Genomic DNA, 40,386 nt, shown 5'->3' with positions numbered 1-40,386 from the left:
TGACCGTTTTTAATTTGAATTCATCGTTGTAATGTTGCCGTATTTTCCCCACTGTGAACACCTCACCTTTCGTAGCTTATTTTATCTGATCCACGTTAAGGGGTGTCCACTTTTTATTCTAACTGCATTGACGTCCTTACGGGGCACGTTTTTCGGGTTTCACCTCTCGGTAAGGTCGTTTGACGGCCTTACCGAGCCCGTTTCTCGTGTTCCCCCCTCGGTAAGGTCGTTTGACGCCCTTACGGGGCACGTTTTTCGGGTTTTACCCCTCGGTAAGGTCGTTTGACGCCCTTACCGAGCCCGTTCCTCGTGTTTCCCCCTCGGTAAGGTCGTTTGACGCCCTTATCGCACACTATTCGCTGCGAAAGGAGTCCGCTTGCTCGAATGCCTGCTCCTGCTCGCTCTGATCTAAATATTTGCCGAATGTCGATCTGGTCTAATTCAAATCATCCAAGTTTTATGAGCCGGAAGGTCCGCTCCGTCTACATCACTTTCAGAATTGGACCGCCCTTCACCAGCCTCCGTCCTTTCATTTCCACGGTAATTTCTCGCTTTAACTCTATAAATGTACGGCTTTTGGCAGCGAAATAAGGTTAATTGCTGCATTTGGCTGTTTTTTTATGCGGAATTGTTGCAATTACCCCTCCTTGAGGCTTACAATTTTCATAGCTTTACCCGGGCCTCAGGGCCTGCCATTCATACCGCAGAGGACTGTAACCGATGAATATAACCATTATTGATGTGGCAAAAAAAGCCGGCGTGTCTCCTTCGACCGTCTCGCGTGTTATTTCCGGCAGTACACGCATTAGCGCTGCAACGTCGCAAAAGGTTAAAGCCGTCATGGAAGAACTCGGCTATCACCCCAATCTTATGGCTAAAAATCTGGTCTCCCGGACCACGATGACAATCGGGCTGCTGCTTCCGAGAAATGCGGACGAGGCTTTCCTCGATATTTTTTTCTCCGAGGTTACGCGCGGCATCCTGAGCAAAGCGACCCGGGCCGGATATGATCTGCTGCTCAAGACAGGCAAGTCGGAGCAGGAAGAGCTGGATGCCGTTAATCGGCTCGTTAAAGGAAGGCGTGTTGACGGCATTATTTTGCTGCAGTCCCGCCTCGACGATAACGTCATCCGCTTTTTACAAAAAGAGAAGTTTCCGTTTGTGCTGATCGGGCGCGACCCCGAGCTGCCGGACATTCTGACCGTGGATAACGACAATGTGCAGAGCGCCTATGACGTTACAAAACATTTGCTGGACCGGGGCCATAGCCGGATCGGCTATGCCAGCGGCCCGCTGGAGCTCGTCGTGTCGGCAGACCGCCACGAAGGCTACCGGCAAGCGCTGTCGGAAGCAGGTATCGAGCCTCCGCCCGGATGGTTCGTCAACGCAGAGCTGCTGCGTGCCGACAGCACCGCGGCCGTCCGCGAGCTGATGGAATCCCCCGGCCGGCCAACGGCTCTTGTCGTTATGGACGACCTGCTGGCATTTGGCATCCTGAATTCTCTTTCCGAGCTTGGTTATAGCGTGCCCGGGGATATGGCCGTATTCGGCTTTAACGATAACCCGATGTCTCCGCTCAGCTCTCCGCCTGTAAGCTCGGTTGATATCGGCGTTTACGATCTTGGCCTTGAAGCTGCCGGTCTGCTGCTCCGCTCCATCAAGGGAGAGCCGATCGAGCAGCGGCGAGTCATTGTGCCGCATCGTCTCATTCCGCGCGAATCCTCGACCTAAATATTGCCGCATGCTGTGGAAGTCTGCTCAATGTGGTACACTAGAATGATCTGTCCGTTTCGGGCAGATCTAATTTTTTGAGCAGAACCACGCTTGCAATCAGGATTGTACCCGTGTCATCGGCTCCACTGGAGGTTGCTTCACCATGATTCGTCACGAACCCGCCCTGCGCGGAAAAATGCTGCTGTTCCTCTCGATTCTCGGCCCTATCATCATCACTCAGATGAGTTACAACGCCATGGGCGTGATCGATACCATGATGTCCGGCCACGCCGGAAAGAACGATTTGGCGGGCGTCGCCGTCGGCTCCAGCCTGTTCATGCCGCTCATGACCGGAATGAACTCCGTGCTGTTTGCCATCACGCCAACTATCGGCCAAATGATCGGCCGCGGCGAAAAAGACCATATATCCCGTCCTGTCGTTCAGGCGCTTTATTTGTCCTTTATCATTTCACTGCTTATACTAATCGCGGGCGCGTTTGCCGTTGAGCCCGTGCTCTCTCTGATGGGGCTGGATTCCGAGGTTCACCGCATCGCCAAACATTTTCTAATCGGCCTGTCCATCGGCATCATTCCGCTATTCGGCAGTTATGTGCTCCGTTATTTCTGGGAAGCTCAGGGTTATACACGGATGACGATGTTTATGATGTTTGCGGCCATACCGCTTAACATTGTGCTTAATTACGGCCTTATTTTCGGCAAACTCGGCATGCCCCAACTTGGCGGAGTCGGCTCCGGTTACGCAACCGGCCTGACGTACTGGTTTATCTTCGCCGTCAGCGTCTGGCTGACGTTCCGAACCGAGACGCTGCGTGTGCACCGGCTGTTCCGCCGCTGGTACGCCCCGTCCTGGAAAAGCTTCAAGGAGCTGCTTGGCATCGGCATTCCGATGGGACTGTCTACATTTTTTGAGGCAAGTATATTCGCTGCGGTAACCTTGTTTATGGGCGGCATGTTCGGCACCACAATCATCGCGGCGCATCAAGCAACGGTAAGCTTCTCCAGCCTGCTGTTCATGATTCCGCTCAGCATCAGCATGGCGCTTACGATTATCGTCTCGTACGAAGCGGGTTCCGGACGCTTCAAGCATGCACGCGCCTATGCCAATATGGGCGTTTCGCTGGCAGTCGGCATTATGGTTACAGCTGCCGTTGCGCTGTACTTCTTCCGACCGTCTATTGCGGCGATGTATACGAGCGACCCTGAAGTCGCCGTTCTGGTCGTAACGTTTCTTATATTCGCCCTTCTGTTCCAGCTGTCCGATGCCTCGCAGGCCGCTCTCCAAGGCGTGCTTCGCGGATATAAAGACGTCAAGGTTCCGTTCATCGTCGCTTTTGTTTCCTATTGGATCATCGGCATGCCGCTCGGGTATGCTTTTGCCGCTTGGACGGATCTCGGACCTTACGGCTTCTGGGTCGGCATTACGGCTGGCCTGACGTTCGCTACCGTTGGCTTTGGCATCCGGCTCAGAATTGTCCAGAAGGCAATTCGTATCAGAGAATCCGGAGCTGTAGACAGCGGGAGCTGACCGGCGCCACCATAACAAAAAAACGCTCGCATTCCTTAAACGGAATGGAGCGTTTTTTGGCGTTAACGGACCAACGCTACGCGAACCTGGCGGTCGCTCTCTTGGCCTCTGGCGAACGTATTCAACGAGAAATGTTTCATATTGGCGCAAAGAACCGGCGGACCGTCTACAATTTCCTTATCCGTCGCTTCAATCGTTGTTATCGCGACTTCATCCGCTCCAACTTCAACGATACGGAAGGCCGGGATGTCCAGACAAGCTCCCATCTGTACAAACGTCCAGTTCTCTTTGGCCACAATCGATTCGTTATGGGTATGCCCGTTGAAGTAGAGGCCGATTCCCTTTTTATGCTTGAGCGCCCGCCACATGTCGATATCCGGATCAATGGAGCCCATTACAACTTCCGAGCCCACCGTAGACAGATGGACGGGATGATGAGCGAAGACGAGCAGCGGCTTGCTGCCGGAAGCGATAACCGTTTCCTCAAGCCAGTTCAGCTGCTCCTCGTCGACAAAACCTCCCCAGTTGTCCAGCTCCTGCTCGCGCGCCGTATCGATGAAAGCAAGCACGGCTTCGTCCGTCTCGATGCTATGATAACGCGGTTGTCCGGTCTGGGCCAGCACTTCCGCCCGCGCTCGGTCGTTCAGATCGTGATTGCCCAAAACTTGCAGGAACCGGCGGTTCCAAGGACTAATCAAATCGTATATTTCACGGAGCTCGCGCTCCACGCCCAAATTTGTCAAATCACCAAGCGAGATATGATAATCGGCTTCCTGTTCCAAAAAACGCTCAATCAGCTTTCCGTAATATGCGGCGTGCACCTGCTCCACCTCTGGAGAGCCCTCCTCAAACGCGCTGTAATGCAAGTCTCCCATAACGATCAGTTTCATGCTGATATTGCCTCCCCAATGCGAAGTTGGTTATTCCCCCCAGATTATAGCGGAAAGACGGTAGGCTTCGTTAACTGGATTACTTGTCATTTTCTCCGATTGACTCACTTAAAGCCGTACTTCCATACGAAGTAGCTTAGTGGCGCAAGCACTCCGGCATAAATCCATACTCCAGTTGCTCCGGCGAGCGAATGAACAAGGAAATGAATTCCAAAAAGTGCCACCAGAATGAACATGTGCAGGAAGGTGTATCCGACTTTCCCGCCGTTACCTGTCGGATAGGGCTCGGCAAACGGAATAGATTTAGGAAATGTCCGATAACAAATGACGGCGTAGATGGACAAAGAAAAAGTCACAGCAGCCAGATACGGCAGGCCTTCTGCCTGCAGGATGACCAGAAATCCGATAGCCGTCACTGTAAAAAGAGGCAAAAAGAACTTCAACAGACCAGCCGCTAACCCGGCGCGTTGAATTCGGGTTATTTGCAGCCCAGAAACGACACTATAAATCCACGCGCCAGTAGGGCGGCTTGAATAAGGCAGCAAAGCAATGAGCGCTGGGATACACATGCCGACAAAATACAGCGACATGCCCATGGACGGCGCTAGCGAGCCCAACCGGAAGCCCTCGTCCTTCAGCTCAAGAAGCGGCATAAGGAAGGGAAACAGGACGGAATAGGCCAAAGCCGGGTACGTTTTCAGCTTGAACTCCCGCTCCCTGCCGAACATCGTATAAGCAAACTGTACCAAAGCCCGGTCCTTGAAATCAGGGAACAGTAGACCGATCAGACGCTCGCGAACGGTTATTCTGCGGCCGGTTTTTGCTGCAGCTCCAATTGCACGCGCAACTGGCGAATCTTTATGCGTCCGTTCGGACGTCATGCCCGGCTGTTTACTCTCGCCCTCCTTCTCGGCCAGCTTGTGCACCGCACGCTCGAATGCGGGAAGCAGCCGGACATAGAGCAGAAACGACAATACCGGAACCGTGATTGCAAGCGCGGCAAGCGTATAGAGCAGCACATCCGTCCGGCCCGCAATCAGCTCAAACGGAGCGGCAAACCATAACGGGGGCAGCAGCGCCCACCACCATTGCGGTTCCAGCGACTGCTCCAACAGGTTGAAATTGATGAGGCGGCTGCCGATATGGTAACCGGAAAACACGGAGATCGCCAGGGCGATTTGCGCGTAATTAATCATATCTTTCAGCTTCGATCCGTCCCAGCGCCGCAAAATGATGTAGTATATGCCTCCGGCTACGGACAGAATGAGCGCGGACAGCAGAAACAGCTCGGCAAAATAAACGAGAAATGCGAGCGGGCCATGCAGGAACAGCAAAACGATCAACGGCAGCGCGGTCATTGAAGCAACAACCCAGAACATATAATGGGCTGCATAGAGCAGTCTGGCGAGACCAGCCGTTTTGGGAAGCACCGGCTTGGAGCCTAAAATCGCCCGATCTCTCGTATCCAGCATGACGGCGGCGAAGTCGGACATAACGAGCGAGGCGATCAGAAAAATCTGTGCAGAAATGAGCAGACTCATTCCAAGCATCGGGTTGCGGGTGCCGATAAATAGAATGGGCAGCATGAACGCACTGAGGACAGTGTATATCCACAGCGAAGAGAAATACAGGCTTCGCGTTGACACGCTGTCTGGATCGGCTCCTTTGCCAAACGACTGCATCAATCCCGAGGGCCGCCGGCCGTCCATCGTCAGCTTAGCCTGCAAAATAACACGCAGCGCGGCATAGTCGTAACCGGATGCAGCGAGCCTGCCGCGGAAGCGGTCGAGCAGCCGAAGCGCGGCAAAATCATTCATTGGTTATAGTCCTCCTGAACCGTCCGGCAGAACTGCTCTGCAATCGCGCCATGCTCCGTGAAACCCGTCATTTGATTAAAAATCTGCTCCAGGCTGCCCTCTGCTCCACGCTCCTTCAACTCCGCGAAGCTGCCGTCGGCGGCAATCTGTCCTTCATGCAGCAAGATGATGCGGCTGCTGATCTTCTCAACAACGTCCATGATGTGAGAGGAATAGAAGATTGCTTTTCCCTGCGCAGCCAACAAAGAAAAAACGTCCTTGACTACGGCGACACTGCTGGCGTCAAGCCCGCTTAGCGGCTCGTCCAGAAACAGCACGTCGGGATTGTGCAGCACGCTGGCGGTAAGCATTACTTTCTGACGCATGCCTTTGGAATAGGAATCAATGCGCTTGTCGAATACCTCTTCCATCCCAAAAATGCGCATCAGCTGAGCCGCTTTATATTCGGCATCCTCCTGCTTCAGCCCGTAAAGCTGCCCGCTGAAGGACAAATACTCCCGCGCGGTAAGCATATCGTAAATTTCCGTCGTTTCCGGCACATATCCGATACGCATTTTGTAGTCATGCGAACCGGCAGCCAAATCATACCCCAGCACCTCGATCGTGCCGGAGTAATCCTGCTCCAGCCCTAACATCAGCTTTTGCGTGGTGCTTTTGCCTGCGCCGTTGGGACCGATGTATCCAATAATTTGCCCGGGATAAACCTCCAGATCAATGCCTTTCAAAACAATCTTGGAGCCATAATTTTTACGTAAATCGCGAAGCCGGATAACTGGTTCAAGATTGGGAGCGGGGGGAGAGTTCAATACATACATCCGCCTTTCATTTCTTCAATTGGTCTATTCTACCAGTCTATCAAAAGTTGCTCATAAGCAAAAGAGCCCGTGCCTGGAGCGGGCTCCGATGGCACAGGCTGCCGCAGCAGGGGCTGAGCTATTTCAGCTGAATTAATATTTGATTGGCGCCAGTGCGCCGCAGCACGCGATAACCGCTCGGAGATGCAGTCGCGATCCCCTCACCGTTAGGCAAGCAAAATCCGTTTGCAGCGCAGCTTCCGTCGTCGCGGGCAAGCAGCTTGCCGACCAGCCCGACCGGCACCCATTCTGGTCGAAGCCTGCGCGGAATATAGGTCTGCGAAACGTCCCAATCGGGATTCACCATTGGCTGCACAACGTTATGAGCTGCCGTTATGACAGTACCACTGGCATCGGTCTGTTCTGGAATCGTAACCGTCTCATAACGGACTCTGCCCCACTCATCCGTTAAGTACGCCTTTGTCCATCTAAGCTCCGCCGCATCTCCCAGCATAGTCGCTCTTGCGCTCACGACGCCTAATATATAATCTTTCGGTGAAACTGTTAAGCGAATCCGGTCGCCCTCCAGCGTGACAAAATAACCCGGCTCGATTGGAGCTCCATCTGCGGTTTCGTACATTTCGGCATAATCGGCTCCACCGGAGGTGTAGGTGCCGTCAATAGCCATATTTCCCGTCGCGCCCTCCAGGTAGGCGGCCAAGGCCGGCATGAAACTGGAGATGCCGTTCCCTACATGCCAGGAATACGGAAACCGAGTATTTCCGAACCTGCCCATTATATGCGAGCCCACCTGATTGGCAATCGTGGTGAACCCTTCCGCGTGGCTGTTATCCGCACTTGCGATCGTGCTGCTTCCTTCGGAATGGGCGGAGCTGCCGGAGGCAATCGTCGCATTGCCCTCCGCATGCGCGCTAAGCCCGCTAGCTGCCGATTGGCTGCCTTCGGCATGCGCGCTGATTCCGCTAGCTACCGTTAAATTCCCCTCCGCATGCGCAGAAGCTCCGGATGCCGCGCTTGAGCTTCCCTCCGCATGGGCGTTTGCAGCGCTGGCATTGCTGAGGCTGCCCTCTGCATGAGCATTGTCAGCGGAAGCGGTGGTTTGCTGGCCCTCCGCATGAGCATTAAGGCCCGTAGCCGATGTGATTAACCCCTCTGCATGCGAATTTTCACCGGATGCCGTTGTCAACTGGCCTTCCGCATGCGAACTGACTCCCGTCGCCTGCGAAAACAATCCTTCGGCGTGCGAGCTGCTGCCTGAGGCTGTGGAGCCCAAACCTTCCGCGTGCGAGTTGCCCCCTTGCGCTGTAGTTGATGCGCCTTCGGCATGCGAATTTGCACCTATCGCTTTTGAAGAATTCCCCTCCGCATGTGAGCTAGGACCTTGAGCCGCCGTTAATGTTCCTTCCGAGTGGGAGTTCGTCCCCTGGGCTGTCGTTGACGACCCTTCCGCGTGCGAGCTCGCTCCTTGAGCTGTCGTTGACGACCCTTCCGCATGGGAATTCGCTGCAGCTGCCGTGCTCCCGCTTCCCTCCGCATGCGAGTTTGTCCCCTGAGCCGTCGTTGCCGATCCTTCTGCATGGGAATTTGCTGCAGCTGCCGTGCTCCCGCTTCCCTCCGCATGCGAGTTTTCTCCTTGGGCCGACGTTGTTGTCCCTTCGGCATGAGAGAAGCTGCCGGAAGCAATGGAGCCGTTTCCTTCAGCATGGGCGGCAAAGCCGGAGGCGGTTGAACCTATTCCCTCGGCATGGGCGCAGCTGCCCGAAGCTAAGGTCACATTGCCTTCCGCATGCGAGGCGAAACCACTGGCCACCGTGTTATTCCCTTCTGCGTGAGCGCTCACGGATTCAGCCGACGATTGAAAACCTTCGGCATGGGCGTACAGTCCGGAGGCGGACGTGTCCACTCCTTCGGCATGCGAAAATCTGCCGGAAGCCTCGCTGCCCAGCCCTTCCGCGTGGGAATAGTCTCCGCTTGCGGCAGTCCCCGAGCCTTCGGCATGGGATGCCATTCCGGCCGCATTCGTAAAAAGCCCTTCCGCATGGGCGCAGTATCCTGCGGCAGAGGTGTTCGCTCCTTCCGCATGGGAAGCCTCTCCGATCGCCTGAGTCATGAAACCCTCGGCATGAGACGCGTCTCCCGAAGCCGTTGTCGAAGATCCTTCCGCATGAGAGGAATTCGCCAGCGCTGCGCTTAAATGACCTTCCGCATGGGCAGCAGAGCCGCCTGCCCTGGTGCCTGAGCCTTCGGCATGCGAGCTGTCCGCTTCCGCTACGGTCCCGAACCCTTCCGTATGCGAGGCAACTCCGAGAGCTGTTGTGCTGCTTCCTTCCGCATGGGATAACGCTCCCTCTGCAATCGTAAACGATCCTTCGGCATGAGCTGAACCGCCGCTTGCCAAAGTAAAGCTTCCCTCCGCATGCGCGGCAATGCCGGAAGCCTCGGTCGTTGACCCTTCCGCATGCGCGGCATCTGCCGTTGTCATCGTTTGATACCCTTCCGCATGCGAGGCGGAGCCTTCTGTCACCGTATTCGAGCCCTCGGCATGCGACGTATTGGCTGCGGCGACCGTCCTATAGCCCTCAGCGTGAGAAGCCGAACCGGCCGCCACGGTTTCGCTTCCCTCCGCATGGGAAGCGAAGCCTTTAGCGAGCGTATTTGCGCCTTCAGCTTCCGAACATTGCCCGCTGGCAATCCGATTGCATCCGCTATCCATAAAGCAACCTTCTTTCATTTTTATGCTTAGGAACAGCGTATGCCGAACCGCCACGGAAGGAATGGATGCTTGCCAGGGAGGGACTGACGCCGCATCATCCACTTATGCCTCCCGCCTTTTCTCGTCTGCCGGACTGAAGCCGTACATATGAACCGCGATACCTTATGCCTCTTTGGATAGTTCCACCAGCGTCTGGAAATACTTTGACCGAGCCTGGTCCGCTTGTTAGCCGGACAGGATTTGGATTCTAAGATAAAGGCAGCGTGCGACTATGAAAAGCGACTACAGTTGGATAAACGCCCAACCGGGAAGCATTGAGAACATCTCTGTGGATCCCGATGCCAGACGGCTGCTGAATCAAATCAGGCAGGATCTCGGCGGCAGCTATGACCTCATCATACGGGACTTTGAGTATGGACCGGACTCTATTCCCGAGGCCGCTCTTGTTTACATGAACGGTCTTTCGGATGAGACAGCCATTAACCCATATATGTCCAGCGTGTTTCAATATGAACAAGTGTCTACCTTGGAAAGCCAAGCGGGGCGGACACCGCTTGCCTCCGTTGCGCTTAAGCTGCTTCATCAGATCGGACCCGTCAAGCAAATCGTAGATATGGAGTCCTTGTATGACGAGCTGCTGTCAGGCATGGTCATTCTTGTGCTTGACGGAAGCGAGTCCGCCTACAGCGCCAACAATTGCGAGTGGAAGGGCAGGGAAATCGCCGAGTCTCCCAACCAGACCTCCATTCGCGGTCCGCGGGAAAGCTTTACGGAGACGCTCGCCATCAACATCCCGCTCATCCGCCGCAAAATCAAAGATCCCCGCCTTTGGATGGAGCCGATGGTAATAGGCCGGCTGAGCAAAACAGAGGTGGTGCTGGCCTATGTGAACGGGCTCGCTAAACCTTCTGTCATCGAGAATGTCCGGGATCGTTTAAAAGCAATTGACATTGACGGAGTGCTGGAAAGCGGTTATCTGGAAGAGATGATTGCCGACAATCGGACATCGTTGTTTCCAACGATGAAAAATACCGAGCTGCCGGACAATGTGGCCGCCGAGCTTATGGAAGGAAGAATAGCTATTATGGTCGACGGCACCCCCGACGTGCTGATCGCTCCGGCCCCGTTCTTTTCCTTTATGCAGTCAGCGGAGGATTACTACCAGTATGCGTTCTATTCCACGCTGCTGCGCGCACTTCGCCTGCTTGGCCTATTCATCGCCCTGCTGCTCCCGTCCATTTATATTGCCATTACAACTTTCCACCGTGACATGCTGCCATTTACGATGCTGTTCAGCTTAGCCGCACAACGGGAAGGCGTTCCGTTCCCGGCATTCGTAGAGGCTCTGCTGATGGAGGTCACGTTTGAAATTCTCCGCGAAGCCGGCTTGCGGATGCCGCGTCCGATCGGCCAAGCCGTATCCGTCGTGGGTACGCTCGTTATCGGACAAGCTGCCGTTGAGGCCGGAATCGTATCGGCGGCAATGGTTATCGTCGTATCGGTTACAGCGATTGCAACGTTTACGCTGCCTTCGTACAGCATTACAATTCCGATTCGCGTGCTTCGCTTCGCCTTTATGGCCACAGCCGCTTCATTCGGCCTGTATGGGATTATTCTGCTGTTCCTGATGCTCCTGCTTCATCTCAGCTCAATCAAAACATTTGGAGAGCCTTATATGGCGCCGCTTGCCCCGCTGCGGACTAAAGATGCCGAGGAGGATTTTCTTATCCGGATGCCAAGATGGATTACCTATCGCCAGCCGCGTTCTTCACGCAGAGGCGGTGCGGCGCGCGTTAAAATTCGCAAGTAAGGAGGGCGTCCGATGCTGCGCCGAATCGCACTTGTGCTCCTGTGCCTGGCTATGCTTAGCGGCTGCTGGAGCCGCCGCGAGCTGAACGACCTGCTGATTGTGCTAGGCATAGCCGTAGATTGGCAGGACGGAAAATATCTCGTTTCTTATCAGGTTGTCAATCCGAATGAAATTGCAACGAAGAGCAACAGCACCTATCGTGCGCCCGGAATACTGTATCAGGAAGCGGGCAACACTCTCTTTGAAGCATCTCGCGCACTGACGACTAGAGCGCCCCGCCTGCTTTATTACGGGCATTTGCAGCTGTTTGTCGTCAGCGAGGAGATTGCCCGCAGAGGGCTTAGCGGCGTGGTGGACAGCACGCTGCGCAATAACGAAGCACGCATGGATTATAACGTAGTCGTCGCACGCGGAGTGAACGCCGAGGATATTTTAAAGCTATACACCCCCCTGGAAAAGCTGCCGACCTACAGCATGCAGCAATCTCTTCAGCGATCGGAAAAAGAATGGGCGCCGTCTGTCGCAGTCAATATGGACAAAATGCTGCACCTAATCAAAAGCGACGGCCAGCAGCTTGTGCTTACCGGTATCGTAATTAAAGGCGATCGAAAAAAAGCGGACAAACGAACCAATCTGGACGGCTTTGATCCTGCCGCCTACTATCAGTACCGCGGCCTTGGCGCCTTTAAAGGCGACCGACTTATCGGCTGGTTGAATCAAAAGGAAAGCAAGGGCTATTCCGATTTGACCGACATAATGGGCAGCACCTCGCTTGAGCTTCCTTGCGAGGATAAACATTACACCGGCATTGAAATAACAGCTTCCAAAACAAAAATCGTTCCCAAACTGAAGGACGGAAAGCTCTCTTACAAGATTAAACTGATTACAACCGGAGACGTAGTCGAAAATTCCTGCAACTCCGTCAATCTGGTCGATCCGTCGGTCTTCCCTAAGCTCGAACAAAAAGCGACTGAAATTATTAAGGAAAATGCCGAGGCCGCAATGAAATGGGCCCAGGATAATCATACGGATATTGTAGGATTAGGAATCTGGACAAAACGGAAATATCCGAAGCATTGGAAAGGAATTACCGAGCAATGGGATGATGTCGGCTTTCCGGCAGCGGAGGTCAGCTACGAGGTCAAAATGAAAATCAATACAACAGGCACAATCGGAAACTCCATCTCGCCGGATCAAAAGGGAGGTTAGGCGAATGTATGCAGTTTTAGTTGGCATAATCTGGCTTGGCATTGCAGCGGCATTGGACATGCCGGCCATGCTGAAGCAAAAGAGCAAAAAAGATCTGTCTGCCTTTGTAGTGTTCGGTCTGGCTGGCTTAATGCTGCATGCGGCCCACGGGTTCAGGCTGCCGTTCCCAAGTCCGTTAGAGTTTGTCCGTTTTTTTGCGATAGGCGGGAAGTAAGATGGATAAGCTTAGCAACGGCGTTATTACGACCCGGCAGTTCAGAATCATTATTGTTTTCAGCCTAATCGGCGATACGATTCTGATTCTGCCAAATATCATTGGCACCGAGGCCGGGGATGACGCCTGGTTATCGATGCTGCTCGCGATAGGGGCGGGCATGCTGGTCGCCTGGTTATTCGCCTCGCTTGCCAAACGGCAGGCGGGGCATAGCCTAGTCGGCTCTGCACTCATTATGGCTGGCAAATGGGCTGGCGGATTCATCAGCTTCGTTTATATGTATTCCTTTTTCATTATGATTTTGACGCTTCTGGTCGAGATCAGCTTGTTTATGGAAACGCAGATGATGCATGATACGCCTCCGGAGGCAATCATCCTGCTGTTTGTGATCGTTTTAACAGCTTCTTTGAGGTACGGCCTGGAATCATTTGCTAAAATGAGCGAGCTTTTGTTCCCTATTTTTCTGCTCATGTTTCTGTTTTTAAGCTTTTGTCTGTTGCCCCAGGCCCAGCTTCATGAGCTGCTTCCTATCGCAAGCAACGGTATTATGCCGATTCTGAAAGGAGCCTTCCCCGCCTTCGGATTTGCCTTCATGGAAACGGCAGCCATACTCATGCTCGTGCCTAATTTGCAGGGAGACGCAAAAGCTATGAGCAAGGCAATCCGCAACGGCTTTTTAATCGGGAGCTCCTTTTTGCTCGTCGTTGTTTTTATGTGCATCATGGTGTTAGGACCTGAAATGATGTCGGCTCAATATTACCCGACTTTTCTGCTGGCCCGCCGCATTTCCATCGGGAACTTTCTGGAGAGAGTTGAAGCGCTGCTTGCTTTTCTTTGGATCGTGACGGTTTTTTCCAAAGCGGCTTTGTTCGCTTATGCCTTAATGAAAGGCATTGGCGAGATGATTGGGCTGCGAGACGATAAAATATTGGCAATGCCTCTGGCGCTGATGCTGCTGGCGGGCACTGTAATTAACACGCCGAATATAGCCAACTATAACATGCTGCTGACCTATTACTACCCGGTGTACGATGTGTACGTGTATCTCAGCCTGCCCTTTATCCAATTTTTGCTGCTTGGCCTTCCGGCTGTGCGCAAAAAGCTGGCGAAGAGCAGAGAAGAGAGAGAGAAACACGAGCCTATCTCCGAAATGGATTAAACGGTTGGTAGCCAAAAGGGAGCTGTCCGTATGGACAGCCCCTTTTACATGCTGTGTGAGATGGCGCGTGCATGTTAGCTGCGGGCGCGGCGCTGCAGCAGCAGCGCTTCATTCGCTTCCAAAGCAACCGTATCCGGCACAGACTCTCCCGAAGGAAGCAGCGTCAGGCCTTGCTCCTGCAGCTTCACCTCTGCCGCCTCGCCGGAGAAATTGAGCAGGAATACATAGTCCTTTTCCCCGTCGGTACGCAGTTGAGCCGTAACGCCGGAAGGCAATTCCGCCTCCAAAGCCCGGCGTACTCCCGCCTCGCGGACGAGCGCTCCATAATAAGCGTCGTAGAAGGCGTTGTCAGCAACTCTTGCAGCCAGGTAGTACACTTTGCCTTCGCCGAACCGGTTTAACGTTAACATCGGGCGTCCGGCGTAGAAGTCCTGACCGTATGCCGCCAGCGTTTCCGCTCCCTCGGTATGGATCAGTTCGCATAGCTCATGGATCCGGTAGCTGCCTTCCAAGCCTAACGGGTTGCCCGGCTGCATAACCGCTTCATTGCTTTCTCCGTCATGCAGCCCTTCAATTTCCTCGGCCCATATGCCAGCCGCTGCGCGCAGCGGCCCTGGGAAGCCGTCGAGCCGGCAAAGATCATGCTCGTCCACAACGCCGCTCCAATAAGTCATTGCCACCGTGCCGCCTGCGCGCACAAACGCCTCGATTCGCTCGCCGGCATCCTGCCGCAGCAAATAGGTCATCGGCAGAACGAGCAGCTTGTACCCGTCTAGCGGGTCGTCAGAGCCGATCACATCGACCGGCACGCCCTGCTCCCACAGTGCGCGGTAATGCTGCACAACTGTCTGTTCGTAGTGCAGCCCGCTGTTGCGCGGGCCCTGCGCATCGTTAACGGCCCAACGGTTGTCCCAATCGAACAGAATGGCCGCCTCTGCCGGTACGCTTGTGCCGACCAGCTCGCTGAGGCTTGCCAGCTCTTCCCCAAGCTCTGCTACGTCGCGAAATACACGGGTATGCTCATGTCCAACGTGGTCAACGACCGCTCCATGGAACTTTTCGCTGGAGCCGCGGCTTTTGCGCCATTGGAAATATTGAACGGAATCCGAGCCGTGAGCAATCGCCTGCAGCGAGCTGAGACGGTGCATGCCGGGACGTTTAAGCTTGCTTACCGACTGCCAGTTGGTCAAGCTTGGCGTGCTCTCCATAAGCAAAAACGGCTTTTGTTTCAGCGTACGGAAAATATCATGATTGAAGCCGAACCAGGTCGCCATACCAACGTCGGAAGCTTCCTTATGCCACATCGGATAAGCGTCCCAGCTAATAACGTCCAGCGCCTTGGCCAATACGCGATAGTCCAGATCATAGAATAGGTCCATCAAATTCGCCGTGCACGGAAGCTCCGAATTAACCGCTTTAAGAGGCGCGATCTCAGCGAGGTAAAAATCCGTCGTCTGATGCGTCACGAACCGGTGCCAATCGAGATTTTGGCCGTGTACCATGGATTCTCCATGCGGCGCAGGCGATTCAACCTGCTCCCAGGACGTGTACGTATGGCTCCAGAAAGCCGCCCACCATGCCTTGTTCAGCGCATCCAGCGTGCCGTACTTTTCCTTCAGCCATTCCCGGAAGGCATCTTGGCAATAGCTGCAATGGCATTCGCCGCCGTACTCATTGGAAATATGCCAGCCGATAACCGCCGGATGCGAGCTATAGCGCTCTGCCAGGCGAGTGTTCATTATGTTTACTTTATCGCGGTATACCGGGGAGCTATAGCAGTGGTTATGCCTTAATCCGTGCAAGTTGCGGACCCGGTTAGGTCCGGTGCGGAGCACCTCGGGGTATTTCTCCGACATCCACGCCGGACGTGCGCCGCTCGGCGTGGCGAGCCAAGCGTAAATGCCGTTTTCCGCAAACGTATCGAGCAGCCGGTCCATCCAGCCGAACTCGAAGCGGCCTTCCTCGGGCTCCAGCGCCGTCCACGCAAAAATGCCGACCGCCATCACATTGCAGCCGGCCAGCTTCATCAGCCGGATATCCTCTTCCAGTACGGCGGGATCGTGAAGCCATTGATCCGGGTTATAGTCCGCCCCGTGCATAAGCACAGGCAGCTTTGGGCTGGCTGGAGCATGCTTGAACTTGCGATTCATCTTTATCAAACCCCTGTCTTTGATCGTTTCACAGTCCCCTTACAGAAACCGCTTACATTATAATTATGGCATCCGGCCATGCCGGCTTCTCCTGCATTCTATAGTAATTCGGAAAAATATTATTTTCCAGACAAAAATTCCGCTCCATTGAATTGTAATACCCATGCGGTGGTTTGCCTACTGCAGATGAGCAACGATTTGTACTATGTTTGGCACTTAGATGAGGCTGAATCTGCTGCGCTGCCGGATATATTCCCCTCATGAGGAAAGACTACGTAAGCAGTGTTAACAAATTACGGTACTTATCTTGATTATTGGCAGGTGGATTTCCATGCCTACTTCGCAAAAGATTCATATCACGGAACGGCAGTTCAAAACCATTATCCTGTTCAGCGTCATTGGAGACTCCATTCTTGTGCTGCCGAGCTTCCTGGGCGCCTCCGCCCAGCAGGATGCCTGGATAGCCATGCTTGCGGCTCTTGCCGGCGGCATGCTCGTAGGTTGGCTGTATGCCTCTTTGGGCAGCCGCCAGCAAGGGCGGAGCCTCATCGGCGCCGCAATTGCGCTGGGAGGAAAATGGTTTGGAGGCTTGCTGGGACTTGTATATGTTTTTTTCTTTTACGTGCTGGTGCTGTCGCAAATAAGCTCCCTCAGCCTGTTTATCACGACCCAGCTCATGCTTGAAACGCCGTCCGAGGCGATTGTACTTGGATTTCTGGTTGTGCTGACAGCTGCTCTCAGATACGGAGAAGAAAGCTTCACCCGTATGAGCGAGCTGTTGTTTCCTATATTCATGTCCATGTTCCTGTTTCTCGTCCTCTGCCTGCTCCCGCAAATTGATATCCACAAATTGACTCCGGTTATGTCCTTTGGCTTCTTGCCGGTGATGAAAGGCGCTTATCAAGCATTCGGCTTTGGATTTCTTGAATCGCTTGCGCTTCTCATGCTCATCCCTTATGTCGATAACGACCGGAAGGTTGTGCGCCGGGCAATCTTTAACGGTTTTTTTACGGGCGGCGTCGTACTTTTCCTAGTTATGCTTCTGTGTGTAATCGTAATCGGGCCCGATATGATGGAGGAAAAATTGTACCCCACTTTTGTGCTGGCGCAGCGAATAGAAATTGGCGGGTTTCTGGAGCGGACTGAAGCTCTGTTGGCCTTTTTATGGATCGTCTCCGTATTTTTTAAATCGCTGCTCTGCAGCTTTGCAATGACAAAAGGACTGGGGGAAATTTTCCGGCTGCAGAACGATCAGATTTTGGCAATGCCAATTGCATTGCTGCTGCTCGCAGGCAGCCAGATCAGCGTTCCCAATGTCGCCAGATATATTGAGCTGTTTAACGAAGCCCCGCAATATGACGTTGCCGGCTTCCTGCTGCTCCCCTTGGCGCAATTTCTCCTGCTTGGAATTCCGGCTGTGAAGCGAAGGCTGCAAAACAAACCTCAAAACAATCAAGCCGGTGGTCAAACGAACGGTACGGGTTAAAACAAAATACGCCTCGATGACGCAAAAAAGCCGCGTTCTCCTCAAACGAGGAAAACGCGGCTTTTGTATGACGAAAGCAATCGTTATGCTTGGCCTGCGTACAGGCGGTCGCGCATAGCGTTGACATCGGCGCTCTCAAGGTATTCATCGTACGTCATTAGACGGTCAATTACGCCTCCAGGCGTAATTTCGATAATACGATTTGCAATCGTCTGCACGAACTGATGGTCATGCGAGGTGAACAGCACGGTGCAGTCCGTGTCGATCAGCCCGTTGTTGAGCGCCGTAATGGACTCCAAATCCAAGTGGTTGGTCGGTTCGTCCATGACGAGCACGTTGGCGCCGGACAGCATCATTTTGGAGAGCATGCAGCGTACTTTCTCACCGCCGGACAATACGCTGGCCTTCTTCAGCGCTTCGTCGCCGGAGAACAGCATGCGGCCCAGGAAGCCGCGGATGAACGACTCATCCTGATCCTTGGAATACTGGCGCAGCCAGTCAACCAGATTGGATTCCACGCCTTCAAAGTATTTGGAGTTGTCCTTAGGGAAATAACCTTGAATCGTCGTAATGCCCCATTGGAACGTGCCGGCATCCGGCTCCATCTCATTCATAATGATTTGGAACAGGGCTGTTTTTGGCAGCGTGTTAGGACCGACAAAAGCAATTTTATCACCTTTGTTGACGGTAAGCGTGAAGTTGTTCAGCAGCTGCTCGCCGTCCACCGTTTTGGTGAGGCCTTCCATGAGCAGAATTTGCTTGCCGGCTTCGCGCTCGCCTTTAAAGTTGATGAACGGGTATTTACGGCTTGATGGACGAATATCGTCCAGCGTAATTTTGTCCAGCATCTTTTTTCGGCTCGTCGCTTGTTTGGACTTGGATTTATTGGCGCTGAAGCGCTGGATGAACGCTTGAAGCTCTTTCATCTTATCTTCTTTTTTCTTGTTGGCGTCGCGCTGGAGCGCAAGCGCCAGCTGGCTGGACTCGTACCAGAAGTCGTAGTTGCCTACGTACATCTGCACTTTGCCAAAGTCGATGTCCGCGATATGCGTACAAACCTGGTTCAGGAAGTGACGGTCATGGCTGACTACAACAACGGTGCCTTCGTAGGTGGAAAGGAACTTCTCCAGCCATTCGATCGACTGCATATCCAAGTGGTTGGTAGGCTCATCGAGCAGCAGGATGTTTGGCGAGCCAAACAGCGCCTGAGCAAGCAGGACGCGGATTTTTTGGTTGCCGTCCAGCTCCTTCATCAGCTTGTCGTGCTGGTCCGGCGTAATGCCCAGACCGTTCAGCATTTCAGCCGCTTCGGACTCGGCTTCCCATCCGTTCATGTCTGCGAATTCGGCTTCCAGCTCGCCTGCGCGCATGCCGTCCTCGTCGGTGAAATCGGTTTTGGCGTAGAGTGCGTTTTTCTCGTTCATGACGTCATACAGCTTTTTGTGGCCCATAATAACCGTCATGAGAACCGGAACCTCGTCGTACTCGAAATGGTTCTGCTTCAGAACAGCCATACGCTCGCCCGGCGTAATATGAACTTCGCCAGTGTTCTGCTCAATCTCTCCGGAGAGAATTTTCAGAAACGTTGATTTGCCCGCTCCGTTCGCTCCGATCAGGCCGTAACAGTTGCCGGGGGTAAATTTGACGTTTACATCTTCAAAAAGCGCGCGTTTGCCGTATCGAAGCGATACTCCGCTCGTACTGATCATTTGTGCAAATCCCGTCCTTCATCTATATTTGGCGGTTGCCCGCCGATTATCTCCATTATTTCAGTGAAAAAACACACTTTGTTCAGTATAGCATAATTTCAGGCAGCGTGTGAAACCGGGAGCTGGGGAGCCAGCCCGGACACTTTTATGAAAACTTCATATGTTGGTAGTAGAACAATAGTCGGAGGAAAATAGAATGAATATGGACAAGGAACAGCTTTACGGCTCAAAACTCGGAATGATCTTGGTATTGTTTATTTTGCTTGTCATTGCGACTTCTTTGCTTGGTCCCTTAAATAACTCCCAATCAAGTACTGCAAGTTCGCTAGGATTCAGGATTATGAACCAAACTTCTTATAATATGATTGCGCAAGCTTTTTGGGGAGAGTTTGAAAACCCTCTCCCGGTTTTACGCGACCTTCCTGCCAAAGCGGAGGACCACTTTCAAGTCCAAGCCGACAAAACCTCTATCGCAACAGTCCGTTATCGCATCTATTATGAACCAGCGGTGTATTCAACGGTTAACGTCCAGATGATTGTCACTATAATTAATCTATTGGGTTTTAAATATCCGAGCGGAAGCTTCGGCGTTTCTTTTGCCGATTCTCCTAGTCTGGTGAGTTACGGTATTAATACAACAACTTGTTATTTTTATTAACTGCAAATTCAAGCTTATTCCATGATTACGCGCACAATATGCGGCCAGCCATGAAAAAAAGCGCCCGGGTTCGGACCGGTTTCGCCAAATACCTTGAAATCGTAAAAGCTCGCCCATTTGTTCACCGCCAGTCCCGTGACGGTGATCTTCACATACCGGCCGCTCGCGGTAAAGCTGTCTTTATTCGTTTGTTTGCTGACCGTATTGGCGGTTTGATCAACAACCGTCGTCCAGGCGGCGTTGTCGTTTGAAACATCTATTTTATACTTATAAGCGCTGTTGCTCTCCCATCTCACCTCTGTGCCGATCAGCTGCTGCGCGCTTCCTAAATCGACCTTCCACCAATGATTGGCCGCTCCGTCGTTCGCCGTCCATTTGGATGAAGAATCATCGTCGTTGCCATTCGGGGCGATATTGCCTTTGGACGTTTCCTCGCTGTCCGCGCTTACCGGTTTGTTTAGAGCGAGATTAACAATTGTCGGGGCGGAGGCTTTAATTGAAATATTGTCATACTGCGCAATTTTCCAGCCGCTTCCTAAAGCGACTAAGCCTGCCGAATAAGTGGTGTCGTTCACATCGGCCACAAGGCTGTTGTCTATATAAGCCTTAATATTCGTATTGCTGAAAACAAGCTTCAGGTTATGCCAAGTATTCGCTGAGAACGGAACCGTGCCGGATGCCAGAATTACCTCAGAGCCTGGCAGCACAAGCGGATCGCCGATACGCATACTCCAGTTTCCGCTGTGATCAACGGTCAGTTTGTGCGGTCGCCGTGGAAGAGCTGTTCACATAGTGGTAGCCAATCACGTCAACTGCGTCTTTTAACGCGGGATCGGAGACGATTCGATTGGCAAAAGCCCAGTCCGAGCTTAAAATATCCGGCGCGACGATTTTGACATGGCTTAACCCGTTGTTATCCAGCGTAGGGCGCAAAATATTAACGATGTAATCGCGCGCTTGCTGCGAGTTGCCGTTAAAGCTTTCGTTTTGGGAGCCTCCTACGTAGTCAATGTCCAGCCCCATACGCTTTTAGATCCTTTTATAAAACTGACCAGGTAATCGGCGTTTTTCTGAGACCACATGCTGCCGACCCAGCCCGGAGCCCCCCATTGTAAAATATCCAGCTTAATGTCGGGATTCCGCTTTTTCGCCTCGCTCATCAGCCAGAGCTTGTAACCGCGGTTCATGTTTGGATTGGCGTTCTCCGCTTCCGTCCTCGCGTGGCTCGGTTCGGTCCCCGTTGTTGAATTGACGTCGGCTCCCACTTCGACCTTAAGATGAGTGTAGCCCGCTCCGTAATTCGGCTTGAACAGATAATCCAGAATATCGCTGCGGTAAGGCTCCGGATAGTCTGTCAGCAAACGGGTATTGCCGCCGCCGCCGTCAATCGTGATGGAAGTGGCTGCGCTGGCAGGCTCGCTTCCCCAGGCCATCGTTGAGAGGGAAAGCATGCAAACGCACACGAAAAATAGAAAAGCTTTAGGGAAGTTTTTCATTATTTGAACAAGGCGCAGATTGCCAGCAATACATGTGTTATTGTTTTAAACACCTCCCTCGCCATAAGTCCGGCCATCATCCATCCAATTACCGTGCCAGCTTCGAATTTATATGAAACACCTGTTTGTAATTTGACAATGAATTTGGGAAATCCTGTTTATTTTTTCAGGGAAGCAAAAAAACGTCCGCTTATGCGGACGTTCGTCGCTTGATGCCATATGGCAATTTGCTGTAACCGATATCAGGGCCAAACACCCGGCTTCCTCAGTTCCAGTTCAGCTTAACCTCGCTGCCAGTGCGGGAGGACTCGTAAATTGCGTCCAGTATCCGGTTATTCGTGAAGCCCGTCAGCGCCGAGCTGATCGGCTCGCGGCCGGATGCAACGCAGTCGAGGAAGTGGCGCGTCATCAGAATACGATCCTCTTCACCCTCAATCGGAACGATATTTTCTTCCACAACGCTCTCTTCGTCATGCGTGACAAAGCTGCCGCTGCTGCCCGCGTAGCTGGCTCCGCCCTCGGTGCCCATTAGATGAATAAACGGGTCCTCGCCCATCCCTGCGGAATGAGCCGCCCAGCTGACTTCCAGCGTCAGCGTAGCGCCGTTATCCATTTTAATCATCGCCGTAGCCAAATCCTCGACGTCGTAGTAGCCGTCCCAGTTCGGTGTTCCCCAGCTGCCGATGCCTCTGCGCTGAGGACCGAACTCCGCATAGGTTGTGCCGAACACGCTAACCGGTCGCGGATTGCCCATCAAATACAGGGACAGATCGAGCATATGCACGCCGATATCAATCAGCGGACCTCCGCCGGCCATGTCCTTGCGGGTAAACCAGGAGCCCCAGCCGGGAATGCCTTTTTTGCGCCACCAGCCGGTTTTCACATTGTAAATGCGCCCAAGCTTGCCGTCCTCAATCATGCCTTTAATCGCACGGCTCAGTCCATTAAACCTCATCTGATGCGCAACCATGAGCACTTTGCCCGAAGCATGCTTGGCGTCAAGAATAGCTCGGGCGTCAGCAAGGCTGATCGCCATCGGCTTTTCCAGCAGCACATGTTTGCCCTGCTTCAGCGCCTCAATTGCCAAAGAGGCATGGAATTGATTAGGAACGCAAATCGCGACCGCATCAAGCGAATCGTCCTCCAGCAGCTGCTGGGGCGACTCATGCACAACGGCAATGCCATGCTCCTTGGCTCTCTGCTGAGCAAGCGGAAGATAAGTATCGGTAACCGCAGCAACTACGGCTTCCGGGATTTTTTTGAATGTATCCATATGAACGTTGCCGATGGCCCCCGAGCCAATGATGCCGATGCGGAGCGGTGATTGGGTCATGTAGATAATCCTCCTGTCGAATGACAAATCCCCTACAGTATAACATTCCTCTTTGGAGCGTTCATGGCCTGGATGTGGCGCGTCTATGTGCAAAATTGGCTTTATCGGTTCATATGCCACGTTTCCCCGTGAGGCAGCAAAACGATCCGATCCGCCTCAATTCCGCCGCTGCGCCGCGCGTTTTCCAGCCGTTCCAGCGCCTCCTGCGGCGTGTCGTCGGCCAGCTTAAATGTGCCGTAGTGCATCGGAACGAACAGCCGGGCTTTCGTATCGCAAAATGCCTGAAGCGCCTGCTCCGGCGTCGTATGCTGCGGCCCCATGAATTCCTCGGGATCGTACGCTCCTATCGGCAGCATCGCGACATCGATGCGGAATTTGCGGCCGATGTCCGCAAAGCCTCTGAAATACCCCGTATCTCCCGCAAAATAAACCGTCGGATACCGTCCCGCAAGCGGGCGCGGAGCGTCCGGATGAAACGGATCAAACACTCCCTCGTCCGCCCCGGGCTGGGCCTGATGCGGCTTCGGACCGGAGTCAGAGCTGCGGCGCGGGCTTGAGGCGCCGCTAGGTCCGGCCTGCTCGCTCCATGGCTTGCCGCTGCAGGCAGCTCCATCCGCCGGGGAGCCGGCGGTGCGGAGATTGGTCTCCTCCACCTGGCCCGGCGGCTGAGGCTGCGGCGGATGCGAGCTTTTGCCATGCAGCGTGGCTTCGCCGGGCTCGTGATCCAAGCCATGCTCGGGCTGGATGATCCAGCCGCCCCAGTGCGAGGAGTTCATATCCCACGGATTGCGGCGCGTCCAGTGCTGGCTCGGCACAAACGTCAGCTTCAAGCCGCGGAAGTGAAAGCTTTCCCACCAGTGCAGCTCATGAACTCGGGTAAAGCCCTTTCCCTTTAACTTGGCGCCGAGTCCCGCCGGAACGAGGATCGTTTTGGAGCCGCCGAGCCTGCGAAGCGAGTTGATATGCAGATGATCGTAATGGGAGTGGGACACCAGCACAAGATCGATCGGAGGCATCAGCTCCAGCGGCACGCCGGGAGGGGTCAGCCTTTTTTGCAGCGCCATTTTGCCCGACCAGACCGGGTCCGTAACGATATTAACGCCTGCCAGCTGCAGCAGGAAGGTGGAATGGCCGATCCAGGTCATGGACGGCTTGATGCGGTTATGATGAAGGAATTCCAGATCCGGCTTGCTGTTAGGCACGGTGAACGAATAGTCGCGCCCTTGCCGGTTCCAGATTTTTTCCTGTCTCCAGCGTTTAAAATGTTTGGATGTTTTCTGCGTCGTGACGGGATCCATGTTGCCGAATTTGGACTTGGCCATCTCGTTCATCCTTTCACAGGCTGCTAAAGCAGTGGGATGCAGGTCTGCTCCTACAATATCAATCCCGGCGAAAGGAAGCAATTCGCTTCACTGCGGGGAATGCGCTAAACTAGAAGCAGAGCTTCATTTTATTTACCCTTGAGCAGGAGGATCGAATAATGAATCTGATCTCCATTGAACCTACCCCAAGCCCGAACTCGATGAAGCTGAACGTCAACGAGACGCTTCCGCGCGGGCATCGTTATACGTATGTGCCGGCAGAGCCGGATTCCGCCCCGGAGCCGCTGCGCAGTCTGCTCGGCATTCCCGGCGTGCGCAGCCTGTTCCGCACGGCTGATTTTATTGCGCTCGACCGCAAGCCCAACGCTGATTGGGCCGCCATTCTGGCAGAAGCACGGCGAGTGCTTCAAGCGGAGGAAAGCGCCGGCTCCGCTGGTCCGGACGCCTCCAACGGCTTCGGCGAGGCGCATGTGCTCGTGCAAATGTTCCGCGGCATCCCGATTCAGGTCCGCGTCCGCATGGGCGACGGCGAAACGCGCGCAGCGCTGCCGCAGGCGTTTACGGAAGCGGTCAGCCGCGCCGCAGGCTCTTCGATGATTCGTGAGCGCAAGCTGGAGGAGTTTGGCGTTCGTTACGGCGACCCGGAGGACATCGCGGCCGAAATCGTGCGCGAGCTGGAGGCGTCCTATACGCCGGAGCGTCTGGATGCGCTCGTCCAAGCCTCGCTCGCAGCCGGGCCTGGCGAGCAGTCGGCTGCGCCGGCAACGGTGCGTCCGGCCTCGCTCAGCGCTGCCGAAGCTGAGCCGCTTATGGCTGCTGAGGACTGGCAGAGCCGCTACGCGGCGCTGGACCGGCTCGCGCCGGATGACGACGCGCTGCCGCTGCTGGAACGCGCGCTTGGCGACGAAAACGCCAGCATCCGCAGGCTGGCCGTCGTTTATCTCGGCGATTTCCGCGAGAATCCTCAAGCGCTGCCCCTGCTCATCCGCGCTCTTAGCGACAACTCGGCATCCGTGCGCCGCACCGCTGGCGATACGCTGTCCGATCTCGGCGACCCGGCCGCAACCGGCGCGATGATTACGGCGCTTTCCGACCGCAATAAGCTGGTCCGCTGGCGCGCCGCGCGTTTCCTGTACGAGGTCGGCGACGACAGCGCTCTGGAGGCGCTGGAGAAAGCGGCAGAGGACAGCGAGTTTGAAATCAAGCTGCAAGCGCAGATGGCGCTGGAGCGGATTCAACGCGGCGAGGAAGCCGCCGGTTCCGTATGGCAGCAGATGACCGCCATGCGGCGCAAGGAAGCCGGGGAAGCTGACGCTGACTAGGAGCGGTTAGCGCCAAATGAGTTAGCCAGCCTGCACTAGTGCAGGCTGGCGCAGTATTCTGTAGGCGCTGCGGCTAAGGTATACAAAAAGGCTGTCCCGCAAGTCACGTTATGTGACTCGGGGCAGCCTTTTTGTATTCATGGTTTAACGGGGGTTGCCCGCTCCGTAAGGTCGTTTGACGACCTTGCCAGAGCAGTTTACGCTTTTACATGCTCCGTAAGGTCGTTTGACGACCTTACCAGAGCAGGTTTGCGCTTTTGCATGCTCCGTAAGGTCGTTTGGTGACCTTACCAGAGCAGGTTTTCGCTTTTGCATGCTCCGTAAGGTCGTTTGGTGACCTTACCAGAGCAGGTTTGCGCTTTTACCCGCTCCGTAAGGTCGTTTGACGACCTTACCACGACCGGTTTTCGCTTTTACCCGCTCCGTAAGGTCGTTTCGCGACCTTACCACGGCAGGTTTTCGCTTTTACCCGCTTCGTAAGGTCGTTTGACGACCTTACCACGACCGGGTTCATCTTTTCCCCGGGTCAGCGGTAGCTTTCAGGGGCCTCGGGATAATCCTTCGTCCACTTATGGTCCTTCGCCATTTCGCTGTCCGAGAGCAAATAATACTTATGGCTCACTTCGTTTCCACGGTCCGGCAAGGGATCGTCCCATGTCGCGTCCAGATGGTACCAGCCTCCGCCCAGCCGAACGAGATTCCAGGCGTGGTCTCCCGATTCGACCGTTCCTTCGACGATCCGCGTTTCAATACCGGCGTCGTTCAGCATCCGGTACACAAGCAGCGCGTAGCCTTGGCAAACAGCGGAGCGAAGCGTCAGCGCCTCGTAGGCCGTATAGCGGGAAAGCGATTCGTCATAACGCACATGGCGGACGATCCAGTCATGAATGGCGCGGACCTTTTCCTCGTCGTCCATACCCGGATCCAGCAGCTCCTTCAGCATCGCTTTGGAGCGCTTCGCAACCGCGGCGCTCTGCTCCAACGTCTCACGGTATTCCGCCGTCATAGAGATGCTGGATTTACCGTTTGCGGAGCGGATTTTGTAGGCGTATGATTTCAGCACATAGGCGGTATAGTCCTCCTGGAAAAGCCCCTGCTGCACCAGCTCCGGCATTAAATCGACCAATTTTTCATGCTCGCCTTGAAAAGAGAGCTCAAACTTCGTTTGCCGCTGCTGAAAACCTTCCGCCAAACCGTTCACCAGAGCTGATCTAGAGTCCGTTTCTGACTGTGGAGCAGTCTTCTCATCCGCGGCTTCGTCCGCCAGTCCGGCGTCCAGTTCCATCGCTGGAACATCCTGACTTGCATTCGAATTCAGCTGTCCTTCCCGCTGATCGCTCTCGTCCGGCTCAGCCGGATCCAGGCCTGTTTCAGAGGAGACAGAAGCGTCTGCTTCTTCCCTCCGAATCTCTTCAAGACCGCTATCCGCCTGCTCCGACTCAGAGGAGGCAGAGACGCCCGCTTCCGGGACATTTTGCTTGTATGAATCCCCGTTGTCCGCTTCCCTCCGCATCTCTTCAAGGCCGCTATCCGCCTGTCCCGACACGGCAGCATCAGGAAGCCGGTCCGCCTGAACCGCTTCGTTCACTCTCGCTTCCACCACATATATGGATATTGCCAGCGAGAAGGCCAGCAGCAAATTCGCCATCCAGTGCCTCATGTCTCATCGCCTCCGGTTCCGATCCATCTTGTAACTATATGTGGACGATCCCGGTTTAGATGAATCAGTTTGCGCTATCGGTTGCTTTAACCGTTACAACAGCCGCCGGTGCAGCCGGAGCGTTCTCCATGCCCCGGTTCACATTGAAGCGATAGCGGAAAACAGCCAAAATAATCAGGATGGAGACAAAAAGCCCTGCGTAAATGTACATAAACACGTTTTGAACTCCCGCCTCCGCTTCCGCGCCGTTTCCAAAGCTGTCCAGAATACGGCTGTAGATGGCCCCTGCCGCCGCGCCTGACAAAAAGTTGAGCAAAGACATCAGTCCCATGCCCGCTCCCGCCTGCTCTTTTGGCAGAGTTAGAGAGATTGAATTCATCAGCGAGATTTGCAGCAGCATCTGCCCAAGCTGCCCGATAATGAGCAGTCCAGCCGCCAGCCATGGGGATACGCCCGCCAGCAATGCCATCAGCGCAAAACAAACCAGCAGCAGGCTTGCCGCCATATAAAAAACAACTCCGTTGCCCCTTCGGTCAGCAAGCCGTCCCGCGCTTCTGCCAAATGCTGCGGCGACCAAGGCAGCCGGCACCATCGCAAAACCGATCACTCCAGGCTGAAGCTCGTGAACGGACGCAAGCAGCTGAGGAGTGAGGAAGGGGATCGAATACCCTGCCGCCATCGCGATCATCGAGAGTACGAGTCCGTAACAGTAAATGCGATTGCGGAACAGCTCCGGCCGGATAAAAGGATCTTTGGCCGTGCGAAGCCGCCATACAAGCAGCGGAATAAGCGCAACTCCGGCTAAGGCAAACAGCCAGCTCCACTGCGTCAAACCAAGCAGCAGCAGCGCCGTCGCTCCCGCAATAAGCAGTCCGCCGGGAAGATCCAGCGTTCCTCCCTTGGCGGGTTCATCGTTCAGATAACGGCGGTAAAAAGGAAGTACGGCCACAATAATCAGCGGCGCGCAAAACAGCCATCTCCAGTGTACGGTGCTGACGATGAGAGCCGCAACAACCGGTCCAAGCGCATTGCCGAGCGCCAGAGCGGAGGCCGCCAAGCCAAGCGCCCTGCCCCGGACGGCCGGGGGAAAATAGCGGATCGGTATGATCATAGCTGATGCCGGAATAACCGCCGCTCCCGTCGCCTGAACTAACCGTCCGGTCAAAACCATGCCGTAACTGCTTGAGACGAGGCCGATTAACGAGCCGAGCAAAAAGAGCGCGAGCCCAAAGGTCAGTAAATTTTTCAGCCGGAACAGGTCGGCAAGCTTGCCGTAAACGGCGGAGCCGATCGCATAAATCAGCATATATCCGGTTGTCATCCAGCTCACCTCAGACAGAGATAAGCCGTACTCGGACTCCATCTGCGGCAGCACAATGTTAAACATGATGGCGCTCATTGATGCCAGCATCATCGTAAAGGAAAGGAGCCAGATCAGCTTTTCCCCGCCCTCCTTCGGCTTGTCGTCCGAAGAGATGCTCCCAGGTTCTTGCTTGTTTTTCATCGAATTATCCCCTCCTATTTCCAAAAATCACCCATGTATGCAAGTACACACTTGCAACTAGAGCAAAAAAAGACACGCCCTCCAAACGAGCCGCGCTGCGCTGCCCTGTCCTGCAGTTAAAGGAATAACCGCTCTTGAGCGAGATAGGAGCGGACCTGTTATCTTCGGTGCGGCAGCGCCGGGTTTACTTCGCTTTCAGGGCCTTTACAAAAATCTGAACCATATGCTGGATATACTGTTCCGTATCGCGGTCAGGCTCAGTCTGGTCGGAGTTCAGCCGGGAATTAAAATACCCGAAGTTTGTACATTGGTAGAATTCAGCGAGCAAGGCAGGATTGTCAGTCTCAATTTCCCCGCGCTCCTTCAGCCCGGTAAAATATTCGGTCAGCAGCTGGCGCAGCTTCTCCGGATGCCGGGAGCTGGCATTTTTGTCGATCGGAAGGCTGTTTCCTTCCTTATGCACGATGGAAAACAGCTTTTTGTTGCGGAACATTGTGCTCTGATACGTTCTGGCGATGAGCAGCAAATCGCTCTCCAGCTCTCCAGTCAGCCGATTGTGAAACAATTCGATCATGATATCGGCATAGCAAAAACGATCTAACGCCGCTTCCAGCAGCTTCGCCTTATTGCCGTAATGGCGAAACAGCGTAACTTCGTTAACTCCAGCCTTTGCGGCAATCTCTTTGGTAGAAGCGCCGTTGTAACCTTTCATCGACATTACATCAATCGCCGCCAGCAGCAGCTTTTCAGCGGTAGAAATCTGTGACTGCATAACGCTTTGCTCTCCTTTCTATACAGCGGCCTTGCGGCTGCAGCGTATGAGACGGATTCAGCTCCGTCTAAGTAAAGGCATCCGCGCCAAATGCAAGCAACCACTTACATGCATCAGTATAAGGCTCCAATATTTCCCGGTCAATAAGCAAATGCGGATTAAATAAGAGACTCCGTGTTAACAAGCCGCGCTCCGCCGGAAACGTTTCGACGCCAAACACCCCTGTCTTTAGTAAGACAGAGGTGTTTCTTGCAGATTTTACTGAACGAAGACGGCCTGCCGAAATGCCCGCTGCGCTTGGATTATAGGCTTACTCAGCGCACTGCACGGGCATGCTCTACAGCTCCCAGTCCTCGCGCACAGCCAGGTAAAGCGCCGCCAGATAACCCCGGATATCGCTGTAGCGTGTCCGTTCATGTCCAAGCTTCAGTGTAAAATGCTCCCAGATCCGCTGCTCCAGCCCGCTCACCTCGGTTTTGGGAGACGGATCCATCCGATCCGCCCAGCCCTGCAGCAGATGCCAGTCCTGTTCCTGCAGCAGCGCCCGGCGGGCGTCGGCAAGCTCCAGATCGGGGAGAATTCCGCCTCTCTTTTGCATCGCAGCGATCCGTTTGTCGATGCGGCTGCGGCGGCTGCGATGCTCCGCGCTGGCTTCGGCGACAACAATCGTTCCGGCGACCATGTCGCCAATCCGATTATCGCGGCGGCTGAACAGAATGGCGACTCCGCCAGCAAAATAACCCATCGGCAAAAAATCGAGCAGCCGGAACAGATTGCGGATGACAACCGGCAAAATGGTGGCGGATTGCCCGTGCTGCATCAGGACGCGCAGTCCGACCGCTTTTTTGCCAATTGTCTGCCCGCCCCAATAAGCCTCCATTACGATGAAATAACCGACATTCAACACAATGAGAAAGATAAAAATCCCGGCAAACAGGTAGTCGTACCCATCGTTTGGAAACCAGGTCGAGGAAAGAAAAAAAACGATGCCTGCCGCGCCAAACAAAATGAGCGCCGATGCGGCGATAAGCAGCAGGACGTCGATCAGATGCGCAATCGCCCGGCTGCCGAGCCCGGCGGTCCGGTAACGCAGGCGTACCTGCTCCGGCGTCAAAAACTGAGTTTCCTTTTCGATGGAGGAATTAAAGTGCATTACGTCGTTCCTTTCCCGGAAAAAGCGGCTGACATGCCGCCTCCCGACTGTCCGGCCTTTGGTCCGCGCGCGGTTCCATGCCAGTAATAGGCCGCGCACGCCGCCAGAGTGAGACCGGCAATGCAGTATTTGAGCCATAACGGCAGGGTGGCGGGTGTGATGTATCCTTCAATGAGCCCGGCAATGACAAATAGCGGAAGCGTGCCAAGCAGCAGCAGCGCCGACTCCTTCGCGGAGCGGATAAATTGCAGCCTGCGCGGCAGCTCGCCGGGCACAAAAAAGCTGTACCCCATATAAAAACCCGCTCCTCCTGCGATGAAAATTGCTAACAGCTCAATAACACCATGGGGCAATATGTAGGCCCAAAATGTATACGTGTATCCGGCCTGTGCGAACACGGCTGCAAGAGCCCCGATCAGCAGGCCGTTAAACACCATCAGATAAAGCGTCAGAAAGCCAAGCGTCACACCGCTAATAAAGGCCAGAGCGGCAACCCGGATGTTGTTCGTCATAATCTCAGCTGACATAATCGCGCTGTTCAGATCGCCCCGGTCGGAATTAACAAGCGCCGGATTTATCCCATCAGCCATACCCGCCGGCAGCACGGCATGAATGGCTGCCGGATTGGCGCCAATCGCCAAATAGCCAAGCACCCCGCCAAAACCGAACAGCAGCCCTGCCAGCAGGACAAAGGGCAGACGCTGTTTGATCAGCATCGGGAAGCCGTACAGCATAAACTGCAGCGGACGGCTTTGTCCTGCCGCCCCGCCGGCATGCAGCTGATTATGCGACCGGGAAACGAGGTCGTTCAGCAGCGCAGTCGTCTCGCTTGCCGGAGCATAGGTCTGCAAATACGCCAGATGCGCCGAGGCGGTCCGGTACAGCTCCGCGAAACGGTCCAGCTGGCCGGCGTCAGCGCGGGCCTTGCGCTTGCCGAGCGCAGCAAGCAGAGCCTCCAGCTCCGCCCAGGCGGGCTTGTTGCGGCGGATAAATGAAGTTGTGTCCATGAAGCACCTCCTTTGCCGCTATCCCAGCAGTCCCCGGTCGCGGATGTCCAAATAGGCGTTAACCGAGCTAATTGCAAGCTGATCCGGCGCTGCGTCCAGCATCGGTATCCCGCTGCTGCCCATGCGGCGGACGATCAGCTGCCGCTCCAGCGCATACGATGCGGCAACGCTCTGCACATAGGCCTCGGCTGCCGTATCCGGCCTCGACTCCTCAAGCTGCCGCAGCACCGGATTTTGCAGCGACATGAGCAACAGATGATGCTGCTTGCGGACTTTTGCCGCATACGGAAGCAGCTCGGCGTCTTGCAGGTAGTGGTCCATATCGGAGAACAGCACCGCGAACGAACGCTTACGGATGCGGCTCAGCAAAAATCCAAGGCCGACCGCCGATCCCGCTTCGCTGAAATCGCTGCGGATTTCACTCGCCGACCGGGTAAGCGTCTGCAAATGCGCAAGCCCGCGGCCCGGCGGAATATACAGCTTTACGCTGCTGGAATAGGCGATCAGCGCAACCTGATCCCCCTGCCGCAAAGCGGCCGCGGCCAGCGTCAGCGCCGCCTCCAGCGAGCGTTCCAGCTTCACCTGTCCATCGAGCTCCACGCCCATTTGACGGCCGCAATCGAGCAGCAGCACGAGCGTTTTGCCCTTTTCGGGCCGGTACAGATTCGTCAGCAGCCGTCCCGTGCGCGCCGTCGCCCGCCAGTTCACCTCGCGGATATCGTCGCCAGGTGCGTATTCGCGGATCGCATCGAACTCGCTGCCGCCGCGCTGGCGGCGGTGAATGCGTTTCCCGTCGATGAGCAGAGAATCCTGTGCGGAAGCGAGCACGCTGCGCACGCCGGACAAATCCGGATCAATACGGATGTCGTCCTCCACCTTCAGCTGGGTCTGCTTTCTCCACAAGCCGAGCGCTCCGCTCCAGCGCATGTCTACCTCGCGGAAGCGGTACACGCCGCGCTCTGTCGCGGCAAGATGATACACAAATGTGCGTGAGCGAAGCAGCATACCGCCAACCGTTCTTCCGTCAGGCCGGTCGAACGTGGCCGGGATATCGTCGGCCAGCTCAACCCGCACTGCGGCCTGGGAGCGGCAAACAACGTCGAGTTCAACCTCGAACATGCGGCGGATTTCCGAGCTTGAGGGCAGCTGGCGGCGCACGGTCCAGACGAGCGAGCGCGGCAGCAGCGCCAGATCAATCGCCGACAAGGCGAGCAGCGCTCCGCACCAGATTGCAAACACAAGCCAGTGCTGGCCAATCGCTGCGGCAGCCGAGGTAGCGACTGCCCCTCCTGCCGTCAGCGCCGCCATGCGGCGCGTCGGCAGCGGGCTGCGCCGGAGCAGCCTAGCGAGGAACCGGAACCGATGCCAGCGTTTGCCGGATGATGCTTTCACCGGTCATCCCCTCCAGTTCCGCCTGCGGCGTAAGCAGCAGCCGGTGGCGAAGCACCGGCAGCGCCATTTCCTTAATGTCGTCAGGCGTCATATAGTTTCTGCCTTCCAGCAGCGCCCAGGCGGACGCAGCCCGCAGCAGCGCGATGCCGGCACGCGGACTTGCGCCGAGCCCAACGCCGTCGGTTTCCCGGGTCGCCCGGACAAGAGCAGCAGCATAAGCGTAAAGCGCGTCTTCCACGACGACGTCGCCCACTTTGCCTTGCAGCTCGCGAATTTCTTCCGCTGTAACGACTGGCTCTGGCTGAACTTCCGTTATGCCAGCCGCTTGGCGGTGATTCCGCAAAATATCGATCTCCGCCTGCTCCGCCGGGTAATCCAGCACCAGCTTGAACAGAAAGCGGTCCAGCTGCGCCTCCGGCAGCGGATAGGTTCCGTCGTACTCCACCGGATTTTGCGTTGCCGCGACAAAAAACGGCTCCGGCAGCGGGTATGTCGTGCCCTGAATCGTTACCTGCCGCTCTTCCATCGCCTCCAGAAGCGCAGCCTGCGTTTTTGGTCCGGAGCGGTTAATTTCGTCGGCCAGCAGCACGTTGGTGAAAATGGGGCCTTTGACGACGGAAAAGCTCTGCTCCTGCATGTTGTAGGTAACACTGCCCGTAATATCTCCGGGAAGCAGATCCGGCGTGAACTGAATGCGACGCCAGCCGCAGCCCGAAAGCACCGCCAGCTGCCGCGCTAGGCTTGTTTTGCCGAGGCCCGGCACTCCTTCCAGCAGTACATGCCCGCCCGCGATTAGCGCGGTGACAAGCAGGCGTATGTTGCGGTTCTGTCCATGAATTCGCCGTTCCAGCGATTCCAGCAAATGATTCAATGTATCTCTCCCCTTCCAGACGGACGGCTGCCTCGCAGCAGTTCCGCCAGCTCGCTCGTTTCTCTCGATCTTGCGACAAACTCCCGTTTGGCCGCCTTGCGCCCGGAGGCTGCAATCGGCCGTTCCTCCAATGCGCGCTGCAGCCGCTGCGCATCCGCCTCGCTCCAGCGGCTTGCCGCTGCGGCAGCCGCCTGCTCCGGCGTGGCCGCGGCGTTTAGTCCCCAGCGCTGGGACAGCTGCTGGCGCAGCCGCCGCCGCTGCCGGTCCAGCGCATCGTCCATAAGCCCGAAGCGCTCATACCAGGAAGCGAGCGCCCGCGCCGTTTCATCGCCGCGCCGCACCGACCACTCCCGCGGAATGCGTACCGGTCCGAACCGTTTGCCGGCATGCCACAGCCATAGGAGCAGCCCGATCAGCAGCAAGATGCTCGACAGCAACAGCCAATCGGGATATACGGCGAACATACCCTTTTTCGAAACATAGCCGTGATGCTGCTCATCAAACATAATTTCCGGCCAGCCGCCCGCCAGCAGAGCTCCGATCAGCTCGGGATGCGAGGCGTTCAACGCCGCTTCGTTCTGCATCCAGCGCGGCTCCACAACGAGCGTGGCACTGCCCGCGCCTACCTTCACCCGGCCTGCCAAAACCCCATTGCCGTCAGTCACCAGCGGCTCCAGACCATCTGCATTCTCGATACGCGAGTCCGTCGTTACTTCCGCCGTGTAATCTCCCGCACCTAACGCCTTAACATTAACAACGGAAACCTTTGGCGCCTCCTTGCCGTTTTGGCCATCCCCCGGCCCTTTGCCCTCTTTCTCTGCCGCCTCTCCGGCTGCCGACTGCATGCCGGTCAGATTCCAATAGTCGGATTCGTTATCCCGGCTGCTGAGCAGCAGCAGATGATTTCCGGCGCGAAGCCAGCGATCCATCGCTTCCCATTCCTTAGGCGGAATTTGCCCTGGACCAGCCGCGATAAGCAGTCTGCCGGAGCCCTCGGCAGGAAGCTCCTCCCACCGGAGGCGCCACTCGCCGACCGGAGCCTGGCGTTTTTCCAGCAGCTCACGCCAGGCTTTGACGCCGTCCGTATCCGCCGAAAAGCTAAGGTTAGGGGCTTCATCCTTCAGCTGCGGCCGAGCCAGAAATAAACCAAGCAGCAGAAACAATGCCGCTGCGGCAATAAACATGCCGTTTTTCAATTTCAATTGCGCCCCTCCTCCCCGGCAGCCGACACGGCTGCAAACAGAGCGCGGATTTCCCCGAACAGCTCCTCTGAGCCCTCCAGCCGGCCGTACCATACCCGCTCAAAAAGCGCCATCGCTTCTTTCAGCGAAGAGGCGTGAGGCGAGCCCGCCTGAGACAGCTCGTCCAAATACTCCCGGTTCGTCTTCCAAGCTTCAACGCGCAGCGCCCCGGATTCCTCCAAATAGAAAAGCAGGGCCAGAAAGACGGCACGGATGCCGTCTCTCCAGTTCCCCTCTGCGCCAAGCCTGTCGCCAAGCTCGGCATAATGCCGCCAGGAGCGGCTCTCCTCATTGGGATGCAGCCAATCGCCGGAGCGATGGCGACCGCCGCGGCCCCGCCGGCTCAGCAGCAGCCAGGTAAGCCAAACGATGAATGCAGTCAACGCCAGAACAATCAGAACTGCCAGCAAGCTGATCGTCCCTTCTCCCGGCTTAAGGCTCGGAAAAAGAGCGTTCAGCAGCCACCTGAGCTGCTCCAGCAGCCAATCCCACAAAGAAAAGCCCGGCTCCTTGCGATACGCCGTATACTCCTCCCCCGTGAGAATGCTTTCCAGCTCGCGGCGTTCATTCATGGACGGCTTCCACCCTCAGGACCGCCGCTTTCTCCACCGTTACCGGTCTGTTCGCCGCCATCGGCGCCATCGTTCCGTGAATCCTGCTTGAGCTCCTCGTCGCCAGAGCCCCGGCCTCCTTGCATCCCGCCGCCCCATGACGCAGGCGGAGCTGGAGGCGTTTGGCCGGCATACGGATCGGCGTTATTCAGCAATTGGTCCAGCCCAAAGCCCTCGCGGCGCACGCGCAGGTCAAAAAAGGCAATAGCATACGGCAGCACCCACAGCGAGCCGAGCAGAATTGAAACTAAGGAATCGACAATGTAGGCAAACTTGCCTCCGCCAAATAAAGCCTCTGTCCCGAGACTTATTACACTGGTGAAGATGGTCAGAATGATAAAAAGCACGATAAAGAGCAGAAACAGCCTCCAGAAGTTTCCTTTTGTTAACCGCCAGCTCGAGCCGATTCCAGTTCCGCTTTCGCCAAGCGCGACATACGGCAAATAAAAGGCCCAGCGGATGCCGAGAAACGTTACAAGCAGCAGCAAAGCAAGGAAACCGAGAAAAATCAGAATGGTAGCGCCGCCGGAAAGCCCGCCATTACCGGATAACGCTAAGCTGATCAGGATAGCGAATACAGATACTGCTCCCACAGCGATGACGATATACATCACAAACATAATGAAAAAGTAAAGCAGAGTAGTGCCGGTTAGAGGCCAGAAGCGGCGGAAGCCGCGTTTCAGCAGCTCGCCTGCTCCGGGAATCGCCTCGCCACGCACATGCGCTTGCACCAGATGCACAATAGCCGCCATTGACGCAGGACCAAGGATCAGTGTGAGCAGCAAGCCGAGAATAATGGAGATCACTTCGCCCGCTCCAATCATTGCATCCTCTGCCGCTGTCGTTTCAATATATTGATCAAAATTTCCGTTCTGTAAGCTATCCATAAGACCGGAATAAGCACTTCCGCCTTCGCCTGCCAGACCGATTGAAACCAGGCTGACAGGCCCGTAAAGCGCCAGCATTATGATGGCCAATGTTGTAAAATGCGTGCGGTACAGCTGGAAGCTGCTGTCCAAAATCCGGCCGATTCCCATCGGCCGCAGCTGTTGTGGCTGCTGCATTCATTACTCCTCCAGTTCGTATGTACATTAATTTGTTCCATATGGTTTACTTCAGCATATCCGTCTGTTTTCAACCATTATTTCAGAAACACTTTCAACATTATACACGAATTGACTTTCCATAGCCGTTTATTTCTTCCTTAACATCCCAATTTTTAATTTCGGTTACCATAACCTCCGGCAATTCGTGTCAGCTGCTCCAGCACCCCGCTGCCGCTGTCCAGCGACACGCTGCCCATCCGCTCAAACAGCCTTTCCAGCACCTCAAGCTCTTTCAGCCGGTACAGCGTGGCATTTTCCTCCATGAGCCGGGCTGTATTCAGCAGGCTTCGGGTCGAGGCAGTCTCCTCGCGGCGTGTGATCAGATTGGCCTGGGCTTTTTTCTCTGCGAGCAGAACGGTATTTAATATATCGCGGATCTCCCCTGGCAAAATGATATCCTTAATGCCCCCGCTTAAAAATTCGACCCCGTACACGGCACCGGCTTCGAGGAGGCCGGACAATGCTTTAGCGGCCGTTTCCTCACGCGAGGAAAGCAGCGCGTCCAGCGTCATGCCGCTGATCAGATCGCGCAATATGAGCTGCATGGAGATATAAAGCTGCTCCGGCAGCGATTTGACCTCAAGCGTAAGTGCAGGGTTCGAGATCCGGTACTGGCTGGCAAAATTAAGCCGCAGCGTAATTTTGTCGGCGGTCATCATCTCCTGTCCGAGCAGATCGAGCTGTTGGCGGCGCAGATCGACTTTTTTGACGGCGGCCTTGACGGGCCCTTTCCAGAAGCGGTACCGCCCTGGCCCAAGCTCGCGCTGAAACATATGATCATAGTAAAGGAATCCGCGCTCCCAGCTTTCAATCTCTATGACGTGCAAGTAGGAATCTAACCGCTGCATAAGCTCCGGGCTAAGCGAGCCTTCTGCCTCGGGATTACGCGTGTCGATGCGTTTAAAGCTGTGTGTGCCCGCCGCTTTCCAGAAGGCGTAAACTCCTGGCGAGAGCAGCGCCTCGAAACGTCCGTCCAGGTAACGCAGCACGTATTCCTCATCCGCAACTTCTACAACCTCCAGCTCTTGGGCTAAACGCTGGTCTTGCAAGTAGGCCGATAACGGACCGTCTGCCGGAAAAAACGGAAGGTCGATGCGCTGAATTTCCGCCGTCTCGCCTCTCCATAGGTTCAGCTGCCGCGTACCCGGCTGAAGCAGCCCGGCAAAACTGCCTCTTCGATACAGCAGTCCCCTTTCGCCCGTTTTAATCGTTGCCATTTTGAACATGGAATCAGCTCCTTTTATACGTATGGCCTCATTGGCCGTTGCATTCTCCCTGGGATGGCGGCAGCCGGCCCGCTTCGGCGCACCGCAGGCTAAGCGGAGCGCACGGTGTGAATCGGCGGCTTACCCCGTTCGGATAAACAGCTGCGCATCGAGGCTCCAGCCCATGCTGGCGCCTTGCCTCGAAATCATGCTGCTGCCCATCGCGACAGGCTTCGCCGCCGCCAGCGCCGGCGCTGCAAGGCTTTCCCGCAGTTTGCCGCCAATGCTGCGCGGCAGGCGCCGAATTGGACCGAATGCCTTTCCATCAGTTAGTGCGGTATATGCCGCATATTCACCAAGAACCACCGCTGGGGATGGCCGGGATTCGAACCCGGTTCAGTTGGAGAAGGCCGGCAAAAGAATACCTTGGCGCATCGCGCCAGGCACTGCGGAATAAGGCCGGTTGCCGATATTCCTGCCTGCTGCTCTTGCCTTCGAGATTTATAGTAACGGCGCTCCCGCTCCCGGAACAGGGCGTAAGTATGGCGAAGCTAACGGAATACCAAAAAGTACCGGCAGGATTTTACTTAAAAAGGATGGAATTAATAGGGTTCGGATAAACAGCTTATCTTCAACCCGCTGCTTTTGAGTGTGGGTTTTCATAGGGGTGTTCAAAATCGCAAGAGAAAGCTTTGACAAAGAAATTGAGCTTCTGCGCATGCTGGTGCTCACGGGAGGCAGCTACAGCCGGAAGGAGTCAGCGGACCGGCTCGGAATTTCCGTACATACGCTTGATAAAGCGCTGCGGCGGCTCAAGGAAGTGGCGGCAGGCAGCACCTTCATAACCTCCGTTGAGTTGGAAGAAACGGATGATAGCGCTGCTCTTACAGGCGCGCGCTGCTCACGGCCCGCGTTAACCGCAGGCCTGCCTCAGCTGCTTCAGCACCGCCGCCATGCGGGTCGGGACCCGCTGCTGCTCTTTCTTTTCCGCGCTAAGTCGCTCAAAGAATCGGAGACGATCCGTCTCGCGATTCTACTGGAAGCTCTGCAGCACGGCCCAATTACCGCCTCCGAGCTGCTTGAGGCCTGCTCGGCCGCCATGCCGGAAGAAGCCTCGCTCCCCGACGAAAAGACGATTCGTTCCGATCTGGCCTATTTGGAGACGGCCGGAATCGTCGCCCGCAGCGGGCAGCGTCCGTTCCGCTTTCGGCTCCGCAATGAGCTGTGGAGCCAGCTGGAGCCGGAGGAGCTGCAGCGGCTGGAGCTTTTTGTGCATGTTATGGCTGGCACCCGCGTTCCATCGGTGCAAGGATTTCTGCTGCAGGACAGCCTCCGGCGCAGTCTTGGCGAGACGGAATGCCTCAGCGCCCGGACGGGCTTCGCCTACCATTACGACTGCCGCATTCTCGATGAAGCATACTTGTATCCGCTGCTTTCCGCTATCGAGGACGGAATACAGGTCACGTTTGATTACTTGACGCCTAAGTCGGACAGCCGTTATGCGGCGCGCGGGACCAATCCGCTGCATGCCCGCCACAGTCCCGCGCGGAAAGTAACGCTGCTCCCGCTCAAAACGATTTACGACCACCAGTACGGGCGCTGGTATGTACTCGGATTTAACCGCGCGCTCGGATTGGCGACCTGGCGAATGGAGGGCATTAGCGGACTGGAGCGGGGCTTGCCCGCCGAGCCGGATTTAGTCGAGCGCAAGCAAATTCAATTGCAGGAGAAGACGCGCACAAGCTGGCTAGTCGATCTTGGCCAGCCGGTCCACGTTTCGGTCCGTTTCTTCCGGCCCCAGGGGATCCGTTATGATTTTGTGCGTGAGCGGGTGCTGCTTCAAGGACAATGGGGCACGGTGAGCGACGAGGGAGCGCAATCGTTCCGTTTCGACATTGAAGTAAACGGAACGCGCGAAATACGCCCGTGGCTGCGCAGCTTCGGCTCCAGCTGCGAGGTGCTTGCGCCGGAGGAGCTGCGACGGGAAATGATCGAGGAATGGAAGGAGATTTCCGAATTTTATGAGCCTGTTTGATAAAGTCCATAACTATGAGCTGAGCCGGCGCCTTGCCAGCAGCGGCGCAATTGCGGTCACGGGCAGCGAACGCTCCTGGCTGCGGCTCATGCTGGAGCATCCATCCGCCTCCTCCTTTCTCGGCGCGGCGGCGCTGGACAAGCTTCGGCTGCTGCTCCAGGAGGATCCGCCACTGCAGCTTGAGCATCTGACGGAAAAAGCCCGCAGCCGCGAGCGGCGGCTGTTCAACCCGCTGCTGCCGCAGCTGGCCGGTTTCATCTGCAGCCGCAGCGGGCTGAAGCTCACCTACGAAGTAAAAGAAGGCGGAATCCGCCACCATGTTTCCGGGTACCCTTACCGGCTTGAATACGCCATGTCCACCAAGGAGTGGTACTTGTTATGGCATCGATTCCGCGGCCGTCCGTTAATGCGCACCCGCCTTTCCTATATTCACGGAGCCGAGCCTTTGGAGCTTTCCGCCGGAGAAG

32 protein-coding genes and 1 pseudogene (1 of these 33 cut by a window edge) are annotated in these 40,386 nt (G+C 55.5%); 11 read left to right on the top strand and 22 right to left on the bottom strand.

The window, feature by feature from the left end:
- Window positions 1-720: 720 nt before the first annotated feature.
- Both M3223_RS15370 and M3223_RS15365 read left to right on the top strand, forming a co-directional pair.
- Complete coding sequence (locus M3223_RS15370; protein ID WP_251562981.1) at window positions 721-1,731, top strand: LacI family DNA-binding transcriptional regulator; 1,011 nt, start codon at window positions 721-723, stop codon at window positions 1,729-1,731.
- Window positions 1,732-1,876: 145 nt separating this feature from the next.
- The gene (locus M3223_RS15365; RefSeq protein ID WP_251562979.1) at window positions 1,877-3,259 is read left to right on the top strand and encodes an MATE family efflux transporter; all 1,383 of its coding nucleotides are present in this window, start codon (window positions 1,877-1,879) and stop codon (window positions 3,257-3,259) included.
- 62 nt (window positions 3,260-3,321) lie between these two features.
- On the opposite strand, the gene M3223_RS15360 is transcribed toward M3223_RS15365, so the two are convergent.
- The 4 genes from M3223_RS15360 to M3223_RS15345 form a co-directional block, all read right to left on the bottom strand.
- Window positions 3,322-4,149, bottom strand: a complete 828-nt coding sequence (locus M3223_RS15360; protein WP_251562977.1) for a metallophosphoesterase family protein — start codon at window positions 4,147-4,149, stop codon at window positions 3,322-3,324.
- 104 nt (window positions 4,150-4,253) lie between these two features.
- A complete protein-coding gene (locus M3223_RS15355; RefSeq protein WP_251562974.1) occupies window positions 4,254-5,966 on the bottom strand; it encodes a hypothetical protein in 1,713 nt (570 codons plus the stop codon).
- Complete coding sequence (locus M3223_RS15350) at window positions 5,963-6,772, bottom strand: ABC transporter ATP-binding protein (RefSeq protein ID WP_251562972.1); 810 nt, start codon at window positions 6,770-6,772, stop codon at window positions 5,963-5,965. Before M3223_RS15350 ends, M3223_RS15355 begins: the two co-directional genes overlap by 4 nt.
- 127 nt (window positions 6,773-6,899) lie before the next feature.
- On the bottom strand, window positions 6,900-9,494 hold the full coding sequence (locus tag M3223_RS15345; RefSeq protein ID WP_251562970.1) for a peptidase G2 autoproteolytic cleavage domain-containing protein: 2,595 nt from the start codon (window positions 9,492-9,494) through the stop codon (window positions 6,900-6,902).
- A gap of 271 nt (window positions 9,495-9,765) precedes the next feature.
- Between M3223_RS15345 and M3223_RS15340 the strand changes: the two genes are divergently transcribed.
- From M3223_RS15340 to M3223_RS15325, 4 genes are read left to right on the top strand one after another with little or no spacing between them, the layout of a single operon-like run.
- A complete protein-coding gene (locus M3223_RS15340; protein WP_251562968.1) occupies window positions 9,766-11,304 on the top strand; it encodes a spore germination protein in 1,539 nt (512 codons plus the stop codon).
- Between the two features lie 12 nt (window positions 11,305-11,316).
- Window positions 11,317-12,513 (top strand): Ger(x)C family spore germination protein, encoded by a 1,197-nt coding sequence (locus tag M3223_RS15335; RefSeq protein WP_251562966.1) that lies wholly within the window; start codon window positions 11,317-11,319, stop codon window positions 12,511-12,513.
- Window positions 12,514-12,517: 4 nt separating this feature from the next.
- Complete coding sequence (locus M3223_RS15330) at window positions 12,518-12,727, top strand: hypothetical protein (protein WP_251562964.1); 210 nt, start codon at window positions 12,518-12,520, stop codon at window positions 12,725-12,727.
- Between the two features lies 1 nt (window position 12,728).
- On the top strand, window positions 12,729-13,886 hold the full coding sequence (locus M3223_RS15325; RefSeq protein ID WP_251562962.1) for a GerAB/ArcD/ProY family transporter: 1,158 nt from the start codon (window positions 12,729-12,731) through the stop codon (window positions 13,884-13,886).
- A 74-nt stretch (window positions 13,887-13,960) separates the two neighbouring features.
- On the opposite strand, the gene M3223_RS15320 is transcribed toward M3223_RS15325, so the two are convergent.
- On the bottom strand, window positions 13,961-16,036 hold the full coding sequence (locus tag M3223_RS15320) for a beta-galactosidase (protein ID WP_251562960.1): 2,076 nt from the start codon (window positions 16,034-16,036) through the stop codon (window positions 13,961-13,963).
- Window positions 16,037-16,367: 331 nt separating this feature from the next.
- Between M3223_RS15320 and M3223_RS15315 the strand changes: the two genes are divergently transcribed.
- Complete coding sequence (locus tag M3223_RS15315) at window positions 16,368-17,522, top strand: GerAB/ArcD/ProY family transporter (RefSeq protein WP_251562958.1); 1,155 nt, start codon at window positions 16,368-16,370, stop codon at window positions 17,520-17,522.
- A gap of 83 nt (window positions 17,523-17,605) precedes the next feature.
- Here the strand turns inward: M3223_RS15315 and M3223_RS15310 are convergent, their stop codons facing one another.
- Window positions 17,606-19,231, bottom strand: a complete 1,626-nt coding sequence (locus tag M3223_RS15310) for an ABC-F family ATP-binding cassette domain-containing protein (protein WP_251562956.1) — start codon at window positions 19,229-19,231, stop codon at window positions 17,606-17,608.
- Window positions 19,232-19,427: 196 nt separating this feature from the next.
- On the opposite strand from M3223_RS15310, the gene M3223_RS15305 reads away from it, so the two are divergent.
- Window positions 19,428-19,889 carry a hypothetical protein gene (locus tag M3223_RS15305; protein ID WP_251562954.1) on the top strand — a complete coding sequence of 154 codons (462 nt, stop codon included), beginning with the start codon at window positions 19,428-19,430 and terminating at the stop codon, window positions 19,887-19,889.
- A 14-nt stretch (window positions 19,890-19,903) separates the two neighbouring features.
- On the opposite strand, the gene M3223_RS15300 is transcribed toward M3223_RS15305, so the two are convergent.
- The 4 genes and pseudogenes from M3223_RS15300 to M3223_RS15280 form a co-directional block, all read right to left on the bottom strand.
- A complete protein-coding gene (locus M3223_RS15300; protein ID WP_251562952.1) occupies window positions 19,904-20,617 on the bottom strand; it encodes a discoidin domain-containing protein in 714 nt (237 codons plus the stop codon).
- Between the two features lie 19 nt (window positions 20,618-20,636).
- Window positions 20,637-21,322 (bottom strand): annotated as a pseudogene (locus tag M3223_RS24310) (hypothetical protein).
- A 328-nt stretch (window positions 21,323-21,650) separates the two neighbouring features.
- The gene (locus M3223_RS15285; protein ID WP_251562947.1) at window positions 21,651-22,718 is read right to left on the bottom strand and encodes a Gfo/Idh/MocA family protein; all 1,068 of its coding nucleotides are present in this window, start codon (window positions 22,716-22,718) and stop codon (window positions 21,651-21,653) included.
- A 101-nt stretch (window positions 22,719-22,819) separates the two neighbouring features.
- Window positions 22,820-24,040, bottom strand: coding sequence for an MBL fold metallo-hydrolase (locus M3223_RS15280; RefSeq protein WP_251562945.1), 1,221 nt, complete (start codon window positions 24,038-24,040; stop codon window positions 22,820-22,822).
- A 158-nt stretch (window positions 24,041-24,198) separates the two neighbouring features.
- Here M3223_RS15280 and M3223_RS15275 point away from each other — a divergent pair, with 158 nt between their 5' ends.
- Window positions 24,199-25,362 carry a virulence factor gene (locus M3223_RS15275; RefSeq protein WP_251562943.1) on the top strand — a complete coding sequence of 388 codons (1,164 nt, stop codon included), beginning with the start codon at window positions 24,199-24,201 and terminating at the stop codon, window positions 25,360-25,362.
- 526 nt (window positions 25,363-25,888) lie between these two features.
- Here the strand turns inward: M3223_RS15275 and M3223_RS15270 are convergent.
- The 12 genes from M3223_RS15270 to M3223_RS15215 all read right to left on the bottom strand — a co-directional run bounded on the left by M3223_RS15270 (window position 25,889) and on the right by M3223_RS15215 (window position 38,250).
- The gene (locus tag M3223_RS15270; RefSeq protein WP_251562941.1) at window positions 25,889-27,022 is read right to left on the bottom strand and encodes a transglutaminase domain-containing protein; all 1,134 of its coding nucleotides are present in this window, start codon (window positions 27,020-27,022) and stop codon (window positions 25,889-25,891) included.
- A 64-nt stretch (window positions 27,023-27,086) separates the two neighbouring features.
- Window positions 27,087-28,526 carry an MFS transporter gene (locus M3223_RS15265; protein ID WP_251562939.1) on the bottom strand — a complete coding sequence of 480 codons (1,440 nt, stop codon included), beginning with the start codon at window positions 28,524-28,526 and terminating at the stop codon, window positions 27,087-27,089.
- Between the two features lie 184 nt (window positions 28,527-28,710).
- A complete protein-coding gene (locus M3223_RS15260) occupies window positions 28,711-29,298 on the bottom strand; it encodes a TetR/AcrR family transcriptional regulator (RefSeq protein WP_251562937.1) in 588 nt (195 codons plus the stop codon).
- 337 nt (window positions 29,299-29,635) lie between these two features.
- Complete coding sequence (locus M3223_RS15255) at window positions 29,636-30,451, bottom strand: RDD family protein (RefSeq protein ID WP_251562935.1); 816 nt, start codon at window positions 30,449-30,451, stop codon at window positions 29,636-29,638.
- Complete coding sequence (locus M3223_RS15250; RefSeq protein WP_251562933.1) at window positions 30,451-31,458, bottom strand: stage II sporulation protein M; 1,008 nt, start codon at window positions 31,456-31,458, stop codon at window positions 30,451-30,453. The genes M3223_RS15255 and M3223_RS15250 overlap by 1 nt, the downstream gene beginning before the upstream one ends.
- 18 nt (window positions 31,459-31,476) lie before the next feature.
- Window positions 31,477-32,850, bottom strand: a complete 1,374-nt coding sequence (locus tag M3223_RS15245; protein ID WP_251562930.1) for a DUF58 domain-containing protein — start codon at window positions 32,848-32,850, stop codon at window positions 31,477-31,479.
- Complete coding sequence (locus tag M3223_RS15240) at window positions 32,801-33,721, bottom strand: AAA family ATPase (protein WP_251562928.1); 921 nt, start codon at window positions 33,719-33,721, stop codon at window positions 32,801-32,803. Before M3223_RS15240 ends, M3223_RS15245 begins: the two co-directional genes overlap by 50 nt.
- Entirely contained in the window at window positions 33,718-34,923 is a 1,206-nt protein-coding gene (locus tag M3223_RS15235) for a DUF4350 domain-containing protein (protein WP_251562926.1), read from the bottom strand. The genes M3223_RS15240 and M3223_RS15235 overlap by 4 nt, the downstream gene beginning before the upstream one ends.
- Window positions 34,920-35,534: a DUF4129 domain-containing protein gene (locus M3223_RS15230; RefSeq protein WP_251562924.1), complete on the bottom strand. Its 615-nt coding sequence runs from the start codon at window positions 35,532-35,534 to the stop codon at window positions 34,920-34,922. The genes M3223_RS15235 and M3223_RS15230 overlap by 4 nt, the downstream gene beginning before the upstream one ends.
- Entirely contained in the window at window positions 35,531-36,637 is a 1,107-nt protein-coding gene (locus M3223_RS15225; protein WP_251562922.1) for a glycerophosphoryl diester phosphodiesterase membrane domain-containing protein, read from the bottom strand. The genes M3223_RS15230 and M3223_RS15225 overlap by 4 nt, the downstream gene beginning before the upstream one ends.
- A 155-nt stretch (window positions 36,638-36,792) precedes the next feature.
- The gene (locus M3223_RS15220; RefSeq protein ID WP_251562921.1) at window positions 36,793-37,905 is read right to left on the bottom strand and encodes a slipin family protein; all 1,113 of its coding nucleotides are present in this window, start codon (window positions 37,903-37,905) and stop codon (window positions 36,793-36,795) included.
- A gap of 120 nt (window positions 37,906-38,025) precedes the next feature.
- Window positions 38,026-38,250 carry a hypothetical protein gene (locus tag M3223_RS15215; RefSeq protein ID WP_251562919.1) on the bottom strand — a complete coding sequence of 75 codons (225 nt, stop codon included), beginning with the start codon at window positions 38,248-38,250 and terminating at the stop codon, window positions 38,026-38,028.
- A gap of 310 nt (window positions 38,251-38,560) precedes the next feature.
- Between M3223_RS15215 and M3223_RS15210 the strand changes: the two genes are divergently transcribed.
- Both M3223_RS15210 and M3223_RS15205 read left to right on the top strand, forming a co-directional pair.
- Complete coding sequence (locus M3223_RS15210; RefSeq protein ID WP_251563025.1) at window positions 38,561-39,919, top strand: helix-turn-helix transcriptional regulator; 1,359 nt, start codon at window positions 38,561-38,563, stop codon at window positions 39,917-39,919.
- Window positions 39,906-40,386 carry the 5' portion of a WYL domain-containing protein gene (locus M3223_RS15205; RefSeq protein WP_251562917.1) on the top strand. Its footprint extends 335 nt past the window's final position, so only the first 481 of its 816 coding nucleotides appear in the window; the start codon lies at window positions 39,906-39,908; its stop codon lies beyond the right edge, outside the window. The genes M3223_RS15210 and M3223_RS15205 overlap by 14 nt, the downstream gene beginning before the upstream one ends.

It is taken from the genome of Paenibacillus pasadenensis, assembly GCF_023715725.1.
GTDB lineage: Bacteria > Bacillota > Bacilli > Paenibacillales > Paenibacillaceae > Paenibacillus_O > Paenibacillus_O pasadenensis_A.
Note: the sequence above shows the minus strand (reverse complement) of the source record. Positions and strands in the feature narration are given on the sequence as shown.

Bases quoted from the DNA above. Each gene is read 5' to 3' on its own strand.
- M3223_RS15370 (WP_251562981.1), top strand. From the start codon at position 721: ATGAATATAACCATTATTGATGTGGCAAAAAAAGCCGGCGTGTCTCCT.
- M3223_RS15365 (WP_251562979.1), top strand. From the start codon at position 1,877: ATGATTCGTCACGAACCCGCCCTGCGCGGAAAAATGCTGCTGTTCCTC.
- M3223_RS15360 (WP_251562977.1), bottom strand. From the start codon at position 4,149: ATGAAACTGATCGTTATGGGAGACTTGCATTACAGCGCGTTTGAGGAG.
- M3223_RS15355 (WP_251562974.1), bottom strand. From the start codon at position 5,966: ATGAATGATTTTGCCGCGCTTCGGCTGCTCGACCGCTTCCGCGGCAGG.
- M3223_RS15345 (WP_251562970.1), bottom strand. From the start codon at position 9,494: ATGGATAGCGGATGCAATCGGATTGCCAGCGGGCAATGTTCGGAAGCT.
- M3223_RS15340 (WP_251562968.1), top strand. From the start codon at position 9,766: ATGAAAAGCGACTACAGTTGGATAAACGCCCAACCGGGAAGCATTGAG.
- M3223_RS15335 (WP_251562966.1), top strand. From the start codon at position 11,317: ATGCTGCGCCGAATCGCACTTGTGCTCCTGTGCCTGGCTATGCTTAGC.
- M3223_RS15330 (WP_251562964.1), top strand. From the start codon at position 12,518: ATGTATGCAGTTTTAGTTGGCATAATCTGGCTTGGCATTGCAGCGGCA.
- M3223_RS15325 (WP_251562962.1), top strand. From the start codon at position 12,729: ATGGATAAGCTTAGCAACGGCGTTATTACGACCCGGCAGTTCAGAATC.
- M3223_RS15320 (WP_251562960.1), bottom strand. From the start codon at position 16,036: ATGAATCGCAAGTTCAAGCATGCTCCAGCCAGCCCAAAGCTGCCTGTG.
- M3223_RS15315 (WP_251562958.1), top strand. From the start codon at position 16,368: ATGCCTACTTCGCAAAAGATTCATATCACGGAACGGCAGTTCAAAACC.
- M3223_RS15310 (WP_251562956.1), bottom strand. From the start codon at position 19,231: ATGATCAGTACGAGCGGAGTATCGCTTCGATACGGCAAACGCGCGCTT.
- M3223_RS15305 (WP_251562954.1), top strand. From the start codon at position 19,428: ATGAATATGGACAAGGAACAGCTTTACGGCTCAAAACTCGGAATGATC.
- M3223_RS15300 (WP_251562952.1), bottom strand. From the start codon at position 20,617: ATGCGTATCGGCGATCCGCTTGTGCTGCCAGGCTCTGAGGTAATTCTG.
- M3223_RS15285 (WP_251562947.1), bottom strand. From the start codon at position 22,718: ATGACCCAATCACCGCTCCGCATCGGCATCATTGGCTCGGGGGCCATC.
- M3223_RS15280 (WP_251562945.1), bottom strand. From the start codon at position 24,040: ATGGCCAAGTCCAAATTCGGCAACATGGATCCCGTCACGACGCAGAAA.
- M3223_RS15275 (WP_251562943.1), top strand. From the start codon at position 24,199: ATGAATCTGATCTCCATTGAACCTACCCCAAGCCCGAACTCGATGAAG.
- M3223_RS15270 (WP_251562941.1), bottom strand. From the start codon at position 27,022: ATGAGGCACTGGATGGCGAATTTGCTGCTGGCCTTCTCGCTGGCAATA.
- M3223_RS15265 (WP_251562939.1), bottom strand. From the start codon at position 28,526: ATGAAAAACAAGCAAGAACCTGGGAGCATCTCTTCGGACGACAAGCCG.
- M3223_RS15260 (WP_251562937.1), bottom strand. From the start codon at position 29,298: ATGCAGTCACAGATTTCTACCGCTGAAAAGCTGCTGCTGGCGGCGATT.
- M3223_RS15255 (WP_251562935.1), bottom strand. From the start codon at position 30,451: ATGCACTTTAATTCCTCCATCGAAAAGGAAACTCAGTTTTTGACGCCG.
- M3223_RS15250 (WP_251562933.1), bottom strand. From the start codon at position 31,458: ATGGACACAACTTCATTTATCCGCCGCAACAAGCCCGCCTGGGCGGAG.
- M3223_RS15230 (WP_251562924.1), bottom strand. From the start codon at position 35,534: ATGAATGAACGCCGCGAGCTGGAAAGCATTCTCACGGGGGAGGAGTAT.
- M3223_RS15225 (WP_251562922.1), bottom strand. From the start codon at position 36,637: ATGCAGCAGCCACAACAGCTGCGGCCGATGGGAATCGGCCGGATTTTG.
- M3223_RS15220 (WP_251562921.1), bottom strand. From the start codon at position 37,905: ATGTTCAAAATGGCAACGATTAAAACGGGCGAAAGGGGACTGCTGTAT.